Below are 57,671 nucleotides of genomic sequence, written 5' to 3'. Positions count from 1 at the left end.
AACTTGGTTTAATTTTGAATAATTCATTTTCCGATGAAGTTTAAATAAAAATCTTAAATTACATATTCCTTTATCAGAATGAATAACTTCTGTATACCATATTCTTCGCTGCGGATGGCTTAATGGATAACATTCCTCATTGGTCATAAAAATCTTCCCTTCAAAAATTATTTGCTCTTATAGGTTCGTGTTTATGTTTAGCCCATAAATATTTCTGCAGTGAAACTCCAATTACTCCAATAATAACAAGCCCAACCCCTCCATAAACATAGAGTTGAGTTACTCCAAATAAATGCACTAATGGACCACTCATAGCAGGAGAAATAATTAGAACTGCGTTTGTTAAACTGCTTTGTATACCAAATACTCTTCCTACTTGATCTTGATCGGATTCTATTTGTAAAATGACTTGATTAGATACAAGCATCAGCCCACTTCCGATACCAGCGATAAAACTAATTAAATAGGCTAAAACGAAGACCGTACCGGGCGTTATCAAACCAATCCCCCCAAAACCAATTCCCATTAAAACCATACCTCCACATACTACCCAGCCATATTGAAATTGTTTTAATTTCTGAGTTAGTAATGCACCAAGTATTCCGCCAAGACCAATAATAGAAATGATATATCCCATTTTACTTTTATCATGTGGGAATAAGCTCTTAAATAAAGTTGGGAATTGTGAGTCTACTAATTGTAATACTGCCATGGCTATTGTAACGAAAATCATGGTTGATAATATTATCCGATTAGATAACACATAACCCCACCCTTGTACCCAAGCGGTCCAAGTACTTTGTTTTTGCTTTTCAACAAATTCTTTCGATATAGTTTCTTTAAATTTTATTGTGGGTATGAGAACTAAGGTAGCTAATAAACAACTTATAGCTCTTATAATGAGGCAGAACTCTGGTTGAAACCAGCTCAGCAACATGCCCCCTATAAGTGGGCCTACTATCTTTGTACCCTGCTCTACTATTCCGTTGATACTTACTGCTTTAGTAAGCAAGTCCGGGGATACAATCTGTCTTGTTAGTGTTTGCTGTGCAGGATAATAGAAAACAATAAAAATGGAACGAATCATTAATGCTACTAAGAGCCAGTGGATATCTTGTACAAATAAAAGAGCAATTGTTATTAGACCAACCATTAGATTACAGAACATCATAATTGGAATTTTTCTAAAACGATCTGCAATAACACCTGCCCATGAGCCAAAAATAATTCCAGGAAGTGCATATGCAACAGGAATCAATCCAATCATAGTAGGATCTACTTCCCATTCAAACCCAACTATAGTCATAATCGCTAACATATCAATAAAAACACCAAGCATAAGCAATGAATAGGCAGAGAAAACCTGTAAATAAACCCTATTTCCTAATAGGCCTTTTGAATCAGTAGTTTTCATAAAAGCAAGCTCCTTAGGTTACTAATATAAACGCTTTTGCGTATAAGGTACCTCTTTATTAAACTTAATTAATCATTATTGACATCTCACCTAGAATTTAACTTCGTCAAAACTCAAACCAGTCTTGTTTTTCATATATTTAAAATAGTCAGACAAACGAAAGCGTACCTATTTCTTCATTTTTATATCAACTGTTACAAAATATATCTTTACCTTACACTAATAACAGCTAAACGTTGCCTTAATATAACCCTTTACAGTCGTTTACACATTCAATTCACATCCTTTTTAAAGTTGGCTTTTTTCTATCTCAAATACTATCACACAAATATTTCACCTACTATATTCATAAAGTTGAAATATTTGAATCAGAAAATTCGGATAAAAAACCAAATCCACAAATCATAACAAACTATTATTTATTTATATTTTCATTTTATAGATAGCTTTAACCATAAGTGTATCAAGAATTAAGTTTTTTAATTTTATTAACATAATAGTTTAAAGAGACCGTAAATCCTACTAAACAAAAAAAATATACAATAAAGTATATTTTTTTCTTATCCTACATATTTTCTATGCAAATTAATTCCAATAACTAAAGTTGATAATAAAAATATAATATTACCAATCACTAATGTACTCCTAACAAGAATTGAATAATATAGTATTAATACTTCTGCACCTACTACCTATTTTATTTATTGGATATTTATACTTCAAAAAAATTACACATCATTAACAATTAGGATACATACCCAAAATATGTTTTGAACGTTTTATTATATTTTAAGATAATATAAAATTAGTTTTTCTATAAGAGAACTTAATTTTTATGTAGTACGAAACTGTTAGTAATACAGTATATACTAATTTAGTTATAAAAACATTTAAAGACCACCTACTTCCATAAGTGATCTTTCTTTGTGATTCTGTATTTGTGCACTACTGTAGAAATATATCGTAGAAACGCTTTGTTTGCTAAATGTTTAGTTCTTTCCATTTACTAAAAAACATAGCTTCATACACTTAATATCATATTCGTTACATTGCAAACTATTATTTTGTCTTCTGTACAGGCAAACTACTAAAAATTAATTCAGCAACTTTTACATATCCTTTTGAGTTTGGATGAATTAAATCCTTAGACCAAAGCGTATTGTCATTAACTAAATGATGATTCCAAAAATCAACATGATGAAGCTTATACTCTCTGCTCAGTGAATGTATAACTTCATTTGCCTCTAATAATTGTTCTTTTATTACTTGTTTTTTTTCAGAAGCAAAAGGAAGCCTAACTGTAAAATCTGGAAGGTTTGCTATAATAATATCAGCCCCTGCTTTACTTAATGTATCTATCATAAATTCCATATCGTTCTTATATGCATCATGATTCCAACGTCCTTTTAAAACATCGTTTGCCCCTGCAATGAGACTAACCAAATCTGGATTAAAAGTTAGCGCCTTTTCCAATTGCTGCAATCGAATTTCTTTAGTTACTAACCCACGCTTTGCAAAATTGGCATATTCTATATCATTTTCACACAGTTGAACAAAATGATCTACCCAGCTTTTTAATGCAATTCCCTCAACTTCATCCCCTATCCCCTCTGTAAAACTATCGCCAATTGCTACAAATCGCTTCCACATATGTATTCCCCCTTTATTGTTAACCATATCTATACTATACAATAGCTCACACCGTAATTGTTATTTCTAAGTGGTTTTCGATTTCAATTATATTCCACTTTACTATATTTACATTTAGAATCTAAAATTGACCGATTCCTAAGTATACTTAGGAATCGGTCATATTCATATATTTACTAAAGAAATAAAATCTATCTAGAAATTATACTTTTTTCAAAAAAATTGTTGTTCTTTGTTTTGCCCAGTTGATTTCTTTTCGATTAAATGATACGAAACTATAGAAAAAAGTCTTGTCATTGCAATGCACAAAGTGAGAAGAAAAAATTACACCCTGACATTCCAAGCTATCCACATAAGAATCTATAGTGCTTTGAAACCTTTTGTTTCAAACTAATATTTAGTTGTATCCTATAAAATTAGCTTTTTACTATATCAATCGCACTATCCCACATACCACTAAAAAAAGATCCTGTTTTACGTATAAAACGTGTAAGCCAATTTGCTTGTTCCACATCAGATTTTGTTACAAGGTCTATTTGTAATGATTTACCTGATAAGAAACCAGAATCTGTATTATCTTTAGGAGAGATAATCATTTTACTAATAGTTACTCCCTCTTTAATAGGCGCTTCTTGTTCCGTATTCGATACTTTAAATTCTTTTTTATAAATGTCTTTATTGCCCTTCGGCATTGGAAGTGAAACAGCTTGCTTCGTTTGAACTACTACATCTTTGTCTTTTGCATTTGCCACTCGAACTGTTTCATGTCCTTTTATTACTGAATCTTTTCCGTAGACATTCTTCACTTCAAAATTCGCAAATCCATAATCGTATAATTTCTTTGTTTCATCAAAACGTGCCGTATGAGATTTTGCTTTTATCACTACAGAAATTAGGCGCATACCATTTCTTTCTACTGTACCAGTGAAACAATCTCCCGCTTCTGGAGTCGTTCCTGTTTTCAAACCATCTACACCTTCATATTGCTTAATTAAACCTTTTAACATCCAATTAAAGTTCGCCATATCAATTGGATATTTACCACCCTCTTGGAATGTTTTTTTAGGAATTTTTGCTGTATTTAATATTTTGGGGAAATCTTGAATAAGACGTTGTGCTAAAATTGCACAATCCCTTGCAGACATTTTATTTTTCTCGTCTAGAGTTGTCCCTTCTAGATGATATCCTTTTAAATCTTGATTTGTTAAGCCGGTAGAGTTTACAAACTTATAATCTTTCATACCAAACTCTTTTGACTTATCGTTCATCATTTTTACAAAATTGACCTCTTTACCAGCAATCTGTTCAACTAAAGCAATTGTTGCACCATTTGCAGAGTAAATTGCCATTGCCTCATATAACTCTTTTACCGTATAAGAGCCACCATTTTCTAATGGAACATTTGATAGTGAACGATCTTGCGAAATCTTATGTGCATATTCAGAGATTTTAACTTTTTGATCCCATTTAAGTTTTCCTTTATCCACCGCTTCATGAACTAAGTATTCGCTCATCATTTTTGTCATACTAGCAATTGCCAATGATTCATCTGCATTTTTTTCATATAAAATTTTTCCGGAATTTGCTTCTATTAAAATTGCTGATCCTGCTTCAACGTCTATAGCAGGAACTGTTTCCGCTGCTGCTCTTCCAATTGTAACGACCATGCTACAAAATATTGTAAGCACTGTTACTATTGCAATAACTCTCTTGCAAAACATACCTTTCACTTCTGTTACCTCCAATTTCTTTGTACTCAAAAAAAGCGTTATTTTAACATAATCCCGCAAAAAATAGACAGTGTTCTCAAATTATATATACATATAAAACGTTAGAATCGCTTTCATATAGACCATCTCATCCGACACTTTTATGTGCGCTAATACTTTGTATTCCCACACATATCCTTATTTTTAATCCCCTTATATTTTTCAAAATGATTCACACTTTCATATTTTTTAGGATTACAGTTAATAGACAATCTAAATAATACATTTGTTCCACATTTACAAAAAATAAAAAACTACACCCTATACTGGATGTAGTTTTTCTAACTGATTTATTTATTTTTCACTTCATTTTTATAAAAAGTAAATAATGGTTCGATGGATGGACTAGATAACAGCGGAATTGCCTTCTCAATCAATTTCCTATCCCAATCAAACCAACGCATTTCCATTAACATGTTTATTTCTGTATCAGTGAATCGTTTCTTTATTTCCTTAGCAGGATTTCCACCAACTATTGTATACGGCGGAACATCTTTACTTACGACTGATCCTGCAGCAACAATTGCACCTTCACCAATAGTAACGCCAGGCATTATTATAGCATTCATTCCAATCCAAGCATCACTTTTAATGACTGTATCTCCCCTAGGTTCATATGATTGTTTAATTTGCTCAGCGAATGGATATACTGTAATCCATTCTGAGTGATGATTATGATTACCCCCCATTAAAATGACTACCCCACTTGCAATGCAAACATAATTCCCAATAATGAGTTTATCAAGATGCCATCCCATCTGTTCAATTGGATTGAAAAGTGCTTGAGACTTGGCATCCCCCCACAAATACCTTACACAGCCATCTTCAAAATTTTGATGACTATAATAGCCTGAATAATAGGAGTACTCTCCCACTTCAATGAGTGGATTTGTTACTATATCTTTTATATACTGTGTTTCTGACCAATGATTAAATAATGGATACTTCATAACTTTATTCCTCGCTTCTAAGTATTATATATTTTGCTATTTACTTAGAAGCTTACTACGACAGCTACATTTTTTAGCTTTCTCAAACGACGAATCATTATCTTCAAGCCTTTCTTTTATACTAAAAAAAGCATAACGCAATACATTACCCTAGTCAAATTGTGTAATTTTGAACACATCTTAAACAGCGTAATACTGCAATAAGAACATGAAAACACTCTAACTTTGATCCAAATAATATTTTGATTACATTTAGTTCATATTTTGTAAAAAAATTTTAATTGCCATGACAAAGCAAACAATAACCACTATTGGTCGTATTAATGACGTCCCTTTTGTAAGCACCATCTTCGCTCCAATATATGATCCTATAATTTGACCAAGCATCATAATCAACCCAATTGTCCAATCGATTTGGCCAAAAATAATAAAATATAACAAAGCGGCGAAATTACTTGTAAAATTCAAGATTTTAGCATTTGCAGTTGCTCTTGTAGCACTATATCCACATAAAAGAATGAATGCTAAAGCAATTAAACTACCTGTTCCTGGGCCGAAGAAGCCATCATAAAATCCAAGGAATGGAGCCACTGTTAACGCAAACAACAACATACTTATTTTTCTCGGTCGATCTTCGTTTGCTATATTTGGAGATAATAGAAAATAAAGACCAATAATAATAAGTAAAAAAGGTAATATCATGATTAGATATTCTGCCCGTATCTGTAAAACAAGCCATCCACCGAAAACGGATCCCAAAAAGGTCATTAAGATGGACAAACGCATATCTTTGAGATTAATTTCTTTCTTCTTAATAAAAATCATTGTTGCCATGAGGGTTCCGCTACTCCCTTGTAGTTTATTAGTTGCTATCGCTACAGAAGGAGACATACCTACTAATAACATTATCGGGATAGTTATCATACCACCGCCCCCAGCAATTGTATCTATCCATCCTGCTAATACAGCTACTAAAAATAGTAGTATGAGTAATTCAATAGTAAAATCCATACAAAGAATAGGGGCAGGCTTGAGCTATTATAACCCAAACCTCCCCATCGCCCCTCCTCTCTTTAAACTAGTTAATGATATCTGTAAAGTAACTTTCTTTCTGATCACGTAATCGGCTGGAAACGTACTGCCTGCAAACAATTCTTCTTCCGTACTTATTATCTCCAATCGGGATTTTATATTCTTCCTCAGATAACCTTTCCCTACCATGAGTTACATTTGTTTGTTTACCATAGTATGAATTTGGGATAATTAATAAATCTTCAGATGTAAGTGGAACCTTATAAGTAGGCGTTGTTCGTAAGAGTTCTAAAAACATGTCAAATTTCAATTTTTCTTCTTCACTTTCTCCCACATAAATCAATCTATTTTCTGCTCCATTCAAACAAGTTGCAATAATATCACCATTGTCATCCAAAAATATAATTTGGTTTATTTCCCCTACAAATCCAGATATTTCACCATCCGCCATTCCTGCGATATGAGCAATAGGCATTTTACTTATCGCCAATATATCATCTTTACTGAAGTGATTTTCTTCAAGATGCTTTTGAAGTAATTTTGGCGTTCCAATATGAGTTTGAGTTTTTAAATTTAACACTCCTTTTAATAAAAGAGCATCAACTCTAGTAAATTTTCCACAAGTAATTTCAGACACTATTCGTTCCACGGATTTATTAAGTCTATTTGATACAATTTCTAAATTTGTATTGAATGTATTCAATCTCGCTTCAATATCTGACTGGTCTTTCATATCTGTATACACTGTGGCATCGTTATGTTGATAAAAGTTCCCGCCACCGGTGCTTGCACCGACATTTCGCAAAACTTCATCGTTATTTAAAGGCGAAATAAGATGAAATCTATTTTTCCCTGCATGTTCGGATGGGTGAATTAAAGCATCATAATTAAAAAGTGTGGCAAAAAGCCATGTGACCCATTCTGCATAAAAATATTTTTTCATTCTATCGTGTTCGTCTTCACCATAATTAAAACCTCTGCGATTTTCCCCAGGTAATAGTGTTTCTATAGGATCACATGGAGTATTTTTAATAAGGATAGGCGGTACGTTCCCACCACAATTCGCTATTTTTATCATATGTAGTAGGTTTTTCATATCTGAATTCGGATTTTTCTTTGAATAGTCAATCAAACAATTAAGCCACTCTTTTGAAAAATATGCTGCTATTTCTTGATCACAAGTATAAGGATTATGAGTTTTTAATTCATTTTCTATCAGATTCTTCATTTTATCCTTCAATAGATTCGGAATAGTAATTTCTTCAATTTCTGTAATCTGCAGTATTCCTTTATTCATTATAAAACCTCCGTTGTTTTATTTTTTACACCCTATCTTCATTAAACAAACTATCCACTTCTTTTTTACTCCTTTACTTTTCGTCAGAGCTATTAGAATTACCGATTTACAAATAAAAAACATGGAGTATAAGAGATTTCTTCTTAGCTACATTTCCCCCACGAACCTCTATTGAATTGACAAATTTAATTTGAAAATCTGATTCATTTTCATACTTTACTTTCAAACTATGTTTATATGATTTTCAATTCAAGTAAGAGTATTTCATTTTCTAAAGTTTTCCCGAGTTTAAAATCAGAATTTTCAAGATAAATATATTGACACTAAAAATATAACACGAAACCAAAAAATGTAAATAAATAGTTTTTTTATAAAAAATAGTCAGACTATTTATAAGGTAATTCGTATTTCATTGAACCAACTACGGCCTCTCAATTTTATTGATAACAATAAAAAGGTCCCCTAAATGGTGATAGAGGACCTTTTTCCAAGTATATTCTATTTTAAATTTCTTACTTACCTTTTATTTTAAAAGATATTGCTGTAACTTCTTTATTAACAGTTCCATCCCGCTTGGACTTACAATAATCTTCCCATTCGCTAACGAAATATTGCTGTCTGAAATATCCCCTGTAAGTGCACAAGCTCTTGGAGATTGATATTTTCGTAAAATAATCTGATCCTCTTCTATAAACATTTCAAGAGAATCTTTTTCTACAATTCCTAAACTCCGTCTTATTTCCATTGGAATAACAATACGCCCCATGCTATCTGCTTTACGAGTAATCCCTCTTGTTTTCATAAAATGCCACCCTTTATTTTTATCTAATATTACGGTACTTATTTTAGCAATAAACAACAATTAGGAATAGTTCGTATTACAGCACTTTTTTTAGGAATAAATACCAATTAGGAATAACTTATGTTAGAATTATTTCTTGTTTATTCTTGATTTTTAATATATTTATCCTTGATCATTTTTATATATTGTTTTCTTTCTGTTAATTCAAATATAAATAATGCCTTTTTTATGTATGTTAAACCAACTTCATTAGAGTGCTGAACTTTTAATAAAATTGCACCTTTTTCAAAGAATAATTCACCTAATAAGTATAAAGTATTCATATTTATGGCTAATTTTATGCCTATTTCACTATACTTTATTGCTTCTTCATATTGATTTGCAAGGTGTAAACATTTTGTTAACGTATGAATGAGTCTTAATTTGATTTCTTTTTCTCTAGGAAATTCTATCTTATTAAAATTAATTAAACTTTGTTTTAATATATTTATACTTTTCTCATACTCTTTATTTTCTGCATGTATTATAGCAATTGAATTCATTATGCTTATTTCTTTTTCTGATAAAAAGTTACTACTACTTAAGGTTTGTTTTAGTGCTCTATTTAAAATGTCAAAAGCATTAATTGTTGCTCCATTTACATAATATATAGCAATCGCTTCATGCCATAATAGAAATTGTTTATCTTCTTTTGATTGGAAATTATTTTCGTTTTTCTCTTTTTTCACTATTTCGTAAAGCTCATTATATTGTTTTTGTTTCACACAATCTCTCATTACATATTTTACATTTTCAATATATTTTATTTTTTTGTTTTTGGTTAGTGCAAATATATAATTTGGATCAATACCAAGTCTTTCAGATAATTGATACAACAATATGCTAGATGGATAAATAATACCTTTTTCTATCTTACTAATTTGACTTTGTGAACATATTCCATGGCATAATTCAGATTGTGACATGTTTTTTTTCTTTCTAAGTTCTTTAATAATAATACCAAGATTGTAGAATTCCATCTTTCCTCCCTCAAATGTAACACTTTATGAGTATAAGAATATTTTCCAACTTTTAATGTAATGTAAAATTAATATAGTTACAATTACTAATTATATGGATTTATAGTTTCTTTTACAAACTTGTATCACAATACGAGAAATTATTAAAATATGGTTCACTAATAATCAATGGGAGTTTTATTCATGCCCACTGATTATTAGTCCACTCCAGGCAGGCATTTACAGAGAGTCCGACTTCTTTGCCACAGCTAAATTTTGAGGTGGGTATCTTACTGTCCGCAAATAGCGAAATTAAAAGAACTAAATATGATTTTCCACCTTTATTTCTTTTAATAGTTTCTTTTGATTTTTATATAAATCATTTCGAAGGAGCGTATTTTATGAAAAGAATGTTGACCGAAAGAGAGTTAGAAGTGGCTATTTATGTAGCAAAAGGATTTACAGATGTAGAAATTTCAAAAAAAATATATGTTACCCCTCGAAGAATTTCAACGATAATTAATCATATTAAAGAAAAATGGCATATTAATTCTAGAGTAGAATTAGGTATTTTAGTTTATCATTATGGTTTTATAGATGCACCCTTATTTTCAAATAAAGAAAATCATTTATTCGAAAAGGTTGCACAATAATTGACCAAGTATAATGTGGTTCATTTACAAATAAAAACAGAAAAGTCGCTGAACTTTTATTATTTAAGGTAATTCTGTATTCTGAAGGTAATGGGCATGTATGGCTTGCTAAAAGAAAAAATATAGATTGTATTTAGATATTTTAGTAAGACTAATTGTACCAGGAACTTTTAAAAGGTAAAAACATACCTTTAGACAATGTTTCTTCCGTAACAGCAAGTATAGCTTTTAATGTAGAAAATCCATCCATTTTGATTAAGCTTTTTCAAAAAGGGTGGGTTTCTTCAGTTTATAAGTTAAGTATACCTTTCCTATAAACTGAAACTTTAATCATTCGAGCTGCCCGTTAATGCAGGGTAAAAAATAAAATAGGTAAAAATGCCATCGCATCTTTACCTATCCTATAGATAAACAGGTTCTCATAAGAAATAGAAAACTTCCCTAAACACTATAAATATATTATTTTAAATTAATTGGTTGTTGTTGAGTAATACAATGGATCATACCACCATTTTTATAAAGCTCTCTTACATCAACCCCCACCACTTTACGATCAGGATAAAGTTTTTGAATCGTCTCATTTGCTATTTTATCATTAGGGTCATTATAGTTAGGTACTAAGATAACTTGATTCGCTATATAATAATTAATATATGAACCTTTATAATCAAGTTGCTTTCCGTTTTCTAATGTAACATTATTCTTGCTTAGCGGCAGATATACATACTTGTACTTATTACCCTCAGCATCTTTTGCCTGCAACAACTTGTTAATATCTTTATCAGACGTTCCCCATTCAGCTAAATCTTTTTTGTTTAATGTTATAATAGTAGATTTATCGTGGAATTTTGCAAATCCATCAATATGAAAATCAGTAATATCTAAGTTAGGTACTCCATCTAACCAAATAAAATTTGTTACCTCAAGGTCACTAATATATTTTTCAATATATTTTTCTGACAATTTTGCATTTCTATTTTTATTCGTTACAGCACTTCTAGTTAGTAAAGCAGTTCCATTACCATCTAATTCAAATGCGCCACCTTCAAGAACAAATTTATTCCAATCAATTCTTTCAATTCCTAACTGTTTACTAAGATTCTCACGAAGACGAGCATCTTTCTTATATGGTGTTTTCTTTCCCCATCCGTTAAATCCTGGGTCTAATATCTTTAGATTTTTGTCATTATCATAAACAAAAATTGGTCCAGTATCTCTCGCCCATACATCGTCAGTAGGTGCGATAAAGAAATCAATTTTTCCCATATTTACCCCGTGATCTATTAAAACCTCAGTAATTCTTTCTTTTTCTTCTTGATCATATGCAACAATATGAACTTTTTCGCCTTTGCTTAAAGCATTTGTCATTTGAATCCAAATTGGCTCTACTTCTTGCTGATATTTTTGCCCATATGTAAATTCATGAGGCCATTGTAGCCATGTTCCTTCATGTTTGCTTTTTTCATCTGGCATTGTATACTTTCCTACTTGTTTTCGTACCTCTACTTTCTTCATATCTTTTCTTTGCGTTTTTTCAATTTCCTTCGCCTGAACTTTCTCAATCCCTTTCCCTAGAGCATAACCACTGAAAATAGATGTGGTTAGTATAGCACTCATACACAAATTCGTTATTTTTTTCATTTCTTAACCTCCTTTTCTGTCTTACTGTAAACCTTTACATAGTGTGAAGGTCAAGCTTTTCCGTTTGAATTATTTAAATATTTTAAATGTGAAGTGCAATTTGAATCGAACTCTATACAAAATAAGTAAGAATCAACTATTCCTACTATAATCATCATTTTTTCATAATATCTTACACTCTTTTTTTGTTATCCTTTTTATACCATGTACTGTATTATTTTCGAAAATAATACAGTACATGAAATTTCATATTAAATACATATATATATTTATTCAGTTTATATTTAACTATTCAAAAGCAGTTACAATTCTCTCTTTCATTTTCTGTATTACTTCACTGCTCAATACTTTTTGACCAGCAGGAAGTTTTAATATGGCAGCGGCACCTTTACTAAGGTATATTTCTTGATCATTATTTTGATTTACTACCAATATTCCTTGCCCTTCAAATTCGAAATAAATAATATCTTTTGTTTCATTTGTATTATTTTTTATTGATTTATATAATCCATATAAATCTTTACTTCTATTTTCTCCGCCCGTTCGAATCGGTTCAGTATCATTCGCAACAATCAATCCTTCTGGCTGCTCATCCTTCATAATAAACCATAGCTTTTCATTTGTTGGTAATAGTAAATACTTAAATTCAGAGCTATTTAAAATTTGCTGTGCTGGAATTGTTTCATAGATTGGTAACGAAAATGGAGATGTTGTTATTTTTTCAAAACTTAAATTTTCTGAAGAACCTCCCTTACTATATTGATAATCTTTTAATGCAATCGATTGTACTGGTTCACTTTTATTTTTTGATGCATAACTAATTTTACTAGCAAAAATAATAACAGTCATTAAGCACATGCACGGTATCACAAGCTTAAGTAGTTTTCCCATTTATGAACCCCCGCTTTTAATATTATTAGTTTGCATGGATATTATAAACAGTTTCACTCCACCAAAAATTATTATTGTTATGGAACGTACTGAAATTATGATTATAATGATCACCATACCAAGGGTCCATGTATGTTATATAATCTGTTCCATTTGTCCCTTTATAAAACCCATCAAGTACTAGAAAGTGTCCGATGTTAGCTCCATTTTGCCACATAATGAGTGCAATCATCGGCTGATTACTATTAATTTGACTTTTGAACCAATCATAAGATTTTGCTCCAGAACTTATAGCTGAGCTAACACCATATCCCGATAATCCATATTGTATTTCACGTGAAGTTGCAGGATTATTATATGATCCACCCTTAACATACCTAACGTACTGATCTTGTGATGGAGTTTTCCCAAAATAATTTAAAACTGAAACCGAAGTGCCTGCCCAACACCAATTTGACCTTTCTTGTAATATGTTAGGTACAGATAATTTACGATCTATTGATGTATTTGGAGGATTTCCATTAATATACGCTGACGTTACATATACTTTTTTTCCATCTTTAAAATAATAAAACCAACGATTATCTAAATTTCCTGTCCAGTAATCTTTAACCGCTTCACCATACTCCCATCCTTTAAAAGATACTTTTGTATTTCCGGGAATCACATCTACAATATTTGCATTTAAACTTTTTGCCTCTCTAACATTTACATTCAATGGAGCTGTTGTTCCTGAAAATTCAACTTCTTCTGCTATTATTTTCTGAACACCAATAAAACTAAATGTGAAGAACAATAAAAACATACAAACAATAAAATGCTTTCTTTCCTTCATTTCTCCACCCCTTCATCAGTACTAAAAAACATCAACAATTCATCCTTATTAATTGTTCAAGCTTAATATTACATACTAACGAAAAATGACTTCTCATAAAGTAAAACTTTAATCAGTAGTGGTTTTATTCATCCCCCACTGATTATTAGTTGAACCCATCGGGCTTCCCGGCAAATAGCGGGATAAATTCCAATACAAAAAAGGAGCCTATAAATTTTTATAGGCTCCTTTTTATTTCGTCGTTATTACTTAGCTAATTCTTTCGTACCCTTCATTACATCAATGAAGAATCCCCAGTTATTCACTACAGAAGAGATACTGATATGTTCATCTGGAGTGTGGACGTTAAAGATGTCTGGTCCGAATGAAATTGCATCTAATTCAGGCATCTTTTGAACGAATGCGCTACACTCAATCCCCGCATGTACAGCGAAGATTTCAATTTCTTTATTGTATTTTTCTTGATGTACTTTTTCAAATAAATTACGAATTTGTGAGTTTGGATTGTATGGCCATTCTGGATACTCTGACTCTATTTCAAATGTAGCACCAACTAATTCAGCAATATATTTGATTTCTTCTGCAACATGTTGTTTTAAACTACTTACAGAACTTCGCACTTCGTTACGTAATTTAATTTCATCTCGCAACGTTTCAATAACACCTAAATTCGTTGAGCTTTCTACAAGGCCTTTAATATCCATGCTCATACTTTGAATGCCATTTGGAATTAAGAATAATGATGAAATAAGCTGCTTTTGTGTCTCTTTAGCAAATACTTTTTCAACTGTTTCATCCAATTTTGTCAGTGTAACATGAACATCTGGATCAACAGCACGCATTTCTTCTTGTAATACACGTGTCCATGATTCTAGTTTTTCTTCTACTTGTCCTACATCTTCTGTACGAATTAAAATTGTAGCTACACTTTCACGCGGAATTGCATTCGTTTTTAATCCGCCGTGAACTTCACTTATGTAAAACTCCGTATGTGCTGATAAATCACGTAATACTCGTCCTAATACTTTGTTCGCATTACCGCGTTGTTTATCAATTTCCATACCAGAATGGCCGCCTTTTAGACCACCAACATATAGACGGTATGCATCCATATTCGCTGGCGTTTCATCCCAAATTACGGGAATTGTTTCAACAGCTTTCGCACCACCTGCACTACTTACAAGTAATTTATGATCTTCTTCAGAATCAATATTTATAAATATCTTTCCTTCAAAATGATTTGGATCAATAGCAAAAGCCCCGCCCATTGTCGTTTCTTCTTCAGTAGTGATAACGACTTCAAGTGCTGGATGCGGAATTTCTTTTGAATCTAATAAAGCTAATGCATACGCAACTGCAATACCATTATCAGCACCTAAAGTTGTTTGATTTGCATATAACATGTCCCCAATGATTCGTAATTCAATTGGATCTTTTTCAAAATCATGTACTGTTGCTTGATTTTTTTCGCAAACCATATCCATATGACCTTGAATAATAATAGCTGGTACATTTTCATAACCTGCTGTTGCTTCTTTTTTAATAATGACATTTAATGCTTCATCTTGAATGACTTCTAAGTTACGCTCTTTTGCAAAGCCCACTAAATAATCACTAATTTCCTTTTCATTACCTGATCCTCTAGGAATCTTTGAAATTTCTGCAAAATGATAAAATACAGGGTGCTTTGTTAATTGTTCTAAAGTAGAATACATTTTTCAAGCTCCTCTCAAAATGAAAAAATAATATGTAAGTCTCATATCATTATACCACGATTCATTATTTTACCTTTCTTTTAACTTTTATTGTTCATTTTATGTACAACACTCTTACAACATTGTAAGGGCGTTGTAAGCTATATCGATTTTTCACATTTAATAATAGTCGTATACTTTTTAAAGAAACACATTAAAGGAGATAAAGAAAATGAAAAAGTTTTTAGCAATTATTACACTATGTTTATTATTTTTTAGTTTTACTATTGGCTGTGAGAGAGCGTCACTAAATAGAATTGGTAAAGATGTATATTACATGCAGATAAAAGGCGAAGGAACTATCGAAAAAGTAGATCATAGAAACTTACGAAACTATACGCTGTCCGCATTTGATGAAGATGGCGTCAAAAAACAAATTACATTTAGAAGTACAAAAAAAGAAAACAATCATAAATTAAATGAAGACGCGTTTTTACGCCTTTATGTAGATCAAGATGATAATAGCAACAATGAAATATCATCAATTGAAGTAAAGTCCTATGAAGAGATTCAGAAAACAGATTTACCTAAAAAAGTAAAAGATAAGTTTACTATTAAATAAAAAACAAAAGAAAATGCTCTATGCATTTTCTTTTGTTCTTTTCACCTGTATATATTTTGAACTACTATTATTCATCAGTTTCTCTAACCGATTTATATTCTCCGTTAATGCACCTTTCACAAGAGAGAAATCTGTATTGGATTCTTCTTTTTTTTCTTTAAAAAACGAAGACTTTTGTACATTGACTTCAGCCATCTCTTCTCCCCCTTTTCAAAAAGATACAACCTTTTATTTATATTATATAGCAAATGTAGAAAGAGTGTACACTTATGATTTTCTTTTTAATTCTTCTTCTAATTCTTCTACTTGCTGCAACGTATCCCCTTTTATTAAAGAGAAATCTGTTGTATCTTCGTTATCCTCTTTAAAAAAATCATTGTCATAATCTTTTACCACTACAATCACCTCTACATGCTAGTGTAGGAATGATTGTCCAATTTTATTCAACTTTGTCGGATTTTGTTTTTAATTTATGTATAGAAGAAAAGGACAGAAAAAGATTCTGTCCTTATTTACTAAAATAACTATGATGTATTGTTAAATTATATACATTTTCAAAATCCCGATCTTGCAGGTTATTTTTCTTTCCATCAATAACAATGAAAACGTCACTTACTATTTTTGCTGGTATAATCCCGACATTTTCCACTTGCACCGCTTTCTGCTCATTCAATTGCTCGATATGTTCTAACGGGACGATAATACTAAATTGTGAGCGAATACCACGAAAGTTTGTATTTAATTCCTTCGCAGCTTCAAAAACAACAATTTTCGCGCCAATCTTTTCCCCATATGAATCTAAAAATGCATTTAAGCTCTTTGTATATTCCTCTTCCGTATGCCATTCCATCGTACCGAATACTGCTGGATTAACATTTTGAATAATTGTCGTGTATATTTCTCCTCTTGCTTTAGATGCAATTAATGATCGTTTTATGGATTGAACTGTCTTGCCAATATCGCTAAATTTTGCACCCCATATTTCTGAAATATTAGGCGTTAAAATGAACGCAATATCAACAAAAATAACCATTGCAGTAAACATTAAAAGATTTTTCCAGAGGGTTAAATCGATTCCTTTTATCATGAAATACACGGTGACAGATATGATAAACAAACCATACCAAGTCTTTCTAATACGTTGCTTTTTCTCCTCGTACAACTCCTCATTTTTCCAATAAAAGAAAACAAGGACTACAAAGACAATCGCTAAAACAAATAAGCCAATTCGAATGTTAGAGATCATTAATCACATCACCCTCCATTCAAAAACTACTCACGATATCATTACATGCGCAAGCTGCTCTCTTTATGACAAAAGACGTGGACAAGCTTCTAAAATTAGCTACATCGCATATATATTAGAAAGTACCACGTCTTTTATCCTGTTATTTGTGGGAAATAAGACCCCCACTGATTAAAATTTCACTTTACCATGAGTCTATATTGTATATGTAGACAAGCATTCATTTCAAATTTTCGTATTAAAAAGAAATATGTTTCGGAATTTCCCCTTCAGGTACTTCTCCATCCATACTTAAATAATAATGACGAATCGGACGTAAGTTTTCGTCTAATTCATAAACAAGCGGAATGCTAGTTGGAATATTTAATGAAACTACACCATCACTTGAAAGGTTGTCTAAATATTTTACTAGCGAGCGAATTGTGTTACCGTGTGATGAAATAATTACTTTATTACCACTTTTTAATGTCGGCGCAATTTCTGAATGCCAATAAGCAAGTACTCTCTTCTCCGTATCCTCTAAACATTCAGTTAATGGAAATTCACCTTTTTTGAGTGTTTTATATCTTGGATCGGTCGCTTCATATCGAGGATCGTCTTCAGTAAGAGCCGGTGGTCTTACATCAACACTTCTTCTCCAAATATGAACTTGCTCCTCACCATATTTTTGAGCAGTTTCATCTTTATTCAGCCCTTGCAATGCACCATAATGTCTTTCATTTAGCTTCCAAGATTTATGTATTGGAACCCAAGTAAGATCCATCTCATGAAGTACAATCCATAACGTCCGAATTGCGCGTTTTAATACAGATGTATAAGCCATATCAAAAGTATATCCGTTTTTCTTTAATATTGCTCCTGCTTCTCTCGCTTCACTTAATCCATTCTCTGATAGATCAACATCTGTCCATCCAGTAAAGCGATTTTCAAGATTCCATAAGCTTTGTCCGTGACGAATAAGTACAAGTTTTATCATTATAATTCCCCTTTCGGAAATGTGAATTTTATTGTTCCATTGCGTACACGTATAAAGTATCTAGTAATGTATCTTTTTATCCATTCACTCTATGACCAAATCATAGTTGCCAAATGTATGGATAAAATTTGTTCTTTTTCAAACGATAAAAACAGAAGTTTTTTCATTATTTTTGATCGACTGGTATTTCACGTTTCGATATCCAAGCATCAAAACCTGATCGGCTATTTGCCATTTCATTCATAACTTGGTGCCAATTGTCCTCACATGATTCACCAAATTTTGAAAAAATAGCACCCATTTGTTGTCTTTGTACATCACTCAGTTTTTTCTCTAAATCTGCACCTTTTTCTGTTAAAGACAACTGTTTTACACGTCGATCATGCATAGCTTCATTACTCTCAATTAAGCCCTTTTCCACAAGTTGACGTAGCGGCCCGTGAAGAGCTTGTTTACTTATTTCTAATAGTGATAGTAACTCATTTACACTTATCCCTGGAAAACGTGCAATAAAAAATAAAATTCGATGATGTACTCGTTGAATGCCATATTCTTTTATAATTTCATCTGGCTTTTCAGTAAATGTTTTATATGCAAAATAAAATAATGCTAATGCCTCATTCATCTGTTCTTCTTTATGTTGTGTCATCTACTTTCCCCCTGTATGTAAATTATACCACAATCTAGTAATGAATATTTTAATCAACGCATTAGAACTTATTTAGTCTATTGAAACATTCATTGCATAATTAGGAGATGATTCATTTGAAAAAACAATATACTATAAGTGCATATTTATTGGATAGACTACACGAATTAGGAATTGAACATATATTTGGCGTTCCTGGTGATTATAATCTTGCCTTTTTAGATGATGTAGTAGCACATGAAAATTTAAAGTGGATTGGAAATTGTAATGAATTAAATGCTGCATATGCAGCAGATGGGTACGCTCGCATAAAAGGAATCGCTGCTCTTATTACTACTTTCGGTGTTGGAGAATTAAGTGCTATTAACGGTATTGCTGGCTCATATGCGGAAAACGTGCCAGTTATAAAAATTACGGGTACGCCACCAACAAAAGTAATGGAAAATGGAGCAATCGTCCATCATACGTTAGGAGATGGAAAGTTCGATCACTTTTCCAATATGTATCGAGAAATCACTATAGCACAAACAAATGTAACACCTGAGCATGCTGCTGAGGAAATTGACCGTGTTTTACGTGCATGTTGGAATGAAAAACGCCCGGTTCATATTAATTTGCCAATTGATGTGTATAATAAACCAATTAATAAACCGACAGAACCTATTATAAATAAACCTATTTTAAGTAATAAAGAAGCATTAAATAAAATGCTTCTACATGCCATTTCAAAAATAAATAGTGCCAAAAAACCTGTTATTTTAGCTGATTTTGAAGTAGATCGATTTCACGCTAAAGAAAATTTACATCAATTCGTAGAAAAAACTGGGTTTCCCATCGCGACGTTAAGTATGGGAAAAGGAATATTCCCAGAAAAACAGCCTCAATTTATAGGGGTTTATACTGGTGATGTAAGTTCTCCGTACTTGCGAAAAAGAATTGATGAATCTGATTGTATTATTAGTATTGGTGTGAAGTTAACTGATACTATTACAGGTGGCTTCACACAAGGTTTTACAAAAGAACAAGTTATAGAAATCCATCCCTACACTGTGAAAATTATAGATAAAAAATACGGTCCAGTTGTAATGCAGGATGTTTTACAACATTTAAGTGATTCAATTGAGCATCGTAATAAAGATACCCTTGACGTTAAGCCATTTATTTTAGAATCATCACCTTTTACTGAAGAGTTCATTCCAAAAGCACAAATGGTCACACAAAAACGTTTTTGGCAGCAAATGTACCATTTCTTACAAGAAAACGACGTCTTAATTGTAGAGCAAGGAACACCTTTCTTTGGTAGTGCTGCTATCCCTCTACCTAATAACACTGCATATGTAGGACAACCGTTATGGGGATCTATCGGCTACACACTGCCTGCTCTACTTGGTACACAGCTCGCCAATTTATCACGGCGCAACATTTTAATTATTGGTGACGGTTCTTTCCAAGTAACTGCCCAAGAGTTATCAACTGTACTACGTCATAATTTAAAACCGATTATATTTTTAATCAATAACAACGGATACACTGTTGAACGTGCCATTCACGGCCAAAACCAACCTTATAATGATATACAAATTTGGGATTACAATAAACTATCAATGGTATTTGGGGCAGAAGAAAAAAGTCTAACATTTAAAGTAGAAAATGAATCAGAATTAGCAGAAGTCTTAACAAATATAACTTTTAATAAGAATCAACTTATCTTTATTGAAGTTATAATGAGCCAAAGCGATCAACCTGAATTGTTAGCTAAACTCGGGAAAAGATTTGGTCAGCAAAATTCTTAATATAAAAGCATAACCTAATTATACAATTGGTAGTGTAAAACTTGTTTTGAGAATAGTTTCGACACTCAAAATACATAAGGAAAAGGATGGAAAGCACCATCCTTTTCTATTTTAAGAGCGTTCTTCGACTAACGCCCCGTGCGACAAGCAAAAATTCTTAATCCATCTTTAACTTTATAGCTTTTGTCGCAATAAATGTTTTAATATGCTTATCTAATATCCTTGTTCCACCAAAATCATCCTCATAAAAACCTGTTATAGCAAAACCAGCTTCAATTTGGCCTTGGATTTGGTCTTCTAAAGTATGCGCATATTCTATTGTTTGATTTGAATCGATGTAATCTTGAACTTCATCCTCTGGTAAATAATCCAATGTTGATGAAGGAATTGAATGTTTAACATCAAGAATACCTTTTTGTTCTTGGTTATCATCAAAAATCCATAGTAACGGATTTGTAAATCCAGCAATAAGAATACCTTTATTCTTTAAAACCCTAGAAACTTCATTCCATACAAAATGAACATCTTTTACAAACAAGTTAGAGACAGGATTTACAACAATATCAAAATATTCATCCTCAAAGTCACCAAGGTCTGACATATCTCCTTGTACGGTTTTTAAAGTCAAACCATCCCGTTTTGCTACCTTTTCATCTTGTTCCAATTGCTTCTTAGATATATCAGTAACTGTTACATCTGCTCCAGCAGCAGCTAGAACAGGTGCTTGTTGTCCGCCACCTGATGCTAAGCAAAGTATCTTTAATCCATCTAATGACTTTGGAAACCACTTTCTAGGAACTGATTTTTCCGTAGTGACTGTAATTTCCCATTCACCTGATTTGCTTTTCTCAATAACCTCGCTACTTACAGGCTGCGTGTATCTAGAACCTTCTTCAACCTTCTTATCCCATGCATTACTGTTTTGTTGTGTAGTATCCATTGCGATTAGTCCTCCTAACGATCTAGTTGCATTCAATGTGTAAGCTTAATGCTTTCCTTTTTCTATTAACCTGCCTAATAGTTCATACATAGTTGTCTATATTTACATTAACAGATAAATGCAAAAATCACTAAAAAAATTCTAAAAAGACAAAAAATTACACATCTATTCCATTCATTTAAACTAATTATAGAATTGTTAACTTTTAAACAACTCACTTCCACATAAAAAAAGCATTCCAAACCTGTTGACAGTTGGAACGCTTTTTTATGTTATTTCATTTTTCAAGCTTTTAACTAAATCGATTAAACAAATAAGTTACGCTTTTTCTTTTTTATTCAGCAAGAGTTAACTGCCAAGATACACCATACTTATCATTTAACCAGCCAAACTTTTTACTAAACGGATAAGAACCTAAAGGCATAAGAATTGCTCCATCCTGCGCTAGTTTATGAAAGACCGTATCAATTTCTTCTTCTGTCTCACAAGTTACATAAAGAGACATAGCTGGAGTGAATGTAAAATTATGATTTACATAACTATCAATACACATAAACTCTTGGCCATTTAACGTAAAAGTTGCATGAATTACAGTTCCCTCTTTACCAGGTCCATTTTCATCGTAGCGAGAAATACTTACAATTTCCGATTGATCAAATAGCGACGTATAAAAATTCATTGCTTCCTCAGCTTTGCCTTCAAACATTAAAAACGTAGTAATTTTTTGATTTGTGTTACTCATATGGAGACAGCCCCTTGTTATATATTTATGTAAAACATAAGTCGGCCAAAAACCGAACGTATATTCCTATAAGTGTATTGTCTATAAAAACGATGAGTTTGTCAATTATCTACTTTATTATTTCTTCTTAAATAATGCTGTCCAAAGAAATGATTCTCCAAACATTTCTTTCGGTTGTTTCATTTGTTTCATCCTTCTAATCTCAATTACCTCAAATTCTTTAAATATCTCTCTTAACTTTTCTTCCGAGTATGCAAGACCACCTTGTAGACTCCATCCTCTATATACATCCCAATCTGTTATTTCCGATCCATTTCGCTCATCTAAATCGCCTGCCGCAAAACATGTTAATCCGAAATAACCACCCGATTTTAATGAGTTTTTAATTAAATCCACATAATTTATTCTTCTATGCGGTGGAATGTGATGCAAACAGCCCGAATCGTATACAAAACCAAATTCGTTTTGAACCTCTAAATTAAAAATTGAATCACAAATAAAATGAATTGCTACCCCTTTTGCCAATGCCCTTTCTTTAGCCCAATTAATGCCTTCTACAGATAAATCCACTGCTGTTACATCAAATCCTTGAGTTGCTAAATAAATGGCATTTCTACCTGGACCACATCCAAGTTCTAATACCTTCCCTTTTGAAACTCTCTCTTTTTGTATATACGAAACTAGATTCTCATCTGGAACATTTTCAAAAAACGGAACATCCTTTTCTCTATTCTCATAAAACTCATTCCAAAATGGTTCTGCAGGTCTTAATAATGAATCAAGCATTTTTAAAATGTCTTCTTGTGTGTGTAACGTTTCAGTTTTCATTAATACCCCTCCATAAATTAATAGTCAGAAAATTATTATATATCTTTTCGAACTTTCAAACAAAGAAAAAACTCCTATATTCAATAGGAGTTTTTGTCTTTAAAATCCGAGTACAGCTAACCATTTTAACAATTTCTCTTCTCGCGCTTTTAAATCATCATTCCTAAACTTGCCTAGTTGTATTTCACTAACAACTTCTCCGTCCTCCATAAAAAGAACTCTTTCTGTTTTCTCTACTACCTATACAACATGAGTCACTTAAGAAGGTTACTTTGCTGAAAAATAAAGCCGATTTCGTTAAGGGATATTTTTGCTAACGCCTCTTCTTTCATACATGTTATTTCATACAATCATACTTTTCTAATAAAATAACGCTTTTGTTCACTTTTTTGATACATTTACGAAACATTCATGTGTTACCTTCATTAAGTTCTTTTCTTTTTATAATGTCGTGTGAGATATACCAACAGAGGAAGCCCTAGATCCCCTAATCCTAGGGCTTTTTTATAAGAATTTTATACATTTTATTATTTCCACTAACTCTTTAAATTGTATATACATAATATAAAATTTTCATGTTGTTATATTTTTTGATGGCCTCTTATCTTTCCTTAAAAGGCTTTTTTTCAAATAACGCTTTTATTTAATTTATATTTAAAAAGTTCCTTTTCATAAAGACTTCCCTTATATGCTATACTCATTCTTAAATAATTGTATAAGGAATGTTAAAAATGGATGATAGATCGTCAAGACAATGGAAATTGCGACAAAAGTTAAGAGCACTGAAAACCAAAAACAACAATGACACAAACCCTTTGTTTAGTGAATGCCTTGAATCCCTAGGAAACGAAACTCTCATTTTCTCCCAAGAAAAAAGCCAGCAGATTGCTATTATTTTAATGAATTCATTTCCTATAACTGTCTCGGGAAGAATAGATTGGGAACAGATAGATAACCAATTCATAGCTTCGAACAAAGAACAACTAATTTCCCTTATTAGAGCAAACCAACTAGATTTTGACGAACAGATTTTTATAATATGGGATAACTATGAAATCCCTGTAGTAAGTACAAATCTTGATAAAGTATTCCAATCATTAGTTGACGTTGATGCAGTCAGTTTTTATTACTGGATATTAGACAAAGAATATAGATTCGTAATTGAAATAAATGATAAAGAATTGATTAGGATTGGGTTTCGCTAATACTCTAAGCATATGAAGCTAGTTCCCTTCATTTCTTAATATTCTCTTCGTCACCACCGCTATTATTATCATTATGAAACTTATAGCTAATATAGGTAAATAAATTTTCGTACTGAATCCTTCAAACATAAAACCATATACGACTTGCCCAATTGGTGCCATACATTGAGATACCGCTGTTATAATTGCCATTACTTTTCCTAGATTTTCATTTGGTGTTTTCTTTTGGACTACAGTAATCACATAGATGGATACAATTGTCATAATCATTGCGATTAGAAGAGAAGAAAGTATAAAGAGGATAAATGGTGGATAGTATCCTAAATTAAGAGTAAACGGTGTAACTGATAGTGCCACTGGTATAACTAATAAAGCTATGATAAGCATCCAATTATATAATGTTTTCATCTGTAACTTTTTAGCAAAGAAACCGATTGACAATGCCCCTAATATGGTTGCAAAATCAATTAATCCCATTCCAATTCCATACATCATATCGCTACTCTGCATAGTTACTCGTAATATAATAGGTCCTCCGACAACAAATAACGGTGTCAAAATTAAATTTAGTAAAGCTGCAAGTAACATAGCCTTCAAAATAAAAGGTTGCTTTAAAACACAAAGAAAACCTTCTTTCATATCTTTTACAATTGTCGGTACGATATGGCCTTCCTGTATTCTTTTTATAAATGGTATTGTAATAAACATTTGTAAAATCGCAGATAAAAAGAAAGCAAAACAACTTGTTATTACGAGCATTTTCAAACCGATTATGCCGTATAATAGTCCTCCTAGTACAGGTGCAACTATATTAGATAATGCTTGCACACCATTTACGATACCGTTCGCTTGTTCTAACTTTTTCTCTGGGACTAATTGCGGAATACTTGCCATAACAACTGGTGCGTACATTGCACTAACGACTGCTAGTAAAAACATAATTGTTCCAATCAATAAAATAGATATCGATTCAGTTAATAACAAAACTATAAAACTTAATACAATAGCAGCGTTTATAAAATCCAAAATGACCATTACATTACGGCGGTTGAAACGATCTGCTATCGCTCCGCCAAGAGGAGCTAACAAAAACGGGATACTCGTTACGGCATATAACCCTGCAAATATATCGGCACGTCCTGTTATATCTAGCACATATAAAGACAGTGCAAAACGTAATAGTGTTGAACCTAAAATAGTAATAATTTGACCACTTACCATTAAGTGAAAATCTTTCAAGGAAGATTGAATACTTGCTGGCATCCTCATCACATCCTTCATTTAGTTAGACCGACTGCCGGTCGATAATACTCAAACAGAAAATCACTATTTCTGTTTAATTAAAACTTCCATCATATAATCAAAAGATCCCTCTTTCGCTCCGACAGATGCTTCCATCATTTTGATATAAGCTTTAGCTCTGTTTATCATTTCTTCCGGTTTCCACTGGAATAAACCATCATCAAATATGACTTGTGCTGAAGAGAGTAATAATTCAATTGTTTCTTGTGGGTATGGAGTAGAAAATATGCCTTCTTCTATTCCTTGCTCTAAAACTTCCGTTAATATAGGAGATAAATGTATAATGGATTGCACTAAACTTTTCTGATGCATTTCTGCATTATTCGGTTGATGGAATTGTTCAATCATTTTTTCTTTTACATCTCCTGATTTTGGTGATTGTTCCATTAAAATTTTAAATAACTTATCTAAAACGGGGATATCGGGATTGGAGACAATCCTTTTCGCCTTAGTGACATCCTCTTTAATAATCCTCATAATGATTTCATCCATTACTTCCTCTTTCGACTTAAAATAATGATAAAACGTCCCCTTTGCTATACCTATTTCTTTTAAAATGTCATTTACGGTTGTTTTCGTATAACCTTTCTTAAGAAACAAACGCTCAGCTGTTTCTAAAATTTCCTTTCTACGCTCCTCATACTCCTTTACAATTCGCATTCAAGTTCTCCTTCCCACCTGACCGACTGTCGGTCTATTAAAATTATATGTTTAGTTTGCAAAAAGTTTCCTATTATTGTATATACAACATCCTACTTTCTATTTCCTTTATAAATTTTTATTTTTTAACGTACGCTCAATTTGTTTAAAACGTATCTCATGTTTTTTATCGTCACCTTTCATTTTAGGAAAAGAACGATGCCCTCCGCTTGATCCTATTTTTCTCGATTCTTCATCCAGACGCACAATACTTTGTAGTTTTTCAGCTCCTTCACCACAAGTCAGCGCATCTCCTTTACATCGATGACTTCAAAAAATGACATTTGATTCATACGATACGGTTCCCCCTCCGTTCAATCTATGTATTTATCAATGGAGTATTTTGTTGAGTTCCAATATGTAATATTGCATATTTCGCACTTTTAATTTTCGCACATGCGATAATTTATTTATAAAAATATAAATTATTAATAAGGGTGATTTATATGAGCAAGTTCCGAAAGAAGATGATTAAATATTTGCAAACATTTTGGGGATGCTTAGCATTTGGTGTATTAATGTTTGCTATCTTCTTAATTACGGATTTAACAGATGCATCTTTAAATACATTAGGCTGGAGAGACTGGCTAGGTTCTGTAGCAGGCGCAACCATTTTATCTGTTGGGATGTTTACTTTAAATAAATTGAATTTAAAATAAATATTCGGTCAATACTGTATGTAGGCTGTATGCCAACATTCATTTAAAGTAGTCTTCTCTGTATCTCCTTGTATTGAGCAGTTAGCTTTTGCTAGCCGCTCTTTTATTTTGTTCCGGTTCTTGCCCTATCTACTTTCCCCCAATAAGTACACATATCTATTCCCCATTGCTACAAAATGAAATCTTTATTTTGTTTTACGGATCGCTTCTTCAATTAGCCAAGATACAATATTAAAATCATTAGCTTCACCCTTTAAAGATGTTCCCTTCCAAAAGTATTCTTTCATCACTTCAAATAATTCTTCAACAGCTTCAATTCATCTCATATTCATTTTCCCTTTCTCCCAAATAACTATTTTGTTTTACTAATTAGCTGATTAATTTCACAAACACCTTTTAAACATTCCATGTTTCTTCACCTCTTGAATATTTTTCAAACAAAAATACATACTATTTTCAAGCCGCCGTTTCCACGGCTAATACCTCTTTCTTTTGTTACAGCAAAAGCAGGTAGGTTCTTCACTTATCTGCTTTCTCTGTATATTTTTTAAGAAATCGAAAATAATACCAACAAGCTGTTTGAACTAGCAGCTTCACTCTTCTCGCAATGGGGATGCAAATTATCACAATTAGCTAACTCATTGAACTCACTGGCAGACAACCAAAATCGTTGTCTGCTTTTTGTATGAGATTTTTCGTTTTACATATACTACTTTTGAACCTGCAGACCAATACGAGCCATTTTGGTGCTTGGGATTTCCCTTCCGGGGATAAGTATTTTTTACTTATCCCTTTTTTGTATAGACACGTATATTTAGGGTAAAACTAATTACAAGCAGATTTTCTGTTTATGCGTAGTTCTAAACAAGATTACTTTTTCTCCTATTAAAGGACGGCAGGTACGACTGCTAGTCCTTTTTTCTTATTTCGCATGCTGTCCCTTCTGGTAACTTCATTCTTCATTACCTTCATCATCATAGTAAGCAATTTACTAATAAGGATGGCAGTTGTGCCTCTTGAGTTCCCCATCGAACAAAAAGAACAAATTATTTTTCCAGTTTCCAACGATCGTACCCCAATACGAGTTAAATTCTTCATAAACTTCTCTTGTCCCCTTTCGATAATTGCGGAACGTGTAATGAAAATACTCGCTCACTTTAATACCTTTTCTTTCAACCAAAGTGTTCTGCCGAAATAATAGACATAATAAGTTCCGTTCTCTTTTGCTACTGCATAACATTCCCGTACCGTTTGAATATATTACAAATTGCTTTCTCTCGATTTTTCCGCTTAAATATTTTTTATGCATAAGTTGCACTTGTTCTTGAATTGCGACATGGTAGTAATACCCTTGCTCTACTGGTTTTGGACTATAAAATTTCCTTTATAAATTTCAAATTCGGTGAATGAAATTTTTGTTTTTTCTTGCCATCATCCTTGTTGTATACAAACAAAAAAAGAGCCACAATATTTTGCGACTCTTTTACAATTATAACTATTTAACGGCCACGTCTTTGCTGACCTTGCTTTGTACTACCTTTTTTATTACTTGGCTTATTAAATGATCGGTTATTTTCATTTCTAGAACTATTTCTCGAACTATTTCTTGAATCACTTCTTGAGCTATTTCTCGAATCACGTCTTGATTCACTTCTTGAACCTTCGTGGCTATCTCTTTGACGATTTTGACCTGATTTCTTCGGAGCCGGCTTTGGTACCGGTTTTCCATTTTCATCTACACGTTTTATCTTCGGTTGTTCGATTATTTCTCTTTGTATTGGTGCACCAAGCGTTTTTTCAATTTCTTCTAAATGTTTTTCATCTTTCGCTGCAACGAACGTAATTGCAAGACCTGATCCACCTGCACGTCCTGTTCGGCCAATGCGATGAATGTAACTTTCTACATCTTCAGGGATATCATAGTTAAATACGTGCGTTACACCATCTACATCAAGTCCACGAGCTGCTACATCCGTTGCGATTAAGTACTGAATTTTAGCTTCGCGGAAACTCTTCATAACTCTTTCACGTTTCGCTTGAGGTATATCACCATGAAGTTCAGCACAATTATAACCTAGTCCTTTTAAATTATCATAAAGCTTACTTGCTCTAACCTTTGTACGACAGAAAATAACAGCTAAAAATGGCTGATCACGATCCATAACAAAACGAAGTGCATCTGGCTTTGCACGATCTGTCGTCTCAATGACACGCTGCTCAATTGTATCTACCGTTACTTCTTCACTTTGTACTTGAATCATTTGCGGCTCATCCATATAACGCTTCGCCAATTTTTTAATATCTTTTGGCATCGTTGCTGAGAATAACATCGTTTGTTTACTACCTGGTGTCTCATCTAAAATATCTTCAATATCATATAAGAAACCAAAATAAAGCATTTGATCCGCTTCATCTAGTACAATCGTTGAAAGATTACTTAAATCAATTGTTTCACGTCGTATATGATCTAATAATCGTCCTGGTGTTGCAACAACAATATGTGTATTACCTTTTAATTTTCTCAATTGTTGTGCTACATCTTGCCCACCATAAATCGCTAGTACATTAATATCTTCTCTTTGAACAAGCATTTTTTTAATTTCAGTTGTAATTTGCAGAGCTAGTTCCCTTGTTGGTGCAACAATTAAGGCCTGAACATCACTAGACTCTGGATCGATTTTTTCTAAAATCGGTAACACGAATGCTAACGTTTTACCCGTTCCTGTTTTCGCCTGCCCAATAATATCTTTACCTGACAGAATAACTGGAATTGCCTTCTCTTGAATTGGTGTTGCTTCTGTAATTCCATTTTCACGTAATGTATGATTAAAAGTTTCACTAATTCCTAATTCTAAAAAGTTTTTCAAATAGACCACTTCTTTTCCTTATTTTTCACATTAGCTTTCATTGTACCATTTGTTTCGCCAAATATGAAAAATAAAAAAATTCTTATCTTCTTTTTTTATATTCATCGTGTACTAGATGAACAAATTCTTTTTGCTTTTTCTCGGATTTTATTAATGTTTCCATTGTAAAAGAATATGAAATGAATTGTAAGGAACATATACTTACTCCTACAAAATTCCCATTCGAAATTCACGAATTTCAAGGGTACATCTATAACGATTACTTAAACCTCCAATACTACAATGAAGATATTAATGGGATTTTAAAAATCACTGTTTCACCAGTTCAAAATAAATTAGGCTTCTATGTACATAGGGGAGCTAAGTTCTACAGTTTAAAAAATAATATGAACGCATTATATAATCCTCATTTTGATTCAGCATATGAACTTATCTTTCAGAAGAATGGTTTTCAATATACAATTGCAATTGGTAACAAACGCTATATACAAGGAAAACATAACGTAAAGGATTTAATTAAAATTGCAGAATCTATGAATTAAAAAAACGATCTTTTCGATATAGGAAAGATCGTTTTTTTATTATTTTATACAGTAAGCTTTCCTCCATGATAGCAATAATACTGTGCTGCTTTAAAACTTTTAATCCTATTTAAAGACTGTTTCGCTTTTTCTATATCCAAACAAAAATTCGGATTAGCTATTACTAACTCACGATTCTCTTGAACAGCCGCATCTCCCGTAATTACACAGTCTAAATTCGGAAAATATAATGAAATATGCCCCGAAGTATGTCCTGGCGTCGCTACTATTTGACATTCATTATTCAAAATCATTTGACCATCATGCACTTTTTCATCGACGGAAATATGTTTTATATTTTTTAACTGTTGTATAAACCATTTACCAAATTCTTTTTCTTCATTTGGCATACGTTCTAACATTTCTTCAGCTTGAACTAACCTCTCTGATTTTATATCACCACTAATATAGTTAGATTCAATTTCACTAGCAATAACATTAATGTGAGGATATTTCACTTTAAAATCGTATACAGACCCTATATGGTCATCATCATAATGAGTAATAATTATATTTTTTAAGTTTTTCATCTCATATCCATGTTTTAATATTGCATTTTCAATTAAAGGTAAAAAACTTGTATATCCTGTATCGACTAATGTTAATTCATTATGTACTATAATTAAACTTGGATAAACACATTGTTTTTGCCCGTTAAATTCGAATTCAATTGGTAGTTCTATTATTTTCATTTTTCTTCCCCCATACCGCTTATAAAATGCATAATAATAACTAAATCATCCACATACATCTTACAATATATATACTATGTAACGGAACAATGTGAATCATTGTATAATCCACATTATATTATTTTGAACAGGTAATCCCTTATTTTTATGGAAATATATAATAAGAAAAACAATAAAATTGATTAATCTTTCACTTCTTTGTCCATCCTTTTAAAAAATCTATGTTTTGTAAAAGGAGTGTTTATATGGAGAAACAGACACTTTGGAAAAAGTTCAAAAAAAGCTCTGTAAACCTCGGTAAATCTAGCGTATATGAAAGTATTATTTTATTCTACACAATGAAAAAGAAAGAATTACCTACTAAAGCGAAATTCATAATATTAGCCGCTTTATCTTATTACGTATTAACAATCGATTTCATTCCAGATATAGCTGCTATTATTGGGATTGGCTTATTAGATGATGTTTTAGCAATCGCTGTAGCGCATAAATACGTTATGAGACACGCAGATGCTGAAATTCGAGAAAAGAGCAAAATAAAGATGGAGTCATTATTTACTTCAGCACAAGCATAATGAAACTATCTAGTCATTTACCTACCTTTTTACTTTCAAATAAAGCTAACTGTAATTAATGATAGTTCCACCTCACTGAATATTACTCTTCACCATGAGAGCATAGCAGAATAAATTCCTAATCAAAAGCTTTTCTCTTAGCTCTCAAACCGTAAACAAATAGGGAATCAGCACTTGTTCCTAAGTTCTGACTCCCTTTTATTTATTCTTATATCTATCTGTTATACAGTTTCATGCGTTCCCTTATATAAAACTGCTATTGCCGCTACTATAAGAATCATACCCATAAAAGCAGGTGCGGCATGACCAAGTGATACATAGATTTGTCCTCCAAGAATAGGACCAATCATTCTTGCTAAAGCTTGAATAGATTGGCTTCCACCTTGAATCCTTCCTTGTTCACTAGAACTGACAGACTTTGAAAGCATCCCGTTGAATGAAGGTCCGAAAATTGAATCCCCAAAACCATACATCAGCATCCCAGCGATAAGTAGTGGATAGAGTGAAAACAAAGCTGATGCCGCAATAAAACTGTATCCTATAATCTCCGAAACCATCCCAAGAATTGCTATTTGTTTATCACTAAGCTTGATCAAAAGCTTTGGCATGATAAAACTTTGTGAAACAATGTCTTGAAAGCCCAAAATTGAAAACATAAGTCCGATTAATGCAGGTTTCCAACTGAAAGTATCCATTGTAAATTGTGTAAAAATTGCTTGTAAAGATCCGTTAGGTATCCAAAGTAAAAACGCCGAGACAAGTAACCATTTTAAATTTTTCATGGAAAGTATGTTTGCTAGCTGTGCAAAAGGATTCAACCTTACAAAAGTAATCTCTTTCAATCTATTATTTTTGTCAAGGCTCTCTGGCATATATTTCATCCCATATACAACATTTAATAAAGTTATGATTGCTCCAAAATACAAAGGTACAGTAGCACCAAACTTAGCAAGTAATCCTCCAAGGGTTGGGCCAATGATAGTTCCCGCACCTACAACTGCACTCACCCATCCAAAGTATTTCGTTCTCTGCTCTTTTGGAATAATGTCTGCAAAATATGCGAAGATAGTACTTATGCTCCCGCCTGTTATTCCTTCTATTATGCGTCCAGCAAATAGTACCCATAAAGCTCCTCCTATACCAAAAACTAAGTACCCAATTGCAGAACCAAATAAGCATATTAAAAGTAATGGACGACGCCCATATTTATCGCTTAAAACTCCGAGTACTGGGGTAGCAAAAAACACGCAAGCCGCATATACGGAAGTTAGTAGTGTAACAACTAATGCTTGTTCTTCTGAATTACTTATATATGGCTGTACTAAGAATGGAACTACAGGCATGATGATACTGAAACCTATACCACAAAGAAATACAGAAATAAGTCCGAATAGTAAAGCATGTTTATCTATGTTTTTTTCAGTTTCCCTTTCATTTTGTGATCTAAATATAGACATTTAACTTCTCTCCTCAAAACATTTTGTTGCTGTGTCAACAAAATGATAACTCCATTTTGTTGATTAGTCAACAAAAATAACATGATAAAAAAGCAGCCTATTCTCATTAGAGTAAGGCTGCCCGTAAAAGCCCGATTGGTGAGGGCCGATAATCAGTGGAGATGAAGAAAACCCCCACTGATTAAAGTTTCACTTTATTATTAAAATATATTACGATTTAATATGTATACCTTGTTTCTTTATTTCCGCATCCAAATGTCTACTATACTTTTCCACAAAGCTAATTATACTGTTGAATTCTTCTTCAGTTACTTGTTCAAATACAGCTTTATCTCGCTCTTGAAACTCTTTGTGCAGATTTTCATGGATTTTATAAATTTCTTTCCCTTGTTCGGTAAGCCTAAAATAAATTTCTTTCTTATTTTCTGACTTTTGGTAGCTTTCAACAAGGCCTTTTTGTATGAGCTTCTTAGTCATTCTACTTATAGCACCGCGAGTCACATAAAAAGCCTCTGCGAGTTGTGTCACGTTAGAATCTGCATTGTTTTCAATATATTCAATGCAGTGGACTTCAGAAGACTTAAAACCTTTAAGACCCTCTTCCATCTTATCTTTATTAAGCCAAACCAGCTTATTATATAATTCCCTGAAACCGTTCATGACCTGTTCTTCTTTATTCATGCCCTACCCTCCTCACCGCTCATTAGCACATTAAAACTATTATATTAAATTTCTGCTTACGTTTCGACAATATTGAAATAATTATTATAACATTAAAGATATGTGTAAAAATAGGCGCTTAAATAAAATAATTTTTAAACAGCAAATTTTGCAAGTTTATTTCTACTTACAGTAAACGGTAGACAAAAAGTAAGAGCTAAGATCATTTCTCTTAGCTCTTCTTTCATAAAACTATTTCACTTCATTAGCGACAAAAAAGTGCTCACATACACTTGATATGCGCTGTAAGTCCACGTTCCCACCAGATATAACAGCCACTACTTTTTTCCCTTTTATATAACTATCAACTTTTCCTGCAAGAAGTGCAGCAGTTGCTAATGCACCTGCACCTTCTACAACAGCTTTCCCACGTTGTAATAAATCTTTCATCGCTACTTCCAGCTCTTTTTCTGATACAGTTACAATATCATCTACTAATTCTTTTACAATTTCAAATGTTAATTCACCTGGTATTTTAACTGCGCAACCATCTGCAATAGTAGGCGCCTCATAGTGTTCTACGATTGCTCCTTTATCGTAAGATGCCTTCATTCCATGAACATTATCTGCTTGGACACCAATTATATTAATGGATGGATTAAAAGATTTCAATGCTACAGAAATACCAGAAATAATTCCGCCTCCACCGATTGGTACAATGACAGTATCAACATCCCACATATCATCCAGAATGTCTAATCCAATTGTACCTTGCCCAGCCATTACCTCTACATCATCATATGGATGTAAGTATGTCTCACCTGTTTCCCTTATAATTTCTTCACATTTTGCCTTTGCATCATCAAAGGTTTCACCATGTAAAATCACTTCAGATCCATATCCTTTAGTTGCTTCCACTTTCGCCTGAGGTGCAGAAATTGGCATAACAATTTTACTCTTAATACCAAGTAAATGCGCTGATAATGCAACTCCTTGCGCATGATTACCTGCTGAACATGCAATTACACCTTTTTCTTTTTCTTGATCCGTGAGCCGCGACATTTTATTAAATGCGCCACGGAATTTAAAAGAACCCGTTAACTGCATATTTTCTAATTTCAAATGAATTTCTCCGCCCGTTTTACTAGTCAAGTAAAAAGATTTTACTAATGGCGTTTTACGAGCATTTCTATCTAGAATCTTGTGAGCTTTTTTAATATCGTCTATATGTAATGGGAGTTTTCTAGTTATCATACTTACACCTCTTCCAATGTTCTATTCCTAAGTTTTCGTAAGTCGTAGCTCCTTTATACGAAAAGAAAAAGTCTTTATATATGTACCCCACTCTGAAATAAACACATTTGCAAACAATTTAACATCCTCTTCATATCACGTTCTTTATAATGATTCAGGCATGCAATTTGGATCCAGTTATTCTTTTGTAAATACGCTGATTCATAATGGACAATATATCCTTGTAAAGCTAACGCATCACCTACCGTTTTAGAAGACTGACCTTCGCTTATTTGAATTGTAAATATAATTTTCGCGGCATGTTCTTTAGGTGAAACAAGCTTTAACCCCATATCAGTAATAACTTCTTCAATATACTCGTATGTCTCTTTAATTTTTACAAATACCTTTTCATCTTCAAATCTCTTCAACGCTTCTTGCAATGCATAAATTAAATTCCATGATTGTGAGTATGGAATACTTTCATTTTCTTCATACATGCCAATGTCCATATAGGCCGGCACAGCCTCGTTTATTTTTACAATGTGGTTATGAAAAACGAAAGAAATTCCTGTATATGATTTAATCGCTTTACCGCTAACACCACTTGCAAAATACACATCCTTCAAGTCTAATGGTATTGCTCCAATTGAGCTTATGCAATCTACACACAGTTTCATTTGATTCTCGTTACAAAGAGTATTTAGCTCGTTTAAATCGTTTAACATTCCAGTAGATGTTTCATGATGAACAAACCAAATCCATTCATAATTTCCAGTTGTCATAATTTCTTCTAATTCGGTATAAATAAATGGATCTCCCATTTCCTTTTTATAAGTATCAAAATGTAACCGTGCTCGTTTTGCATGTCCAACTAATCTATTACCAAATTCCCCATTTGTTAATACTAGTCCTTTCCCTTTTAAAGAACGTAACTGTAAAGCAATCGCATCATTTGCTAACGTCCCTGTTCCTAACATAAGCTGTACATGTTTTGCTTTTGTCATGTGAAGTAACCGTTTTTTCACATTGTCCATCATCACTTGAAATGACTTAGAGCGATGGGAAATAGGTCGCGTAGAAAATGCCTTTCGAACGTTCTCTTCAATATCTACTGGACCAGGTAAAAACGTATATTCTTTCGTCATAATCCCCCCAACACTCGACTCTTCAAACATAGCAGGGGTAACATACATTGGCTGGAAGGCTGCTTCTTCTGTACCAACTAACGTATGGAAAAATTTGAATCCCATTTGCTCATATAAAGCTAGTTCACGTGTTGTTGCAGAAATGAGTGCTAATTCATATCCATTTAGAAGCAAATAACGATGTAGAAAACGAATTAATCCTAACAACGCTCTTCCATTTCTATATTCACGTTCTACTGAAAGTAAACGAATTTCATACACTTTTTCTCCATGCTCTTGCAAATAAATATCTAAATTTGAAATTTTATAATCTAACGAGAATGGTCGTTTTCCCCGCACTGCGACCATACCTACTAATCTATCCTCATCTAAACAAATTAAATATGTATTTTCTTTATGAAACCGATCTATACGAAACCGTTCTTTCGTTTCTTCATGTTGTGGTATCTCTTCTACAAAAGTTTTATAATTCAATTTATGTATACTTTCAAATTCCCAATCTTGATCAGCAACTTTATAAATTAACCCCATGCCTTATCTCCTTTATCTATTTAATAAAAAATGATAAGTGGAGATTATCCCCACTTATTAAACACTCATTTTATTCTCGATTTACATATAGAATAAGTACAATAATTATTCCACTTAATATAGTGGTAACAATAGAATAAGAATAAAGAATCATACAAATTGGTAAACAAGCAATCGTAATTAGTCCTGGCTTCGTAAACCCTTTAAATATTAAATAAAATACAATAAAAATGCCTAAGAGGGTAAGCGCTATCAAATAATCAAATGCGATTAGTCCTCCTATAAATGTTGAAATACCTTTACCGCCCTTGCCTTTAAATAAAACTGGATAAATATGTCCAATAATAACGGCCAATAATGTTAACATTACGAATGTAGGATCTTCAAAAAGATATTTTGCTACAGCAACAACGATTGCCCCTTTAATTGCATCACCTAAAAATGTAGCGATGAAATACCCTTTTCCATATACGCGCCCCATATTTCTTGCGCCAGGATTTCCGCTTCCTTCATCCCTAATATCAACGTTATGTCTCAATTTTGTTACTATATAAGCGGTCAATATGTTTCCAATTAAATAAGAAGCCACCAAATATAAAAACTGCATACTATTAATCATGTAATCATTCACTTTCTACATGGGAATACATATACAATATTCAATTACTACGTATATTGTACGTTTTTAACATACATCCCTTTATACATTTTAACATCATATTTTTACAAATCATACAAAAATTCTCATACCTATTTTTAAAAATATATATCCCTCATTAAATAATATGTTCCTTTCACTGCCATTTCTGCTTGTGATACGAATGTAATTTCTTTCATACTTTCTTCACAGCATTTCTTAAATACAGCAAATATTTCAGGAACTAAACGCAATATACTGCCACTTGCTGCAATTGGCGTTGAGTGCTTAAAGTTCAACTTGTTATAAACATTTACTGTAATCCTTGCTAATTCCTTTCCAGCTTGCATCATAATTTCATGCGCATCATCATTGCCATCTCTCGCTTCCTGAATAACTAATGGGGCGATTGCTGCAATTTTATCTTTAGAAGAAGTATATACTAAGCTTTTTATATGAGACGGTGTCAAAAGTTGAAACTGCCTTTGAATATTCAAACTCAATGGACAAAGACTGATTCCTTGATCGAACTGAATTGCCATTTTCTTTAAAGCTTGTAATGCAATCCAATATCCGCTCCCCTCATCTCCTAAAATATGTCCCCATCCACCGCTATACTGATATACTTCTCCTTTCATTCCTATACAAATTGCACCTGTACCACCTATAGTTAATATTCCATCCTTACCTTTTAAAGCAGCTGCATGTGCGATCATTGCATCATTAAAAATTTCAATTTTTGTTCCGTATTTCTTTTTTAAATGTAATGTTAATTCATTTGTATTCGCTCCGCTTATACCAGCTAATCCTAAACAAACACAAACGCAATGCCCATTTATTAAACTCTTCTGGCATTGATTAATTGCTTCCATAATATGCACAAGAGCTTCTTCAAAATCTATTAATATGTTTCCAAAACCACTGGTAGCTCTTACAAGTTCATTTCCGTCTTTATCAAATGCAATTGTCTCGGTCTTCGTTCCCCCGCCATCTACTCCAATCATATACTTCATATGTTCGCCTCATTTTCATCTGCGTATGGAGGGAATGTTATATTCCCTAAAATTACGGAATTCTTAGCACCTGTTGCGCTCGGCACATTACTCGGATTACGATGATACGTTTCGTTTGCTAAAATAGCAAATGCAATTGCTTCTTTCGCTGCTGAAGAATGACCAATATCTTCTTGTATACATATGCTACATTTCTCTTCTCTTAATCCATTCCGTAACATTTCAACAAGTGTATTATTATAACTTCCACCACCACCTAAAATCACCTCATCAATTTCATAATACGGCAAAATAAACGCCTTATAATGATGAACAATTGAACATGCTGTAAACATCGTGACAGTTGCCAATATATTTTCTTTACTATGCTTTTTAAATCGATTCAATAATTCAGTCACAAACGCTTCTCCAAACTGTTCTCTACCTGTTGTTTTTGGTGGTTTCATGTTCAAAAATGGATGGTTCATACAGTATGTTAAAATTTCATCTACAACTACCCCCTGCTTTGCAATCCAACCATTTTGATCATATGGTACATGAAATAATCTTTGACATACTTCATCGATTACCATGTTGCCTGGTCCAGTATCGAAAGCAATAACACTCTCTTTACTTCGTTTACTTGGAACCACTGTAACATTACCAATCCCACCAATATTTTGTAGTAGTCTATTTTTAGTTTGATGCCGATATAAAATAATCTCTGAATATGGTACAAGTGGTGCACCTTGTCCCCCTGCCGCCATGTCCATCGTTCGGAAATTCGAGATAACCGTCGTGTTCGTTTCATATGCTATTACTGCTGGTTCCCCAATTTGCAATGTTGAAGAAATAATATTCCCTTCTTGCTTTGGCTGATGATAAATCGTTTGTCCGTGAGAGCCTATTAAATCTAATTGTCTCAAAGGAAAATTGGCCTCTTTACAAACTTCCTTTACAGCATTGGCGAAGCATAAACCAAGTTTAAAATTTAAACTACATATAAGTTGGACATTCGAAGTTTCAATTGATAACGCTTGTTGGATCTCATTTTTCATATCATTACAAAATAGAACAGTAGTAAAATGGATGAGTTCGATTTTAGAATCTACACCACTTCCTTCTATATGAACGAGCGCTACATCTATTCCATCTAATGAAGTACCAGACATTATCCCTGCAATATACATAACGTGCATGACCTCCTATTTACTAAAAAACAATCATGTAAGTAACGAACGTACAACCAATCGAAAACAATATAAATCTAAAAAACAACTGAGCTTTCGATGCAAACGATCCATCAATGAAAGAAACAACTACCGTAAGCAAAACGCTTGCCGCAATACTTGTAACAAGCCAGATACTATGCATTTGTGATAGATTTAGCATGCCTAATAAAGGGACAAAAAGTAAATTTGCACAAATCACTCCAAATAATAATAAAAATACGCCTTTATAACTAAATTTTATATTCATTCTATTTCCCCCTTTCTAGTTTTAATGTGAAAGAAGTGATAGACAAAAAGTCTATCACTCAAAATAACAGCGTGCAGATTAAGGATTAACAGATTCCCCGTCACCATTTTTTTCAATTTCAAGCATATTTTTGTCGTACATTTTAAAGAATGGTAAATAAATAAGGAACGATATTGCTATATTTATAAAAACTAATACAATCGCACGCCAATCTCCACCTGTTGCTAAATATGCACCAATTGGAGCAGGTAGTGTCCATGGCGGCATAATATGCGTTGGTGTTACAAATCCCATCGCAGTTGCTGAATATGCAACAGTTGCTGTTACAAGTGGTGTAATGATAAATGGGATAATTAAAATTGGATTTAGTACAATCGGTAATCCGAATATGACTGGTTCATTAATATTAAAAATACCCGGAACAATACAAGTTCTTGATAATGCTTTCGAATATTTCGATCGACCAAATACAATCATAGCTAATACAAGCCCTAACGTCGCACCAGAACCGCCAATCCATATAAACCATTGATATAACGGCTCTGGTGAAATAAATGGCAACTGATCTGCTCCACTAGCAACTGCTTCACCATTTTTCCCTAGGTATACTTCCCATAATGGCCGAGCAACAGTTCCAACAACCGACACACCATGGATTCCGAATGACCAAAAAAACGTAATTAAAAACACTGGAATCATTACACCGAAGTAACTATCCCCAGCTTTTACTAATGGTGCTGCTAATTTATCAACAACATGGTGTAAATCAATGCTAAAAACGACAGTTACTAGACTCATTATAATAATAACGAATGCTGCAGGTATAAGTGCTTCAAATGAACGCGATACAGATGGCGGTACTTGTTCTGGCATTTTAATCATTACATTTTTCTTCTTACAAAATCTTAAAATCTCTACGGATAAAATAGAAACAATCATCGTCACAAATAATCCATGACCTCCGAGATTTGTCATCGGAAGCATGAATCCTTTTTTATCAATTAACTCAGGCGTTAATGTTAAAAGTAGTGAACATACCGCGAGCTGTGCTCCTGATAAAGCATCTAATTTATAACTTTTCGCTAAATTATATCCTATTCCAAATGCGATATATAAGGACATAATAAACATGGTTAAACGATATGGTATCAATATACTTGTTTGATTCTTTAATGCCCAAACTGATATGAAACTATCTTTCGGCAGTGGTGGAAATGCTACTATTAAAAAGAAGCTTCCTACTATAATAAATGGTAACGCCGAAATAACTCCATCACGGATTGCTTGTAAATGTCTCTGCTCAGAAAGCCTTGCCATCGGTCCAGATAAGTTTTTATCAAGAAACGTGACAAACTTATTCATAACGTTTCCCCCTAACTTATTAATTCATTTACAATTTTTAATAAAGTCGGGCCACCAAGCGGTGTGTATGCTTGCGGCGGTATGATGCCACACGGAATAGATTCCTCCTCTGCAAATTTTTTTACAGAGTCAAATCGGTGTCTTATTTGAGGTGCCACCATTACGACATCCCAGCCATTCTTTACTTCTTCCTCTACCTCATTCGTTCCAATTGCATGCACTTCCATGTTCACACCATTTTTCTCCGCTTCTTTTTTTAAAGCGTTTACAACAATTGCACTGGACATTCCTCCAGAACAGACGAACAAAACTTTCATTTATTAATCCTCCTATACTTATAATTTATTACCCTTCAAATGAAAGGAAGTTTCACTTTACTAACAAGCATATGAAGTAGTAAATGAATTTAGTTATAATGAAAGTAAATTTCATTAAAAATATTTTTCCTATTAAATTAATGTTTCAATATGCAATTTTCTCTATTGCAAAGTCAACCTCGCCTCATATATTATTTTAAATAATCATATGATAGGGAGGCGTATAAATGATCGTTAAACGTTTATTAATGATATGTTGTATCGTCATCTTGTTCATCCCTTTCTCTTTCATTCCCCCTCACTTTACTTATGCTGAAGTAAATACTACGTACAAAAAACATGAATTACGTGCTGTATGGATTGCATCTGTTCTGAATATTGATTGGCCCTCAAAAACTGGCTTACCCATTGAAAAACAGAAACAAGAATTTATAAGATTATTAGACGATGTAAAAAGCACTGGTATGAATGCAGTTGTTGTACAAATTAAACCAACCGCTGATGCTTTCTATCCTTCAAATTACGGTCCTTGGTCTGAATACATTACAGGAACACAAGGAAAAGATCCTGGTTATGACCCGCTCGCATTTATGATTGAAGAAACTCATAAAAGAAATATAGAATTCCACGCTTGGATTAACCCATACCGAATAACGATGAATCACACCGATATAAATCGATTATCAAATAATCACCCTGCAAGGCAACATCCCGATTGGGTTGTCACTTATGGCGGAAAGTTATATTACAATCCCGGTATTCCGGAAGTGAAAAAATTTATAACAGAAGGCGCTTTAGAAATCGTACAAAATTACGATATTGATGCGCTGCATATGGATGATTATTTTTACCCATATAAAGTAGCCGGTGAAGAATTTCCAGATCAGAAAACATACGAAACATATAATAATGGTAGATTTACAAATATAGAAGATTGGCGACGTAATAATGTAAATGAACTTGTAAAAGATTTAAATACTGCTATAAAACAAGAAAAATCATATGTAAAGTTTGGCATTAGTCCGTTCGGCGTATGGCGAAATATAGCTGACGATCCCACTGGCTCTAACACAACCGCAGGCCAAAGAAACTATGATGACCTTTATGCTGACACACGTGAGTGGATACAAAAAGGATATATTGACTACATTACACCGCAAATATATTGGAATATAGGTTTCACCCCAGCTGCATATGACATATTAGTAGATTGGTGGGTTAAAGAAACAAATAACAAACCGCTTCACCTATACATCGGTCAAGCGGCCTATAAAATTAATAATAACTCCGTCCCTGCTTGGTCTGATCCAGAAGAATATCCAAAACAAATTGCATTAAACCGGCTATATCCTGATATAAAAGGTAGTATGCATTTTAGCTTAAAAGATATTAATAACAATCCACTCGGAGTTAAAGATAGACTTTCAAAAAACATATATAAACATCCTGCATTAATCCCGCCTATGCCTTGGCTTGATCATGATCCACCAAAACAGCCGACTTTAAAAGGCGCCATTCCAAGAGATGAAGGTATTGCAATCGGTATCATTGACAATAGAGATAATGATTCTGCTTATTACGCTATTTACCGCGTGAATGGGAAAAATGAAGTGGATATACAAAATCCCAAAAATTTACTTACTACTGTAAGAAAAACAAAACTTGGAGAAATTTATGTAGATAAAACCGCTATTTCTGGAGAAACGTATACGTATGTCGTAACTGCAGTTGATCGATTGCATAATGAAAGTATGGCTTCTAGTCATACTACCGTTAGTGCAAAATAAAATCTCATAACAAAAAGCGCCCTAAAGCTGTGATACTTAGCTTTTAAGGCGCTTTTTGTTATTTATTCTTAAACTTCTCAGTCGCTGCTCTCATCTTCACATTTAAATCGTGATCAATTGAGTCGCGAATATCTCGCTCTACTACTTCCATTTCTTTTTGGAAATTTTCCAAGTAGATTTTCAGTTCTTCTTCTTTCTCTGGTCTTTGTGAAGGTGGTAATTGTACTACCAACGATAACATGGCCGTTAAATCTTTCATTAAGAACGTTTCAAGTTTATGTTGTTGTTCAAACATGCGTTGCTCTTGATAGTACGGAAGTGCATTCAATACTGAAATTGTAATATCATCAACCGTTCTTTGTAATGAAGGATTTATTGAGCGTTTATACGCTTGAATTGTATTTAATGCGTCTGGATAACGGTCATAAAAATACAATTTGTAAAATGATAAGTCTGTCGGTTTTACAGTTTGCTGTGTCTCTTGTCTTAAGAAATCTTTCACTTTCATCGCAGCTACATCAATATCTTCATTCGTAAGCTTTTTCGTAGTTTTTGCCATTACATGCACTTTTTTCTGCTTTTCTTTCGGTAACATCGAGAAGACTTGTTCTCTCGTACGTTGACCTGATGCACAAAATAGAGTATTTAATGTATTTTGTTCTTTCTTTCCTTCAGTGCGAATCCAGCGATAAAACAGTGGATGTTGTGTAAATTCTTGTAGAAACGGTATTGATTTGTTTGATAACTTGTCTAAAGAATCTTGCGCTCTTTTATATGGCTTCGTCCATGAAAAATACAGCTTCCGTCCGAAATATACGACTAAAACAACGACAGTAAATGCTATTAAAAGCAATGTACCGAGTAGTAATAATACTGTTTGAATGAAACTCATTTGTTCACCTCCTCTAATAATCCGTTATTTCCTTGGACGCTGAATGAGTTTCTGCTTCATCTCATCATTAAATGTGTCTAGTTCAATAACGAACTTCTTACTTGACTCGATAATACGTTCTGACGATTTTTCAGATGCTTCAATTGCAGCGAACACATTTTGGAATGATTCACGTAATTTATCCATGCTAATAGCAGGGTTTTCAAGCAATTTTGTCGTTTCTTCTGTATTTTGTTTTAACGCTTGAGAATTACTTAATACCATCGATTCAATTGCTTCATTTGTCGCATTCACTGCATCGATTGTTTTCCGTTGATTTGTTAACGCTAACTGAATAGCAGCTGAAACCGTTACAACGTTTTGCGTCATCGTAATTGCATTACGAATTGCCTCTGTTAACTTTTCATTATTTTTCTTAATAATGTCTACAGATGCGATAGATTGTAATAAAACACTTTTCGCTTGCTGCATATTACGTGTACGTACAAGTATCTTTTCTAACGCATCGTTAATTAATGGAATATCTCTTTGACGCTCTGGGTTTTGTTTCTCAGCTTCAAGCATGCCAGCAAGCTTTTTCCCTAAGTATACTTGTTTATCAAGCGCATGAATTTTATCGTGCGATTGTTCTTTTAACATTTCAAGACCCACTGTATCCTCTTGTAAGTTATCACGGCCAATTAGAAGGGATCTAATGATTTCCTCGATTTGTTTATCTATAGATTGGTATTTATGCACGTATGTTTCAAGTGGATTTTTCTTGAATACTTTAAACATTATTTTCTTCATACCACTTGCTTTAAGTGAATTGGGATCAAGCTCTGATACCACTTTTCGTAATTCTAACAATGTATTTGGAATTTCTTCATTTTTCCCATTCATCATCGCTGTTACAGGGCGTTTTAAAGCTGATAACGTTTGTCCTGCTGCCTGTTGCTCTTTATCCCCTAAATCTCCTAGCTGAGACAATACTTTTGATAAATCTGTATTTTGCTCGCTATTTAACTTTTGTACATAAAGATCAGCTTCTTTATTTAGTTCCTCTAATTCTTCATCTTTTATAACTGTATCAACTACTACTTCTACATTATTATCTTTCACAATGGATACAGGTTCTTTTTTCTCGAGTTCAGTCAACAAAATCGCTCCTTTATTTATATGTGCGAATTTATATGCACTATATTTCATCAATTATATCGTATTTCATATACATTCTGACTGCTTGAAATCGATTTTTTTTAGAAATGCCTGTTTATGCAGTCATTCCCTGTTTCTTACTATAAGTATACCTGTAATCAACATAATTTTCCTCAGACTTAAGACCTAGAGAACGACATGCTGAAGGCGGATTCTTCGTATGTTACGTATATAAATTATGTTCTTCTATCCTTCTGTACTCAATCTTTTGACATACACCCTTTTTCAATGTGATAATTATATTGCGCTCACTCCTATTTCTTCTTGCGCGCTACGAATGCTCCATTTTGAAATGCCAATAACACCGTTTCAAACATTTCATCTTCTTCTATCATTTTTTTAAACTCGGCTAATTCATTTGCATGAGAGGTTGCGTTATCAACAACAAGAAAACCCTTTGGTTGTAAAATGCGTTTTATATGCTCAAGCCACCACATGTATTGCGTACGCTCTGAATCTAGGAAAATAAAATCAAATGAATGATCTAATTGCGCATCTAAAAATGCCCCTGCTTCTTGATTATGAACATCAATCCTTTGTAAAAGGTTTGCCTTTTCAAAATTGACAAGTGCCTCTCCAACTCGTTCTGAAGAAAGCTCTACAGTTGTTACATTTCCATTTGTTTCTTCTACCGCATTAGCTAACCACAATGTAGAATAGCCATTAGAAGTTCCGATTTCTAAAATGTTTTTTGCGCTACACCCTTTTACTAAAATTGATAAAAATTGCCCCATCTCACGAGTAATATTCCGTAATTTTTCTTCCCGTGTTTTTTTATTTCGATCATGCTCTTCTCCATATTGTTCAAGTTGAAATAATAATGAATCTAACGTATCCATTTTTTTCATCGCCTTTCCAAAGCAATATGATGAAAAAGCTCTTGCTGCCCGTCTACTTTCATTATATGCGAAACAAAGACCTTTTTCCTATTATATGACAAAGATTTGAATTTTTTTATAGCATATTGTTTCGTTTTTTGGTAAAGTTAATTTCTACGTGCAATTATTCCATTCATATTATTTCATATTAAAATTGCAGTTATTAAATTATATAAACCCCATTTAAATGAATCGGTATTTCAAATTCAATTAAGCGCCCTTTTCGGACGCATTTTCTTTGTTTATATATTTCCAGAAGAAAGGATGCTTACAAATGAACGTGATTAGCTTAGATGCTGCTCGAAAACGAAAGCAGCATAAAAAATTAATGATTACTATACCGATTATTACACGTATTTATGAAGAAGACGGGGAAATTAAATTTGAGGTAGCTGGCGAAAAAGATGTACCTCTTGAAATGTTGGAAAAATAATGAAAAACGCATTTCTGAAGAAATGCGCTTTTTTATATTTTTACATTTAAATGCATAAGTTTTTCAGGGTTAACCATCATATAAATATTTGAAATTTTCTCATCCTCAAATGCAAACGAAAGAACATAAGTTACTTTATTGTTTATTGTAACTATAACTCCTGGTATACCATTGACCATTTTGAAATCAACAGTGTACTCTTCTGTCAATCGTTGTGCAATCCCAAAGAACAAACGTATAATTCGATCCGCAGAATAAATCGGGTTAATCGCAGTCGTAACTTTACCACCACCATCAGCTTTGAGTATAGCATCTGTTTTTAATACTTCTAACATACCTTCCGCATCCCCACACTGTAATGATGATACAAACTTTTCAATATAAGAAGCCATTTTCTCCGTGCTTAATTTTGATTGCTTCGGTTTCTCCAACATGCTTTTTCGTGCACGTTGAAAGATCTTCCTGCAGTTCACACTACTCTTATCAACAATTGAAGCTATTTCTTCGTATTCATAACTGAAAACCTCTCTTAATATGAAAACAATCCTTTCTACCTCAGATAATTGTTGTAAAAGTAATAAATATGCGGTGGAAAGGGATTCTTTCATTATAAATGACTTTGATGGCTCATCACTCTCTTCTACAATTGGCTCTGGCAACCACATCCCTACATACACGTTACGTTTATGCGCTGCCGATCGTAATTTATCAATTGAACGATTTGTCGTCATCTTACATAAATATGCTTTCATATTTTCTATAGATTGAAGATCTTCTATATTATTTAGCGAGATAAATACATCCTGAACGATATCCTCAGCATCCATAACACTCCCAAGGATTCTGTATGCTAACGAAAATAATAATAGTTGATACGCTTCATATAACTGCTCCGTTTCCATGATGAACTGCCTCACTTTCATATTGCTTTAAAATGTGTAACGCTGCACGTTTCCCGCTTGCTACCGCAGCATCAGCTAATATTTCATCATGCCCTGCCCAATCTCCTGCAACATAAACACCTGGCATTTCAGGTATATTAGGGCCCGCTTTTTCAACACGGTCAATATGAGGAAAATCATGTACTACTGTTATTTTCGGTAAATATTGCTGTGCAACAACTTCTCTTTTCCAATTTGGATGTAACAACTCCATCGTACTTTCCAACTGTTCTTTATCATCACGAATATGATTCATCTCGAGTACAGGATTATAGTACTTAATTAGACTCACTACAATTGATCCATCTTCACTTAATTTAGCTGCTCTCGATTGATTTGTGAAAAATATAGGTTGATCTAATCCTAATACAAATTGATGTGTAGGATTGGGTAATTGTCTCAAGCCAATATCTAATGCAGCAACAGTAACCGGTACCGATTGTTCACTCCATCTATGCAGACTTGTTCCTTCTGCACCTTTTATTATTTTACAAGCTTCTTTCGGCGGAGTCGTCACGATGACTGCGCCTACTTCAAAAACCTCATCATCAACACAATGTATTCTTTGTTTACCTTCGGAATGCTCAATTTCCACAACATGCTTTTTAGCCAAAAACTGCACCCCGATATCATTCGCTATAGCTCTTAATTTTGTTATTATCGTCTCCCAACCACCATCTACATAAAGCACTCCCTCTTTTATAGAAAGCTGTATTTGCTTTAGTACAGATGATGCTAATTGTATTGTAGGAGCAAACGTATATGTTGTTGTTCGGCATAGCGCATAAAATATATTGCGAACCATTGGATCTTTTATTTCATTTTCTGCCCATGTAGTTAGACTCATTTTCGGAACTTCTCCTACATCTAAATTTCCTAAACGAATCATAAGACGTGAGAATTGTACTTTTGCAGACCAAGAAAGTAGTGGTGTTGATAAAATTGAGTAAAAATCTGTTGGGATAGTGAATATATCCCCTTTCCATATTCCATGTGCTTTTGTAGATGGTATTCCACCTGGAAGAGTCATACCAAGCTCATTAAAAGTTATAAACGCTGCCCCGCCTCTATATAAAGCATGTGCACCAAGATTCATGCAGATTCCATTTTTATTTGTAGTCATCCCTCGGCCACCGAATTGACTGGACTTTTCTAATACAATCACTTTCCTTCCAGCTTTCGCTAAATATATAGATGCTGTTAATCCAGCAAGCCCACCGCCAACAATTGCTATATCAAATGTATTCATAATAAAATCCCTCCTTAATCGTTCTACATACAAGACGAACGATTAAGGAGGGATGTGACATAAAAATAAATTTTTATTATCCTACTTTATTTCATTACTTTTTAATTCGATCATATTGCATACGAAATAACTCAATTGCAAATGGAATATCCTCTTCACTCTTTAAATAATAACTGATCCATCCTGATTCAGGTAATACGTGATGTGGTTTTACCAAGCCTTGCTTCACTAATTCATCTCGCTTTAACTTCGGAAATGGTAAATCAGCTAATTTATCACCATGAAGATGGCCAAGTTCTTTCTTGCCATAATTTATTTCAATACCACCAAATCGATGCGGTTTTTCAGAAACACCCGCCCAGCTGAGTACTTCATTTCTAATCATTTCACTAAATGACATGAACATTCACTCCTTATAAATGATTGATGTAATTTTAAATTAACATTTTCATTACTTTTTTCCATCAATCCAAAGTATGAATGGGAATACGAATATAGTTTGGTCTTAACACCTTATTCTTTATGGAATAAGTGAATTTATTAAGCTACCAACAACAGCACAAAACAAAGACTAGACACATATCCTAATTTTGTAACCTAACTTACCTATAGAAAGGCGGGTAATACAATTGACTGCCAACATCGACTATACCTCCCCCACAACCAATTTTACTTATGATGTAAATAAAAGTAATTTTTTTCGGAAAGATGCCCAAAATTATATAAATGTACTTGGTATTAAACAATTAAATACTTTAGAAAATACTTCTTTATTAGATATTTATTTAAGTACAGGAAATGTTGTAGAACCACATATTCATCAAAATGCAGCTGAACTTGTTTATTGTATTTCAGGGTCTGCTGTTGTTTCTTTACTTAATCCATTTACGAATCAAATATTAAACTTACCGATAAAACCCGGGCAAGTTGCCAACATTCCACAAGCGTGGTGGCATTACGAAATTGCTACAGCAAATAATACTCATTTATTAGCTATTTTCAATGCTCCAACTCCAGAAGTTATTTTCGGTTCTGACATTTTAAGGTTAACTCCAGCTCATATGATGGCCCATACTTACTGTCTCAATGAACAACAATGGAAACAAGCGGTTTCCCCTATTCAATCAACTACTGTAATTGGTCCTCCGGCAAACTGCAATCAAAACCGTGAAATGAAAAATTATCCAACCCAGCCCCTCGCTCAAAAACATAATCTGTATCACCAAGATTCTTATTACTTTCCTCTTTACTGGGGCTATTAATTTGTAAATTTTCAAAAGAATCATCATTTATCTCCTAGGAAAATACCAAGGAGATTTTTTTATTGTATCTTCTCTTCCTATTAAAAATAGTAACAGTTGATAGTGTACATACATATAATATTTATATATTAAATTGGAGGTGATAGTACTATGAGTAATTATAACTATCGAAAAAACTACTCTTATAATAAAAATAGTAGCTCTTCAGCATCCTCTCAATCTTCCAATTCTCAATCTTCCAATTCCCAATCGCAAAGAGAATTAGCCGAGCAAGGCTATGTAAAGAAAAAAGGATGTAACTGTAATAAAAATAAATAGTTTATTTTATGGATGAATTCTTTTTTAAAAGAATTCATCTTTTTTTACTGACCGGAAATTTTTAAAGTTACATAACTTATTACTAAAATGAGAAAGGGTAAATTATACTTTTTTATACGAACTTAACAAAGAGTAATTGTTCAATTGATTTATTACTTATTTCCCCAAAAAATATAGTCCTTCCTAAATTTATTAGGAAGGACTATATACAAACCCCTGTTTAATTTCCTACTAAACATTGTAACAAATTAAACGATATTAATACCTGCACTTACAAATCCAGCAACTGCAGCTATTGGACTTGCTGCTGTTAATGAAACATACAGTAGTATTTTATCTCCAGCAGCTACTGGAATAGCTTCAGCTATGATACCTGATGCTGTAGAACCAATCGCTATTGCGGCAAATGCTGGTGTTAATAAAAGAGGTGCGCCTTGTACTGTAAACGTATTGCTTGCTGCAGGTGCAGTTAATATTTGTATTTGCACTTGAACAGGTGATATTGGAGCTAATGCAGCTGTTGCACTAAAGAAACCTGCTAATGACGTGATAGTTCCTGCACGTGGTGCTACAAATGCATAATCACCTACACCTAATGCTAATGTGATACTAGTTCCACCTGTTAATGCTACACCAGGCTGACTAAATCCAAATCCAAGAAGAGTTCCTGTATTAGCTACTAACGCGTTAACTAACGCAGATGGTGTTGTACCTGAAGCAAATGGAATAATAGCTCCGCCACCAGCTGCACCAGTTGCTCCTGTTAAGCCCGTTGCCCCTGTTGGACCTGTTGCTCCTGTTGGACCTGTTGCTCCTGTTGCTCCTGTTGCCCCTGTTGGACCTGTTGCCCCTGTTGGACCTGTTGGACCTGTTGCTCCTGTTGCCCCTGTTGCTCCTGTTACTCCTGTTGCTCCTGTTGCTCCTGTTGCTCCACCAGTACCTGCTGGACCTGTCGCTCCTGTTGGGCCTGTTGCTCCTGTTGCTCCCGTTGCTCCCGTTGGACCTGCTCCGGTTCCTGCTGGGCCCGTTGGACCTGTTGGACCTGTTGGACCTGTTGGACCTGTTGGACCTGTCGCCCCTGGAGTAGCATTGATTAATTGAATTAATAAATTAAAAAGAAGTTGTAAAGTTGCAGAATCAACATTTGAGTTGCAGGATATAGGGATAAGATCTAAAGCGAAGAAGAATTGTGCAAGGGCGCTATAAAATTGTTGCAATAATGTTGACAATTGTCCTAAATTAGGTGCTGGAGATTGTAATAAAACTATAATACTTTGAGTTAATTGTTTCAAAAAATTAACTTCTGGGGAAGGTAATAAGGAATTTAAGAAAATTAAAAATTGATTAAATAAATCGAGTAACACTAATCTGTTTGCATTACTTGGATTTGCAAAAAATGCTGAAATAGCTGATACTAATGAGTTTAGTAAAGTAATTAATTGACTTAATTGTTCCCTAGTAATAGGAACTGACTGTGGATTTTTACAACAATCTGCTGAAAAAACAATCGGATTGCAGTTATTATGATCAAAACAATCATTATGTTTCATTTATTTCCTCCTTACTTTTCTTATAGTTGAGTGTTTTCCTATTCTAAGTACTATAAAAGATGCCATTGAAAAAAGTAGTTGAGTTATATGTTTCTCTTAAAATAGGAAACATGAATGATAATCAAACTTGAAAACGTCATTTAATTATGTTCATGACTCACATATTAATTATATGTTTTTAATAATTGACTGCTTAGATTAAATACCTAAACTTAAGAGTTTATTTTATTTTTCCGCATTTATCTCTTAGGTTCAAAGACACATATTAATTTGAATGTACTCAACAATTAACGGTGCCATTTTTTACATATAAATTTACATTATTTCTTTACTAAGATTGTGTTCTCTTTTTAAACATGAAGCCGTTTGTATTATAGAGAACTCTCATATAAAATATATTAAAAAATTCATTCTATATTTTATTCCAATACACTATGAAAAGGATTGAAGTTAAAATCCCTATCATTCAACCATTTATGACAGCTAGAAATTGAATGTACCTTTACTTAATTTTAACTATTTAAATATAAAACAAAAAGGACAGATTCCTTTTCATTAAGGATCTGTCCTTTTAATTAATAATGATAAATTGTAATATAATTGAAGATCCTTGCGATGGTGGTTGCGTATCCAATAAAGTTAATTTACCAGCACTCACTTCATATAATGGTTGTGGTTGCAGTATTCCGTTAACAAACAAATTAATATAAGAAACTTCACTGGGAGACAAAATATTCGTTGTACCATATTGAGGTATCCCGTCAGCATCTGTATATATAAGCTTCTCTCCATCCGCAAAAGTGTAATATAACAAATTGGTGGTTGTTATAGGACCAATACCCCCGGTAGGACCTGTTGCTCCAGTTACTCCAGTTGGACCTGTTGCTCCGGTCGGGCCCGTTGCTCCGGTTAGCCCGGTTACTCCGGTTGGTCCTGTTATTCCGATTGGTCCTGTTATTCCGATTGGTCCCGTTGCTCCGGTTAGCCCGGTTACTCCAGTTGGTCCCATTATTCCGGTTGCTCCCGTTATTCCGGGCGGGCCCGTTATTCCGATTGGTCCCGTTATTCCGGTTGCTCCCGTTATTCCGGTTGCTCCCGTTATTCCGGGCGGCCCCGTTATTCCGGGCGGCCCCGTTATTCCGGTTGCTCCTGTTATTCCGGGCGGCCCCGTTATTCCGGTTGCTCCCGTTATTCCGGGCGGTCCCGTTATTCCGGTTAGCCCGGTTACTCCGGTTGCTCCCGTTATTCCGGGCGGCCCCGTTATTCCGGTTGCTCCCGTTATTCCGGGCGGCCCCGTTATTCCAGTCGGCCCCGTTATTCCGGGCGGCCCCGTTATTCCAGGCGGCCCCGTTATTCCGGTTGCTCCCGTTATTCCGGGCGGCCCCGTTATTCCAGGCGGCCCCGTTATTCCAGTCGGCCCCGTTATTCCGGGCGGCCCCGTTTCTCCGGTCGGCCCCGTTATTCCAGTCGGGCCTGTTGCTCCGGTTGGAATATAAATTGGTGGAAGAATCGGAAATGTAGGTCCAATATTTTCTGGGCCTATCATCCCCTTATTCAATGATAAATTGTCATTGCGTTTCAATTTAATACCTCATTCCACATGTTTTTTAATTCATACACATCATTATGACCCTATCATTAAAGAATAACTTTATAACTATTCTCTTTTTTCTTCCCAAAGAATTATTACATATATTAAACATTTTACCGTTGCTATAACCGCTTTAATTAATATAATAAATTAATCATTCTATTTAAAAAGTACTAAATCTATTACATTCTTATTTAAAAAGATGAGGTGATTTATATTCAAGATAATAATGAAATTAGAAAAAAAGAAATAATGTCAATGGCCCTTGACATTATTTTCCCTTACAGGCTTACTGGACCTACGGGGCCTACTGGAAGTACTGGGCTTACCGGGAGTACTGGATCTACCGGAAGTACTGGGCCTACCGGAAGTACTGGGCCTACCGGAAGTACTGGGTCTATCGTTACAACAAACTCTATGTTCGCTAATAATACATCAGGTGGTCCTGTTTCAGTCATATTAGGAGGAACAAACATTCCACTTTCAAATAACCAAAGTCTTGGTAATTTTACAGTTAACGCTTCAAATGACGTATTTACAATTCCTGTAACTGGAAGATATCATTTAACCTATCAAGTTAATACGACAACCGCTCTACTTGCTGGAACTAGACTACTATTAAACGCTTCTACGCCAATTCCTGGCTCTATTTTTTCTCCCGCTTTATCAACTTCAAATTATAGTAATAATTTAATTACTAATTTAAATGCTGGTAATACAATTTCACTACAATTATTTGGTATATTATCTGTCGTGAATTTAGTTGGAGGTGGATCAACAGGTGCCTCTCTTACAATTATACGAATTGATTAAAAAATGATTCATTCTTTTTATAATAAACAATCTAAATACTCAATTGGTAAATATTACGAGAGTGATGACGTAATAAAAATAAATTGTACTATATCCATAGTAGAAAACATCTATACTAAATTTTCCGTATATATATTATCAATTTACACTTCCCCCATGTCGGTGTTACATTAAAGATGAAGATCGTTTCTTCTTTACAGACCATCTCAATATGTATTTGAGGAACATCTCCAATCCTATACGCGAGAGCAATACTATATTGACACTCAATTGAGTGTCTTTTTTTATATTCAAAAAAATAAAACCATCTCTTATAGATGGTTTTAACAATACACATTTACTCTTTATATTATTGCCAGCTTATAAAGCTGGATAATAAATAGTCATACTTAACCGCGTTAATGTTCTTCCTGAATTAGTATAAGTATGCGGTCTATCCGCCTTAAAGCGAATTGAGTCTCCATTATTTAACGTATATTGACAATCGTTTATGTCAATTGTCAATTTCCCTTCAAATACCGTTATAAACTCTTCTGTTCCTTCTTTATGCGCTTCTGAACTTAATTTCCCTTCTGTATCAATTTCAACCATATAGATTTCAAAATTCCTATCATCTCGAAAAGGAAATGAGGGATACACCTTATATCTCCCATTGTCTTCAGACAATACTTGAACATCATTTCGTAAAACTACTTTCGTATCAGGCTGTGGATTATTAATTAAAGAGGTAAATGATACTTTCAAACCATTAGCAATTTTCCATATTGTTGTTAGTGTCGGGCTTGAATCTCCTCTTTCTATCTGTCCAATCATTGTTTTACTTACACCTGTTAATTGAGAGACCTTTTCTAAACTTAATTTTTCTTTTTCACGTATTGATTTTAAATTTTTTGCCAGAATAAGTTGAATTTCTTCCATAAAAAACACTCCTACACTGTATACAATATAACGACCGTTATGTATAATAAAAAGCACACGTTATATTGTTCTTTTTGGTCATTATAACACACAAAAAATAGGGGGTTTTGAAATGCCTATATTTTCTTTTTTGTTATTTGTATTTATAAGTAGCTTCACACCTGGTCCCAACAATTTCTTAGCTATGACATACGCAAATCAACATGGATTAAAGAGAAGCATAAACTTTTGCTTTGGAGTAGCATTCGGTTTTTTCATCCTCACTTCTTTATGCAGTTTCTTTAATATTGTATTAATTAATATTATCCCTATAATTGAATTTCCTTTAAAAATTTTAGGTGTCGCGTATATGCTATATTTAGCCTTTAAAATAATTACTAGTAAAGGCGGTGCAGATCACAATGAAAAAAATAATAAAAACTTATTTACAGTGGGTATTTTCATTCAATTTGTTAATCCAAAAGGAATATTATTCGGACTCACAGTAGTCTCTACTTTTATACTCCCCTACTACAATTCATATTCAAGTTTTCTGCTTTTCTCATTATTTCTAGGTATAGTCGGTTTACTGAGTACATTTAGTTGGAGTTTATTTGGTTCAATATTCCAAAAATTATTAGTAAAACATAACCAATTATTCAACATCATTATGGCTGTTTTATTAGTTTTCAGTGCCGTTTCAATCGTTATACACTAATTCGATGCTCATTTTAGATTTTGTACTTTTTAATACCACTCTTTATCAATCAGACTACTTTATATACTAATCCATCCACATACCCTATGTGGTTTAAAACTTTTAAGAGGAAACCTTCTAACAATAGGTTTCCTTCCATATCATATTAAATAAGAAGCAGGTTAAATACGGAGGTGATTTTGATTAAGACTACTTTAATTTCTCATTTTTACAATGAAGAATATTTACTTCCATGGTGGTTAATGCACCATACAAAGCTATTTGATCATGGCATTCTTATTAACCGTGGATCCACTGATCGTTCAGTTGAAATCTGTAAAACATTCGCTCCTAATTGGGAAATACGAAACTCAAAATCACTCGAATTTGATGCTTATTTAGTTGATCAAGAAGTTATGGAAATTGAAAGAGAAATTACAGGATGGAAAATGGTATTGAATACGACAGAATTCCTGTGCTGTTATAATAAAGAACAATTTTTCAAATCACTTAACACTATGAGCGGCAATATGTTTTCAATAAGAATGATTATGATGATTGATGAACCGACTCATGGCTACACTAATCCAAGATATAGCTCTCCGCTTGTTAAACAACGTTATCACGGCATAATAATTCAACCTAATCCAAACCAACTATATCTTAACGGTAGATTAATTCACAATAATTCGCACGGGAACTATAGAGTCGGGAGACATGGTTCGCATTATCCTTATAGCATTTACATGGAACCTGCTTTTATTTTTAAATTTTTTTATAGTCCATGGAACGATGCAATGAAAAAACGAAAATTACAAATTGGGCCGACTCTTTCTCAACATAGTGTACGACGCGGATTAGGTTCTCATCACTTAACAACAATTGAAAAATTAGAAAAAAAATACAAATACTATGCAACCTTAACTACGGATCTCCGGTTATTCCCAGAATACCAAATTATATTTCCTGATCTTTGTCCTTAATGTCATGAATATTTAGTTTCGTCATCCATCCGTTTTTTATTAACATACCAACTCCAACTAAATACTTTTCTCTAGTAGAAATCTGAGCTAGGACGCTTGCAGCACGCAAATTCCTCTTATTTAATCTCGTATCACTAGCCTATAATCTTTCATACCATTTCATTAAGCACTTGATGTTGGATCAGAAATAAAAAATCGTAATTCATTTGGAAAATTTTCAATTTCAGATTATATACCTTCTAAAACAAAAACTTCAAACAATAGAACCTAAACTAATGTTTGAAGTTATGGCTTTATTTTTTTCTTATTATTCACTTTAAAATCTTTTTATAATAATATTGAAAAATACGGTATAATATAAATTA

57 protein-coding genes and 3 pseudogenes (1 of these 60 only partly in view) are annotated in these 57,671 nt (G+C 33.3%); 14 read left to right on the top strand and 46 right to left on the bottom strand.

From position 1 onward, the window contains the following. The 10 genes and pseudogenes from NST90_RS12100 to NST90_RS12055 form a co-directional block, all read right to left on the bottom strand. On the bottom strand, positions 1 to 147 hold the 5' portion of the coding sequence (locus tag NST90_RS12100; RefSeq protein WP_046392696.1) for a non-ribosomal peptide synthetase. The gene continues 4,416 nt to the left of window position 1, outside the view; 147 of the gene's 4,563 nt are visible here — the first part of the coding sequence; the start codon lies at positions 145 to 147; its stop codon lies beyond the left edge, outside the window. Between the two features lie 13 nt (positions 148 to 160). Beyond that, a complete protein-coding gene (locus tag NST90_RS12095; protein ID WP_025709611.1) occupies positions 161 to 1,414 on the bottom strand; it encodes an MFS transporter in 1,254 nt (417 codons plus the stop codon). A gap of 1,059 nt (positions 1,415 to 2,473) precedes the next feature. Continuing rightward, positions 2,474 to 3,064 (bottom strand): SGNH/GDSL hydrolase family protein, encoded by a 591-nt coding sequence (locus tag NST90_RS12090; RefSeq protein WP_025709612.1) that lies wholly within the window; start codon positions 3,062 to 3,064, stop codon positions 2,474 to 2,476. Positions 3,065 to 3,266: 202 nt separating this feature from the next. Further along, positions 3,267 to 3,388, bottom strand: a pseudogene (locus NST90_RS12085) (acyltransferase); the annotation flags it as partial. 92 nt (positions 3,389 to 3,480) lie between these two features. Then, positions 3,481 to 4,794: a D-alanyl-D-alanine carboxypeptidase family protein gene (locus tag NST90_RS12080; RefSeq protein ID WP_098376342.1), complete on the bottom strand. Its 1,314-nt coding sequence runs from the start codon at positions 4,792 to 4,794 to the stop codon at positions 3,481 to 3,483. A gap of 329 nt (positions 4,795 to 5,123) precedes the next feature. After that, positions 5,124 to 5,783, bottom strand: a complete 660-nt coding sequence (locus tag NST90_RS12075; RefSeq protein ID WP_025709614.1) for a CatB-related O-acetyltransferase — start codon at positions 5,781 to 5,783, stop codon at positions 5,124 to 5,126. Between the two features lie 252 nt (positions 5,784 to 6,035). Beyond that, positions 6,036 to 6,794, bottom strand: a complete 759-nt coding sequence (locus tag NST90_RS12070) for a TSUP family transporter (protein WP_000347984.1) — start codon at positions 6,792 to 6,794, stop codon at positions 6,036 to 6,038. A 67-nt stretch (positions 6,795 to 6,861) separates the two neighbouring features. Further along, positions 6,862 to 8,112: a hypothetical protein gene (locus NST90_RS12065; protein ID WP_001032364.1), complete on the bottom strand. Its 1,251-nt coding sequence runs from the start codon at positions 8,110 to 8,112 to the stop codon at positions 6,862 to 6,864. A gap of 523 nt (positions 8,113 to 8,635) precedes the next feature. Continuing rightward, complete coding sequence (locus NST90_RS12060) at positions 8,636 to 8,914, bottom strand: AbrB/MazE/SpoVT family DNA-binding domain-containing protein (RefSeq protein WP_000857360.1); 279 nt, start codon at positions 8,912 to 8,914, stop codon at positions 8,636 to 8,638. Between the two features lie 140 nt (positions 8,915 to 9,054). Beyond that, complete coding sequence (locus tag NST90_RS12055; RefSeq protein WP_016512835.1) at positions 9,055 to 9,933, bottom strand: helix-turn-helix domain-containing protein; 879 nt, start codon at positions 9,931 to 9,933, stop codon at positions 9,055 to 9,057. Between the two features lie 380 nt (positions 9,934 to 10,313). On the opposite strand from NST90_RS12055, the gene NST90_RS12050 reads away from it, so the two are divergent. Further along, positions 10,314 to 10,565: a LuxR C-terminal-related transcriptional regulator gene (locus NST90_RS12050; RefSeq protein ID WP_000827555.1), complete on the top strand. Its 252-nt coding sequence runs from the start codon at positions 10,314 to 10,316 to the stop codon at positions 10,563 to 10,565. A gap of 459 nt (positions 10,566 to 11,024) precedes the next feature. Here the strand turns inward: NST90_RS12050 and NST90_RS12045 are convergent, their stop codons facing one another. The 4 genes from NST90_RS12045 to pepD form a co-directional block, all read right to left on the bottom strand. Continuing rightward, positions 11,025 to 12,206, bottom strand: a complete 1,182-nt coding sequence (locus NST90_RS12045) for an agmatine deiminase family protein (RefSeq protein ID WP_025709615.1) — start codon at positions 12,204 to 12,206, stop codon at positions 11,025 to 11,027. 288 nt (positions 12,207 to 12,494) lie between these two features. Next, positions 12,495 to 13,097, bottom strand: coding sequence for a hypothetical protein (locus NST90_RS12040; protein WP_000517265.1), 603 nt, complete (start codon positions 13,095 to 13,097; stop codon positions 12,495 to 12,497). A gap of 25 nt (positions 13,098 to 13,122) precedes the next feature. Next, on the bottom strand, positions 13,123 to 13,932 hold the full coding sequence (locus NST90_RS12035; protein WP_000664543.1) for a papain-like cysteine protease family protein: 810 nt from the start codon (positions 13,930 to 13,932) through the stop codon (positions 13,123 to 13,125). A gap of 245 nt (positions 13,933 to 14,177) precedes the next feature. Further along, complete coding sequence (pepD, locus tag NST90_RS12030; protein ID WP_000287543.1) at positions 14,178 to 15,647, bottom strand: beta-Ala-His dipeptidase; 1,470 nt, start codon at positions 15,645 to 15,647, stop codon at positions 14,178 to 14,180. A 211-nt stretch (positions 15,648 to 15,858) separates the two neighbouring features. On the opposite strand from pepD, the gene NST90_RS12025 reads away from it, so the two are divergent. Further along, on the top strand, positions 15,859 to 16,248 hold the full coding sequence (locus NST90_RS12025) for a YxeA family protein (RefSeq protein WP_000713865.1): 390 nt from the start codon (positions 15,859 to 15,861) through the stop codon (positions 16,246 to 16,248). Between the two features lie 18 nt (positions 16,249 to 16,266). Here NST90_RS12025 and spoIISB read toward each other — a convergent pair whose 3' ends face one another. The 5 genes from spoIISB to NST90_RS12000 all read right to left on the bottom strand — a co-directional run bounded on the left by spoIISB (position 16,267) and on the right by NST90_RS12000 (position 19,119). After that, positions 16,267 to 16,443 (bottom strand): stage II sporulation protein SB, encoded by a 177-nt coding sequence (gene spoIISB / locus NST90_RS12020; protein ID WP_000852629.1) that lies wholly within the window; start codon positions 16,441 to 16,443, stop codon positions 16,267 to 16,269. Positions 16,444 to 16,515: 72 nt separating this feature from the next. Next, a complete protein-coding gene (locus tag NST90_RS12015) occupies positions 16,516 to 16,644 on the bottom strand; it encodes a hypothetical protein (RefSeq protein WP_000237818.1) in 129 nt (42 codons plus the stop codon). 112 nt (positions 16,645 to 16,756) lie between these two features. Continuing rightward, positions 16,757 to 17,494, bottom strand: coding sequence for a type II toxin-antitoxin system SpoIISA family toxin (locus tag NST90_RS12010; protein ID WP_000624977.1), 738 nt, complete (start codon positions 17,492 to 17,494; stop codon positions 16,757 to 16,759). Between the two features lie 238 nt (positions 17,495 to 17,732). Further along, positions 17,733 to 18,470, bottom strand: a complete 738-nt coding sequence (gene gpmA / locus NST90_RS12005; RefSeq protein WP_000594136.1) for a 2,3-diphosphoglycerate-dependent phosphoglycerate mutase — start codon at positions 18,468 to 18,470, stop codon at positions 17,733 to 17,735. Positions 18,471 to 18,636: 166 nt separating this feature from the next. Next, on the bottom strand, positions 18,637 to 19,119 hold the full coding sequence (locus NST90_RS12000; protein WP_000191886.1) for a MarR family winged helix-turn-helix transcriptional regulator: 483 nt from the start codon (positions 19,117 to 19,119) through the stop codon (positions 18,637 to 18,639). Between the two features lie 107 nt (positions 19,120 to 19,226). Between NST90_RS12000 and NST90_RS11995 the strand changes: the two genes are divergently transcribed. Continuing rightward, complete coding sequence (locus NST90_RS11995) at positions 19,227 to 20,912, top strand: alpha-keto acid decarboxylase family protein (RefSeq protein WP_033695152.1); 1,686 nt, start codon at positions 19,227 to 19,229, stop codon at positions 20,910 to 20,912. Between the two features lie 157 nt (positions 20,913 to 21,069). On the opposite strand, the gene NST90_RS11990 is transcribed toward NST90_RS11995, so the two are convergent. The 4 genes and pseudogenes from NST90_RS11990 to NST90_RS11975 all read right to left on the bottom strand — a co-directional run. Next, on the bottom strand, positions 21,070 to 21,852 hold the full coding sequence (locus tag NST90_RS11990) for a class I SAM-dependent methyltransferase (RefSeq protein ID WP_000381792.1): 783 nt from the start codon (positions 21,850 to 21,852) through the stop codon (positions 21,070 to 21,072). Between the two features lie 334 nt (positions 21,853 to 22,186). Next, entirely contained in the window at positions 22,187 to 22,594 is a 408-nt protein-coding gene (locus tag NST90_RS11985) for a VOC family protein (protein ID WP_000072493.1), read from the bottom strand. A gap of 117 nt (positions 22,595 to 22,711) precedes the next feature. Next, positions 22,712 to 23,422, bottom strand: a complete 711-nt coding sequence (locus NST90_RS11980; protein WP_000846302.1) for a class I SAM-dependent methyltransferase — start codon at positions 23,420 to 23,422, stop codon at positions 22,712 to 22,714. 99 nt (positions 23,423 to 23,521) lie between these two features. After that, positions 23,522 to 23,766 (bottom strand): annotated as a pseudogene (locus NST90_RS11975) (hypothetical protein); the annotation flags it as partial. Positions 23,767 to 24,153: 387 nt separating this feature from the next. Here NST90_RS11975 and NST90_RS11970 point away from each other — a divergent pair. After that, positions 24,154 to 24,627, top strand: coding sequence for a hypothetical protein (locus NST90_RS11970; RefSeq protein ID WP_000342724.1), 474 nt, complete (start codon positions 24,154 to 24,156; stop codon positions 24,625 to 24,627). Positions 24,628 to 24,645: 18 nt separating this feature from the next. Here the strand turns inward: NST90_RS11970 and NST90_RS11965 are convergent, their stop codons facing one another. Beyond that, a complete protein-coding gene (locus NST90_RS11965; protein WP_283748171.1) occupies positions 24,646 to 25,890 on the bottom strand; it encodes an MFS transporter in 1,245 nt (414 codons plus the stop codon). A gap of 63 nt (positions 25,891 to 25,953) precedes the next feature. Then, complete coding sequence (locus tag NST90_RS11960; RefSeq protein ID WP_001223576.1) at positions 25,954 to 26,589, bottom strand: TetR/AcrR family transcriptional regulator; 636 nt, start codon at positions 26,587 to 26,589, stop codon at positions 25,954 to 25,956. A 485-nt stretch (positions 26,590 to 27,074) separates the two neighbouring features. On the opposite strand from NST90_RS11960, the gene NST90_RS11955 reads away from it, so the two are divergent. Then, positions 27,075 to 27,287, top strand: coding sequence for a hypothetical protein (locus tag NST90_RS11955; RefSeq protein WP_000033159.1), 213 nt, complete (start codon positions 27,075 to 27,077; stop codon positions 27,285 to 27,287). 1,499 nt (positions 27,288 to 28,786) lie between these two features. Here NST90_RS11955 and NST90_RS11950 read toward each other — a convergent pair. Then, on the bottom strand, positions 28,787 to 30,163 hold the full coding sequence (locus tag NST90_RS11950; protein WP_283748172.1) for a DEAD/DEAH box helicase: 1,377 nt from the start codon (positions 30,161 to 30,163) through the stop codon (positions 28,787 to 28,789). Between the two features lie 149 nt (positions 30,164 to 30,312). On the opposite strand from NST90_RS11950, the pseudogene NST90_RS11945 reads away from it, so the two are divergent. Then, a pseudogene (locus NST90_RS11945) lies at positions 30,313 to 30,696 on the top strand (hypothetical protein); the annotation flags it as partial. 44 nt (positions 30,697 to 30,740) lie between these two features. Here the strand turns inward: NST90_RS11945 and NST90_RS11940 are convergent. After that, the gene (locus NST90_RS11940; RefSeq protein ID WP_000691172.1) at positions 30,741 to 31,427 is read right to left on the bottom strand and encodes an MBL fold metallo-hydrolase; all 687 of its coding nucleotides are present in this window, start codon (positions 31,425 to 31,427) and stop codon (positions 30,741 to 30,743) included. A gap of 245 nt (positions 31,428 to 31,672) precedes the next feature. Here NST90_RS11940 and NST90_RS11935 point away from each other — a divergent pair, with 245 nt between their 5' ends. Next, positions 31,673 to 32,002 (top strand): DUF1232 domain-containing protein, encoded by a 330-nt coding sequence (locus tag NST90_RS11935; protein WP_000415088.1) that lies wholly within the window; start codon positions 31,673 to 31,675, stop codon positions 32,000 to 32,002. Positions 32,003 to 32,223: 221 nt separating this feature from the next. Here the strand turns inward: NST90_RS11935 and NST90_RS11930 are convergent, their stop codons facing one another. The 10 genes from NST90_RS11930 to NST90_RS11885 all read right to left on the bottom strand — a co-directional run bounded on the left by NST90_RS11930 (position 32,224) and on the right by NST90_RS11885 (position 41,818). After that, positions 32,224 to 33,459: an MFS transporter gene (locus NST90_RS11930; RefSeq protein WP_046392694.1), complete on the bottom strand. Its 1,236-nt coding sequence runs from the start codon at positions 33,457 to 33,459 to the stop codon at positions 32,224 to 32,226. Between the two features lie 210 nt (positions 33,460 to 33,669). After that, positions 33,670 to 34,140, bottom strand: coding sequence for a MarR family transcriptional regulator (locus NST90_RS11925; RefSeq protein WP_001030904.1), 471 nt, complete (start codon positions 34,138 to 34,140; stop codon positions 33,670 to 33,672). Between the two features lie 231 nt (positions 34,141 to 34,371). Beyond that, on the bottom strand, positions 34,372 to 35,373 hold the full coding sequence (gene tdcB / locus NST90_RS11920; RefSeq protein WP_000632953.1) for a bifunctional threonine ammonia-lyase/L-serine ammonia-lyase TdcB: 1,002 nt from the start codon (positions 35,371 to 35,373) through the stop codon (positions 34,372 to 34,374). A 74-nt stretch (positions 35,374 to 35,447) separates the two neighbouring features. Continuing rightward, positions 35,448 to 37,031: an aminotransferase class V-fold PLP-dependent enzyme gene (locus NST90_RS11915; protein WP_000523059.1), complete on the bottom strand. Its 1,584-nt coding sequence runs from the start codon at positions 37,029 to 37,031 to the stop codon at positions 35,448 to 35,450. A 70-nt stretch (positions 37,032 to 37,101) separates the two neighbouring features. Next, complete coding sequence (gene plsY / locus NST90_RS11910; RefSeq protein WP_000610870.1) at positions 37,102 to 37,650, bottom strand: glycerol-3-phosphate 1-O-acyltransferase PlsY; 549 nt, start codon at positions 37,648 to 37,650, stop codon at positions 37,102 to 37,104. A 137-nt stretch (positions 37,651 to 37,787) separates the two neighbouring features. Next, positions 37,788 to 38,681 carry a BadF/BadG/BcrA/BcrD ATPase family protein gene (locus NST90_RS11905; RefSeq protein ID WP_283748173.1) on the bottom strand — a complete coding sequence of 298 codons (894 nt, stop codon included), beginning with the start codon at positions 38,679 to 38,681 and terminating at the stop codon, positions 37,788 to 37,790. Continuing rightward, on the bottom strand, positions 38,678 to 39,850 hold the full coding sequence (gene anmK / locus NST90_RS11900) for an anhydro-N-acetylmuramic acid kinase AnmK (protein ID WP_025709618.1): 1,173 nt from the start codon (positions 39,848 to 39,850) through the stop codon (positions 38,678 to 38,680). The genes NST90_RS11905 and anmK overlap by 4 nt, the downstream gene beginning before the upstream one ends. Positions 39,851 to 39,872: 22 nt before the next feature. Beyond that, on the bottom strand, positions 39,873 to 40,139 hold the full coding sequence (locus NST90_RS11895; RefSeq protein ID WP_001021963.1) for a hypothetical protein: 267 nt from the start codon (positions 40,137 to 40,139) through the stop codon (positions 39,873 to 39,875). Positions 40,140 to 40,217: 78 nt separating this feature from the next. Further along, a complete protein-coding gene (locus NST90_RS11890) occupies positions 40,218 to 41,501 on the bottom strand; it encodes a PTS sugar transporter subunit IIC (protein WP_001032280.1) in 1,284 nt (427 codons plus the stop codon). Positions 41,502 to 41,512: 11 nt separating this feature from the next. After that, positions 41,513 to 41,818, bottom strand: coding sequence for a PTS sugar transporter subunit IIB (locus tag NST90_RS11885; RefSeq protein ID WP_016512852.1), 306 nt, complete (start codon positions 41,816 to 41,818; stop codon positions 41,513 to 41,515). A gap of 227 nt (positions 41,819 to 42,045) precedes the next feature. Between NST90_RS11885 and NST90_RS11880 the strand changes: the two genes are divergently transcribed. Continuing rightward, positions 42,046 to 43,605 (top strand): family 10 glycosylhydrolase, encoded by a 1,560-nt coding sequence (locus tag NST90_RS11880; protein ID WP_044307163.1) that lies wholly within the window; start codon positions 42,046 to 42,048, stop codon positions 43,603 to 43,605. A gap of 58 nt (positions 43,606 to 43,663) precedes the next feature. Here the strand turns inward: NST90_RS11880 and NST90_RS11875 are convergent, their stop codons facing one another. From NST90_RS11875 to NST90_RS11865, 3 genes are all read right to left on the bottom strand, one after another. Beyond that, positions 43,664 to 44,497: a DUF3974 domain-containing protein gene (locus NST90_RS11875; RefSeq protein WP_000008378.1), complete on the bottom strand. Its 834-nt coding sequence runs from the start codon at positions 44,495 to 44,497 to the stop codon at positions 43,664 to 43,666. A gap of 24 nt (positions 44,498 to 44,521) precedes the next feature. Beyond that, a complete protein-coding gene (locus tag NST90_RS11870; RefSeq protein WP_000137407.1) occupies positions 44,522 to 45,634 on the bottom strand; it encodes a toxic anion resistance protein in 1,113 nt (370 codons plus the stop codon). A 314-nt stretch (positions 45,635 to 45,948) separates the two neighbouring features. Further along, the gene (locus NST90_RS11865) at positions 45,949 to 46,542 is read right to left on the bottom strand and encodes a class I SAM-dependent methyltransferase (RefSeq protein WP_002005067.1); all 594 of its coding nucleotides are present in this window, start codon (positions 46,540 to 46,542) and stop codon (positions 45,949 to 45,951) included. 304 nt (positions 46,543 to 46,846) lie between these two features. Here NST90_RS11865 and NST90_RS11860 point away from each other — a divergent pair, with 304 nt between their 5' ends. Beyond that, the gene (locus NST90_RS11860; protein WP_001100984.1) at positions 46,847 to 47,005 is read left to right on the top strand and encodes a hypothetical protein; all 159 of its coding nucleotides are present in this window, start codon (positions 46,847 to 46,849) and stop codon (positions 47,003 to 47,005) included. Positions 47,006 to 47,037: 32 nt separating this feature from the next. Here the strand turns inward: NST90_RS11860 and NST90_RS11855 are convergent, their stop codons facing one another. From NST90_RS11855 to NST90_RS11845, 3 genes are all read right to left on the bottom strand, one after another. Next, complete coding sequence (locus NST90_RS11855) at positions 47,038 to 47,907, bottom strand: sigma-70 family RNA polymerase sigma factor (protein WP_044307162.1); 870 nt, start codon at positions 47,905 to 47,907, stop codon at positions 47,038 to 47,040. Then, the gene (locus NST90_RS11850) at positions 47,885 to 49,195 is read right to left on the bottom strand and encodes an FAD-dependent oxidoreductase (protein ID WP_044307161.1); all 1,311 of its coding nucleotides are present in this window, start codon (positions 49,193 to 49,195) and stop codon (positions 47,885 to 47,887) included. Before NST90_RS11850 ends, NST90_RS11855 begins: the two co-directional genes overlap by 23 nt. 94 nt (positions 49,196 to 49,289) lie before the next feature. After that, positions 49,290 to 49,595, bottom strand: a complete 306-nt coding sequence (locus tag NST90_RS11845; protein ID WP_000010319.1) for a luciferase family protein — start codon at positions 49,593 to 49,595, stop codon at positions 49,290 to 49,292. A gap of 229 nt (positions 49,596 to 49,824) precedes the next feature. On the opposite strand from NST90_RS11845, the gene NST90_RS11840 reads away from it, so the two are divergent. Both NST90_RS11840 and NST90_RS11835 read left to right on the top strand, forming a co-directional pair. Next, positions 49,825 to 50,457 (top strand): cupin domain-containing protein, encoded by a 633-nt coding sequence (locus NST90_RS11840; RefSeq protein WP_044307160.1) that lies wholly within the window; start codon positions 49,825 to 49,827, stop codon positions 50,455 to 50,457. Between the two features lie 150 nt (positions 50,458 to 50,607). Then, entirely contained in the window at positions 50,608 to 50,775 is a 168-nt protein-coding gene (locus tag NST90_RS11835; RefSeq protein ID WP_016109953.1) for a hypothetical protein, read from the top strand. A gap of 248 nt (positions 50,776 to 51,023) precedes the next feature. On the opposite strand, the gene exsJ is transcribed toward NST90_RS11835, so the two are convergent. Next, positions 51,024 to 52,325, bottom strand: coding sequence for an exosporium protein ExsJ (exsJ, locus tag NST90_RS11830; protein WP_283748174.1), 1,302 nt, complete (start codon positions 52,323 to 52,325; stop codon positions 51,024 to 51,026). A gap of 571 nt (positions 52,326 to 52,896) precedes the next feature. Then, positions 52,897 to 53,907 (bottom strand): DUF4183 domain-containing protein, encoded by a 1,011-nt coding sequence (locus NST90_RS11825; protein ID WP_339201473.1) that lies wholly within the window; start codon positions 53,905 to 53,907, stop codon positions 52,897 to 52,899. Positions 53,908 to 54,123: 216 nt separating this feature from the next. On the opposite strand from NST90_RS11825, the gene NST90_RS11820 reads away from it, so the two are divergent. Next, the gene (locus NST90_RS11820; RefSeq protein WP_000639404.1) at positions 54,124 to 54,729 is read left to right on the top strand and encodes a collagen-like triple helix repeat-containing protein; all 606 of its coding nucleotides are present in this window, start codon (positions 54,124 to 54,126) and stop codon (positions 54,727 to 54,729) included. A 360-nt stretch (positions 54,730 to 55,089) separates the two neighbouring features. On the opposite strand, the gene NST90_RS11815 is transcribed toward NST90_RS11820, so the two are convergent. Beyond that, a complete protein-coding gene (locus tag NST90_RS11815) occupies positions 55,090 to 55,704 on the bottom strand; it encodes an XRE family transcriptional regulator (RefSeq protein WP_116269179.1) in 615 nt (204 codons plus the stop codon). A 55-nt stretch (positions 55,705 to 55,759) separates the two neighbouring features. Here NST90_RS11815 and NST90_RS11810 point away from each other — a divergent pair, with 55 nt between their 5' ends. Beyond that, the gene (locus NST90_RS11810; RefSeq protein ID WP_016122493.1) at positions 55,760 to 56,344 is read left to right on the top strand and encodes a LysE family transporter; all 585 of its coding nucleotides are present in this window, start codon (positions 55,760 to 55,762) and stop codon (positions 56,342 to 56,344) included. A 179-nt stretch (positions 56,345 to 56,523) separates the two neighbouring features. Beyond that, positions 56,524 to 57,306 (top strand): glycosyltransferase family 2 protein, encoded by a 783-nt coding sequence (locus NST90_RS11805; protein WP_000598284.1) that lies wholly within the window; start codon positions 56,524 to 56,526, stop codon positions 57,304 to 57,306. Positions 57,307 to 57,671 lie beyond the last annotated feature (365 nt).

It is taken from the genome of Bacillus sp. FSL E2-8900 (assembly GCF_037966225.1).
GTDB classification, from domain to species: Bacteria; Bacillota; Bacilli; order Bacillales; family Bacillaceae_G; genus Bacillus_A; species Bacillus_A cereus.
This window is presented reverse-complemented; position numbering and strand designations above follow the sequence as displayed.

Bases quoted from the DNA above. Each gene is read 5' to 3' on its own strand.
- NST90_RS12095 (WP_025709611.1), bottom strand. From the start codon at position 1,414: ATGAAAACTACTGATTCAAAAGGCCTATTAGGAAATAGGGTTTATTTA.
- NST90_RS12090 (WP_025709612.1), bottom strand. From the start codon at position 3,064: ATGTGGAAGCGATTTGTAGCAATTGGCGATAGTTTTACAGAGGGGATA.
- NST90_RS12075 (WP_025709614.1), bottom strand. From the start codon at position 5,783: ATGAAGTATCCATTATTTAATCATTGGTCAGAAACACAGTATATAAAA.
- NST90_RS12070 (WP_000347984.1), bottom strand. From the start codon at position 6,794: ATGGATTTTACTATTGAATTACTCATACTACTATTTTTAGTAGCTGTA.
- NST90_RS12065 (WP_001032364.1), bottom strand. From the start codon at position 8,112: ATGAATAAAGGAATACTGCAGATTACAGAAATTGAAGAAATTACTATT.
- NST90_RS12060 (WP_000857360.1), bottom strand. From the start codon at position 8,914: ATGAAAACAAGAGGGATTACTCGTAAAGCAGATAGCATGGGGCGTATT.
- NST90_RS12055 (WP_016512835.1), bottom strand. From the start codon at position 9,933: ATGGAATTCTACAATCTTGGTATTATTATTAAAGAACTTAGAAAGAAA.
- NST90_RS12050 (WP_000827555.1), top strand. From the start codon at position 10,314: ATGAAAAGAATGTTGACCGAAAGAGAGTTAGAAGTGGCTATTTATGTA.
- NST90_RS12045 (WP_025709615.1), bottom strand. From the start codon at position 12,206: ATGAAAAAAATAACGAATTTGTGTATGAGTGCTATACTAACCACATCT.
- NST90_RS12040 (WP_000517265.1), bottom strand. From the start codon at position 13,097: ATGGGAAAACTACTTAAGCTTGTGATACCGTGCATGTGCTTAATGACT.
- NST90_RS12035 (WP_000664543.1), bottom strand. From the start codon at position 13,932: ATGAAGGAAAGAAAGCATTTTATTGTTTGTATGTTTTTATTGTTCTTC.
- pepD (WP_000287543.1), bottom strand. From the start codon at position 15,647: ATGTATTCTACTTTAGAACAATTAACAAAGCACCCTGTATTTTATCAT.
- NST90_RS12025 (WP_000713865.1), top strand. From the start codon at position 15,859: ATGAAAAAGTTTTTAGCAATTATTACACTATGTTTATTATTTTTTAGT.
- spoIISB (WP_000852629.1), bottom strand. From the start codon at position 16,443: ATGGCTGAAGTCAATGTACAAAAGTCTTCGTTTTTTAAAGAAAAAAAA.
- NST90_RS12010 (WP_000624977.1), bottom strand. From the start codon at position 17,494: ATGATCTCTAACATTCGAATTGGCTTATTTGTTTTAGCGATTGTCTTT.
- gpmA (WP_000594136.1), bottom strand. From the start codon at position 18,470: ATGATAAAACTTGTACTTATTCGTCACGGACAAAGCTTATGGAATCTT.
- NST90_RS12000 (WP_000191886.1), bottom strand. From the start codon at position 19,119: ATGACACAACATAAAGAAGAACAGATGAATGAGGCATTAGCATTATTT.
- NST90_RS11995 (WP_033695152.1), top strand. From the start codon at position 19,227: ATGATTCATTTGAAAAAACAATATACTATAAGTGCATATTTATTGGAT.
- NST90_RS11990 (WP_000381792.1), bottom strand. From the start codon at position 21,852: ATGGATACTACACAACAAAACAGTAATGCATGGGATAAGAAGGTTGAA.
- NST90_RS11985 (WP_000072493.1), bottom strand. From the start codon at position 22,594: ATGAGTAACACAAATCAAAAAATTACTACGTTTTTAATGTTTGAAGGC.
- NST90_RS11980 (WP_000846302.1), bottom strand. From the start codon at position 23,422: ATGAAAACTGAAACGTTACACACACAAGAAGACATTTTAAAAATGCTT.
- NST90_RS11970 (WP_000342724.1), top strand. From the start codon at position 24,154: ATGGATGATAGATCGTCAAGACAATGGAAATTGCGACAAAAGTTAAGA.
- NST90_RS11965 (WP_283748171.1), bottom strand. From the start codon at position 25,890: ATGCCAGCAAGTATTCAATCTTCCTTGAAAGATTTTCACTTAATGGTA.
- NST90_RS11960 (WP_001223576.1), bottom strand. From the start codon at position 26,589: ATGCGAATTGTAAAGGAGTATGAGGAGCGTAGAAAGGAAATTTTAGAA.
- NST90_RS11955 (WP_000033159.1), top strand. From the start codon at position 27,075: ATGAGCAAGTTCCGAAAGAAGATGATTAAATATTTGCAAACATTTTGG.
- NST90_RS11940 (WP_000691172.1), bottom strand. From the start codon at position 31,427: ATGAAAATAATAGAACTACCAATTGAATTCGAATTTAACGGGCAAAAA.
- NST90_RS11935 (WP_000415088.1), top strand. From the start codon at position 31,673: ATGGAGAAACAGACACTTTGGAAAAAGTTCAAAAAAAGCTCTGTAAAC.
- NST90_RS11930 (WP_046392694.1), bottom strand. From the start codon at position 33,459: ATGTCTATATTTAGATCACAAAATGAAAGGGAAACTGAAAAAAACATA.
- NST90_RS11925 (WP_001030904.1), bottom strand. From the start codon at position 34,140: ATGAATAAAGAAGAACAGGTCATGAACGGTTTCAGGGAATTATATAAT.
- tdcB (WP_000632953.1), bottom strand. From the start codon at position 35,373: ATGATAACTAGAAAACTCCCATTACATATAGACGATATTAAAAAAGCT.
- NST90_RS11915 (WP_000523059.1), bottom strand. From the start codon at position 37,031: ATGGGGTTAATTTATAAAGTTGCTGATCAAGATTGGGAATTTGAAAGT.
- plsY (WP_000610870.1), bottom strand. From the start codon at position 37,650: ATGATTAATAGTATGCAGTTTTTATATTTGGTGGCTTCTTATTTAATT.
- NST90_RS11905 (WP_283748173.1), bottom strand. From the start codon at position 38,681: ATGAAGTATATGATTGGAGTAGATGGCGGGGGAACGAAGACCGAGACA.
- anmK (WP_025709618.1), bottom strand. From the start codon at position 39,850: ATGTATATTGCAGGGATAATGTCTGGTACTTCATTAGATGGAATAGAT.
- NST90_RS11895 (WP_001021963.1), bottom strand. From the start codon at position 40,139: ATGAATATAAAATTTAGTTATAAAGGCGTATTTTTATTATTATTTGGA.
- NST90_RS11890 (WP_001032280.1), bottom strand. From the start codon at position 41,501: ATGAATAAGTTTGTCACGTTTCTTGATAAAAACTTATCTGGACCGATG.
- NST90_RS11885 (WP_016512852.1), bottom strand. From the start codon at position 41,818: ATGAAAGTTTTGTTCGTCTGTTCTGGAGGAATGTCCAGTGCAATTGTT.
- NST90_RS11880 (WP_044307163.1), top strand. From the start codon at position 42,046: ATGATCGTTAAACGTTTATTAATGATATGTTGTATCGTCATCTTGTTC.
- NST90_RS11875 (WP_000008378.1), bottom strand. From the start codon at position 44,497: ATGAGTTTCATTCAAACAGTATTATTACTACTCGGTACATTGCTTTTA.
- NST90_RS11865 (WP_002005067.1), bottom strand. From the start codon at position 46,542: ATGAAAAAAATGGATACGTTAGATTCATTATTATTTCAACTTGAACAA.
- NST90_RS11860 (WP_001100984.1), top strand. From the start codon at position 46,847: ATGAACGTGATTAGCTTAGATGCTGCTCGAAAACGAAAGCAGCATAAA.
- NST90_RS11855 (WP_044307162.1), bottom strand. From the start codon at position 47,907: ATGGAAACGGAGCAGTTATATGAAGCGTATCAACTATTATTATTTTCG.
- NST90_RS11850 (WP_044307161.1), bottom strand. From the start codon at position 49,195: ATGAATACATTTGATATAGCAATTGTTGGCGGTGGGCTTGCTGGATTA.
- NST90_RS11845 (WP_000010319.1), bottom strand. From the start codon at position 49,595: ATGTCATTTAGTGAAATGATTAGAAATGAAGTACTCAGCTGGGCGGGT.
- NST90_RS11835 (WP_016109953.1), top strand. From the start codon at position 50,608: ATGAGTAATTATAACTATCGAAAAAACTACTCTTATAATAAAAATAGT.
- exsJ (WP_283748174.1), bottom strand. From the start codon at position 52,325: ATGAAACATAATGATTGTTTTGATCATAATAACTGCAATCCGATTGTT.
- NST90_RS11810 (WP_016122493.1), top strand. From the start codon at position 55,760: ATGCCTATATTTTCTTTTTTGTTATTTGTATTTATAAGTAGCTTCACA.